We start from the raw sequence: 56,792 nt of genomic DNA on the forward strand, positions 1-56,792 counted from the left end.
TACTGCTCAGATGAGCAGGTTACGAAGGGTCCTACGGCTTGAAGGGGTGGCACTGGGTGCCACCCCTTTTGCGTTCAAGAGTTGAACGCAAATGCGCATAGATAGCGCTCATGTGAGCGCGTTGTCCCTGGATTGGGTCAAGCGGGCTTCGGGGCGTGAAAGCGGAAGCTTCGCCTCGGTAACTTTCGAAGTGGGGGCGGACGGGTGGTTAAGACCGTGTGACCGGTAGGCGTACCTCCCCAGAAGCCTTCGATCTGGGTATGTTCCTCGCCGTCAGGGCAGCCAACCGAGTCGTCGAGGAGTCGAGACCCGTGTCGGAAAACAATGATCAGAAGTTCGTGTACGACTTCACCGAGGGCAACAGGGACCTGAAGGACCTGCTCGGTGGCAAGGGGGCCAACCTCGCCGAGATGACCAACCTCGGTCTCCCGGTCCCTCCGGGCTTCACGATCACCACCGAGGCGTGCAAGGTCTACCTCGAGTCCGGCTCGGAGCCCGTCGCCCTGCGCGACGAGGTCTCGGCCCACCTCGACGCCCTTGAGCGTCGGATGGGCAAGAAGCTCGGCCAGGCCGACGACCCGCTGCTGGTCTCGGTCCGCTCCGGAGCCAAGTTCTCCATGCCGGGCATGATGGACACGGTCCTCAACATCGGCCTCTCCGACGAGTCCGTCACCGGTCTCGCCCGCCAGGCCGACAACGAGCGCTTCGCCTGGGACTCGTACCGCCGCCTCATCCAGATGTTCGGCAAGACCGTCCTCGGCGTCGACGGCGAGCTCTTCGAGGAGGCCCTCGACGAGGCCAAGGCCGCGAAGGACGTCGCCAGCGACACCGACCTGGACGCCGCCGACCTGAAGAAGGTCGTCGAGGGCTTCAAGGAGATCGTGAAGGCCGAGACCGGCCGCGACTTCCCCCAGGACCCGCGGGAGCAGATGGACCTCGCCATCGAGGCCGTCTTCAACTCCTGGAACACCGACCGCGCGAAGCTGTACCGCCGCCAGGAGCGCATCCCCGGCGACCTCGGCACCGCCGTCAACGTGTGCTCCATGGTCTTCGGCAACCTCGGTCCGGACTCCGGCACCGGCGTCGCCTTCACCCGCGACCCCGCCTCCGGCCACGAGGGCGTCTACGGCGACTACCTCCAGAACGCGCAGGGCGAGGACGTCGTCGCCGGCATCCGCAACACGGTGCCGCTGGCCGACCTGGAGTCGATCGACAAGAAGTCGTACGACCAGCTCATGGAGATCATGAACACGCTGGAGACCCACTACAAGGATCTCTGCGACATCGAGTTCACCATCGAGCGCGGCCAGCTCTGGATGCTCCAGACCCGCGTCGGCAAGCGCACCGCCGGTGCCGCCTTCCGCATCGCCACGCAGCTCGTGGACCAGGGCCTCATCGACGAGGCCGAGGCGCTCCAGCGCGTCACCGGCGCCCAGCTCGCGCAGCTGATGTTCCCGAAGTTCGACGAGGGCGCCAAGGTCGAGCAGATCGGGCGCGGCATCGCCGCCTCCCCGGGCGCGGCCGTCGGCAAGGCCGTCTTCGACTCGTACACGGCCGTCAAGTGGTCCCGCTCCGGCGAGAAGGTCATCCTGATCCGCCGCGAGACCAACCCGGACGACCTGGACGGCATGATCGCCGCCGAGGGCATCCTGACCTCGCGCGGCGGCAAGACCTCGCACGCCGCCGTCGTCGCCCGCGGCATGGGCAAGACCTGTGTCTGCGGCGCCGAGGAGCTGGAGGTCGACACCAAGCGCCGCCGCATGACCACCGCCTCCGGCGCGGTCATCGAGGAGGGCGACGTCGTCTCCATCGACGGCTCCACCGGCAAGGTGTACGTCGGTGAGGTACCCGTCGTACCGTCCCCGGTCGTCGAGTACTTCGAGGGCCGCATGCACGCCGGCGCCGACGACGCCGACGAGCTGGTCCAGGCCGTCCACCGGATCATGGCCTACGCCGACCGCGTCCGCCGGCTGCGCGTCCGCGCCAACGCCGACAACGCCGAGGACGCCTCCCGCGCCCGCCGCTTCGGCGCCCAGGGCATCGGCCTGTGCCGCACCGAGCACATGTTCCTCGGCGAGCGCCGCCAGTACGTCGAGCGGCTGATCCTGGCCGACACCGACGCCGAGCGCGACGACGCCCTCAAGGCCCTGCTGCCGCTCCAGAAGACCGACTTCGTCGAGCTCTTCGAGGCGATGGACGGCCTGCCGGTCACGGTCCGCCTGCTGGACCCGCCGCTCCACGAGTTCCTGCCCGACATCACCGAGCTGTCGGTGCGCGTCGCCCTCGCCGAGTCCCGCAAGGAGCCGCACGAGAACGACCTGCGCCTGCTCCAGGCCGTGCACCGGCTGCACGAGCAGAACCCGATGCTGGGTCTGCGCGGCGTCCGCCTCGGCCTGGTCATCCCCGGCCTGTTCACCATGCAGGTCCGGGCGATCGCCGAGGCCGCGGCCCAGCGGATCGACGCCAAGGGCGACCCGCGCGTCGAGATCATGATCCCGCTCGTGGGCACCGTCCAGGAGCTGGAGATCGTCCGCGAGGACGCCGAGCGGGTCATCGCCGAGGTCGTGGCGGAGACCGGCGTGGAGCTGAAGCTGGCGCTCGGCACGATGATCGAGCTGCCCCGCGCGGCCGTCACCGCCGGGCAGATCGCCGAGGCCGCCGAGTTCTTCTCCTTCGGCACCAACGACCTCACGCAGACGGTCTGGGGCTTCTCCCGCGACGACGTGGAGGCCAGCTTCTTCACCGCGTACCTGGAGAAGGGCATCTTCGGCGTCAGCCCCTTCGAGACCATCGACAAGGACGGCGTCGGCGCCCTGGTCCGCTCCGCGGTCGAGGCCGGCCGGGCCACCCGCCCCGACATCAAGCTCGGCGTCTGCGGCGAGCACGGCGGCGACCCGGAGTCGGTGCACTTCTTCCACGAGGTCGGCCTCGACTACGTCTCCTGCTCGCCGTTCCGGATCCCGGTGGCGCGCCTGGAGGCGGGCCGCGCGGCGGCCGAGGCGAAGGGCAGCGACAGCCGCTGACCCGAGGGGCCCCAGGGCCCCGTGGAGCCCCCGGGACCGCCGTCGGTCATCCCTTCCGAACCCTCACCGGCGGACGGCGGTCCCGGATCCGAAAGAGGCGGGACGGACACCTTGTGCGGAGGTGTCCGTCCCGTCGTTTTCACGTCAGATTCATGCGCAATTACGGCCGCATTGAATTATTGGAAATTGAACGTCTGTGTTTGCGGGTGTTTCGGTCGTGGCCCCCGGATCCCCACCCGGGGGCCACGACCTTTTCACTGTGTCGGGCAGGTGAGCCGCAACCCTCGCCGACCGCCGCCGGACGGGCAAAGCCCCCCACGGTCTTCACCACGTCACCTCGGTCCTGAAGGTTTCCTGCCCGACCCGCACAGCATTTCCGTTGGGCCGTGTTCGCCGCGATGCTTTTCAACTGTGGCTGAAACACCCTGGTAACGTGCAGTGATGGTGTGCATACTCGTTCGCGGGGTGGTTGCGAGTGCACAGGTGGGGATTTCATGCTTCGTATTCATTTCACCGCGGACGATCTGGCGGGGGTGCGGATCGCCGCCCGTCCTGACGTCCTGTGGGAAACGATTCTCAGCTTTCACCGTTTAAGGGACCGGCGCGGCCCGGTGGTGTTCGGCGGATGGCGTACGGAAACGAGGGCGCGGCTCGGCGGGGAGACCCGGCTGCTCGCCGCGCTCGTCCCGAGCCGGGGCTATTTCCCCGACTTCCTGACCCCCGCGGCGGGGCTGAACGGCCTCGACGAGGGGCTCCGGGCGCTCCGTGCGACGGCCCCCGGCCGGCTCCGCTCGGAGCTGTCCCTGCTGGCCGCCGACCGGAGTGGCGGCCGCACGGTGCCGCATTCGCTGCGGGCCCTCGCCGACGGCGGCCCGGAGCCCTTCGACCGGCTGCTCGGGGCGCTGCGCAGCTACCACCGGGCCGCGGTGGAGCCGTACTGGCCGCACATCCAGGCCCGGGTGGAGGCGGACCGGGCGCGCCGGGGCCGGGCCGTCCTGGACGGGGGCGCGGAGGAGCTCCTCGGCTCGCTGCCGCCGATGCTGACCTGGCGGGCGCCGGTCCTGGAGGCGTCCTACCCGGTCGACCGTGACGTGCACCTGGACGGGCGGGGGCTGTTGCTCCAGCCCTCGTACTTCTGCCGGGGTACGCCGGTGATGCTGCGGGACCCGGCGCTGCCGCCGGTGCTCGTCTACCCGGTGACGCACGGGGAGGCGCCGACGGTCCGCCCGCCGGGCGTCTCGTCACTGGCGAAGCTGGTGGGCCAGACCCGCGCGGAGGTCCTCCAGGCCATCGGGGACGGCGGGACGACGAGCGAGCTGGCCCGCCGGGCGGGGGTGTCGCTCGCCTCGGCCAGTCAGCACGCGTGCGTGCTGCGGGAGGCCGGTCTGATCGCGACGCTGCGGCACGGGAACGCGGTGCTGCACACGCTGACGCCGCTGGGCGCCGCGCTCCTCGGCGGAGGCGGGACCCAGCGGCTGGACGAGCGCTGTTACGCGCGGAACGGGCCGGTCACCTCGTAGGTGATGCCGCCCGAGGAGCTGCCCGAGGTGCCGCGCTGGCTGGAGAAGTACAGCCGCCTGCCGTCGGGCGAGAAGGCCGGTCCGGCGATCTCGGAGCCGGACTGGCCGGTGATCCGCAGGAAGGGCGCCACGGTGTCGTCCGGGGTGATCAGACAGATCTCCATGTTCCCGCCGTCCTCGGCGATGTAGAGGTCGCCGGAGGAGGAGCCGGTGACGTTGTCCACGCCGGTGAGCGGGGCGGCGCCGCCGGGCACCAGCGAGTCGTCGTAGGCGAGCTCGTAGGTGTTGTTCGTGAGGTTGAGCTGCCAGAGGCGGTTGTCGCCCTTGGTGGTGAACCAGACCTTGTCGTCGGCGTAGTGGCAGCCCTCGCCGCCGTTGAACTTCTTCGCGCCGGAGACCTGGGTGCGGGTGGTGGTCGGGGAGCCGTCCGGGTCCGGCACGTTCTGCCAGGTGAAGGAGCCGGAGGTGGCGGTGCCCGCGACCAGCACCTGGAGGGTGCCGGAGGCGAGGTTGCCCCAGGTGGTGGGGAGGAAGCGGTAGAAGCAGCCGCTGCTCTCGTCCTCGGTCAGGTAGATCGCCCTGCGGACCGGGTCGGCGGCGGCCGCCTCGTGCTTGAAGCGGCCCATGGCGTCCCGGCGGACGGCCGCGTTCACGCCGTACGGGTCGGTCTCGTAGACGTACCCGAGGCTGACCTCCTCGCAGGAGAGCCAGGTGTTCCACGGGGTCTTGCCGCCGGCGCAGTTCTGCCGGGTGTTGGACAGGATCCGGTAGGCGCCGGTGATCGTGCCGGCCGAGTTGAACCTCACCGCGCTCGCGCCGCCGCTCGGGTTGATCTCCGAGTTGGACACGTATATCCAGCCGCTGCCGTCCGTGTAGCAGGCACCGCCGTCGGGGGCGTTGTGCCAGGTGTACGAGGTGCCGGGGACGGTCTGTCCCGAGCGGGCGACGACCCGGCTGGTGAACCCGGCCGGCAGCATGATGCCGTTCGCGTCCGCCGCGCCGAGCGCCCCGTAGGGTCCGGCGCCGGGCTGGGCGGGGGCCGCGTAGGCGGCGCCCGCCATCAGGGTGCCGCCGAAGGCGGCGGCCGAGGTGCCGATGACCGCTCCGCGCAGGAAACTGCGTCGCTCCACGTCTTCACTCCAGGGGTGTGGTGACCTCCCGCCGCACGGTCAGCGGCGGGGCCGCGCGGAGAGTGAACCTAGGAGCCCGGAGTTGACTGAGCATCAACAACCGGTGACGGGGAAGGGGCGGCTACGGGGCGGGGGAGTCGGCGCCGGCTTCCAGCAGGGTCTTGAGAGCGGTCAGGCGGTCGCGCCAGAAGTCCTTGTAGGCCGCCACCGCGTCCGCGTCGGCCAGCTTGAGGTGGCCGAGGCTGATCTGGGTCTTCGCCTCGCCCTTCGGGGTCAGGTGGACCGAGAGCCGGCTCGTGCCGGCGGCGGCGTCCTCGAAGTCCGCCGTGAGGGACTTTCCGGGGCGGTGGGTACGGATCTCCAGCTCGGCGTCCGGCAGCCAGCGGCGGCGCAGCTCCGGGGCGGCGAACGCCTCGGAGACCCGGGCGGCCGGCGCGCCGACCGTCTTGCTCGCGCTCGCCTGCCAGTCACCGTCGCAGGACTGGCCGACCTGCCGCATGCCCCGCTCCTGCTCGTAGCCGACGGTCACCGACTGGGCGTGCCAGCCGCCCACGCCCTCGTCCTCCACCAGGTGGCGGGCGATCTCGGTGTGGGTGCGGGTGGTGGCGCCCCAGGCGTCGAGCCGGGCGAACCACTCCGCCCAGCCCCGGCCGGTCGCCGCCGCCAGGGACGCGTCCGACAGCTTCTCCGTGATGCGCTTCCCGCTGTTGCTCATGCCCCGAACCTAACGCGGGCCCGGGACCTTCGGCACTGGGGCGACGGGGCCCGTCCGGGGAGACTGGGATCCATGCGCGAAAACCGGGAGCCCACCGACATCGGCGGCCGCGACGACCTCGACGTGCTGCTGCGCCGCTTCTACACGGCCGCCTTCGCCGACCCCCTCATCGGCCCTTTCTTCACCGAGATCGCCGGCACCGACCTGGAGGTCCACCTCCCGCGCATCACCGACTTCTGGGAGCGCGCCCTCTTCCGTACCGCCGACTACGCCCGGGACGCCTTCGCCCCGCACGCGGCGCTGCACTCCGCCCGCCCCCTCACCCCCGCCCACTTCGGGCGCTGGGTCCAGCTCTGGCACGCCACCGTCGACGGGCTCCACCGGGGCCCGCTCGCGGACCGGGCCAAGGCCATGGGCGAGCGGATCTCCGTCTCGATGATGAAGCGGCTCGGCGGCCCCGGCGCGGAGGCCGAGGCGGCGGCCGGCGGGACCGGCGGCTTCGTCCCGCTGGCGGCGCTCACGCTGCGCGCGGCGGCCTGAGCGAAAAAACTTCTCCGGGGAGCGATGAGTTCGGGCCGGGTGGTCCGTCTTACCTCTCGACAGCACCGCACGACGGAGAAGAGAGAACACACCATGGCCCCGCAGATGATCTTCGTGAACCTGCCCGTGAAGGACCTCGCCACGAGCCGCGCCTTCTACGAGAAGCTCGGGTACACGATCAACCCGCAGTTCAGCGACGAGAGCACGGCCTGTGTGGTGATCAGCGACACCATCTTCGTCATGCTGCTCACCGAGGAGAAGTTCCTGACCTTCACCGCCCCCGGCAAGGCGGTCGCCGACGCCTCCGCGACCACCCAGGTCCTGCTGACGCTGAACGCCGAGAGCCGCGCGCAGGCCGACGAGCTGGCCGACCGCGCCCTGGAGGTGGGCGGCAGCCCGGCGAAGGAGCCGATGGACATGGGCTTCATGTACGGCCGCTCCTTCGCCGACCCGGACGGCCACCACTGGGAGGTCTTCTGGATGGACCCCGCCGCGATGGAGGGCTGAGCCCCCCGGAGCCCCCGGAGCCCACGGAGAAGGCTCAGGCGGAGACGCCGCCGTCGACCACCAGGTCCGTGCCGACGGCGGAGCCCGCCGCGTCCGACGCGAGGTAGAGGACCGCCGCCGCCACCTCGGCCGCCGAGGAGATCCGGCCCAGGGGCGACTGCTCCTTCATCCGGACCTCCCGCTCGGCCTCCGTCTCGCCGGGCAGCAGCGACATCGTGGACTCCGCGGCCCCCGGGCTGACCGCGTTGATCCGCACCCCCTCGCCGATGTGGTCCCGGGCCGCGGCGCGGGTGAGCGCCGAGACGGCCGCCTTGGACACCTGGTAGCCGAAGAGGCCCGGGACGCGGACGTGCGCGCCGAGGTTGGACGAGATGTTGACGATCGCGCCGCCGCCGTGCGCCCGCATGTGGGCGACCTCGGCCTGGAGGGCGTTCAGGACACCCGTGACGTTGGTGTCGAGCAGGGCCTGCCAGTCGTCGAGGGGGAAGTCGGCGGCGCTGTGGCCGCCCCGGAAGATCCCCGCGTTGTTGACGGCGACGTCGAGCCCGCCGTACGTCTCCACCGTGCGCCGTACCAGGGCGCGGGTGGAGTCCGGACTGGTCACGTCGGCGGTGACGGCGGTGGCGGTGCCGCCCTCGGCCTCGATGAGGGCCACGGTCGCGTCGAGCGCGGCGGCGGTGCGGCCCGCGGCGACCACCCGGGCGCCGTCGGCGGCGAAGGCACGGGCGATCTCCCGGCCGAGGCCGGAGCCGGCTCCGGTGACGAGGACGACGCGGCCGGTGAAACGTGCGGACATGGGAACTCCCTGGTTGCTTCGGTTCGGTTGCTCGGGCTACTTGGCGAGGCGGGTGGTCAGGAGGGTCAGGGCGGCGAAGAGCGCGGCCGTCGCGGCGAGCGACGCGGCGTCGCCGCCGAGGGTGAGCAGCGCGGCGAAGACCACGGTCGGGCCGAGCTCCATCGCCGTGTTCAGGACGCCGCCCGCGAGCCCGGCGCGGTCGGCCGGCACCCGCTCGGTGGCGAGGACGGCGGCGCCCGCGAAGGAGAGCGCCCCGCCGGCGGGCAGCAGGAGCAGTCCGGGCAGCAGCCCGTAGGCGTACGGGACGGCGGGGTCGGTGCCGGTGGCCGCGAGCAGCGCGAGCCCGGCTGCGGCGGTGCCGAGTCCGGCGGCGGTGACCCGGCCGGGCCCGTACCGCCCGAGCAGTGGCCCCGCGAGCCGGCCGGCGCCGAGCAGCGCGGCGGCGAAGGGGACGAAGGCGCCCGAGGTGAGCAGCGGGGACCAGCCGCGTTCCTGCTGGAGGGCGAGCGAGAGCAGGACGAAGACGGTGGCCGTGCCGGCGGCGGTGAGCGCGATCGCCGCGAGCCCGAGGAGCCGCCGCCGGTCGCGCAGGAAGTCCGGCGGGAGCAGGGGATCGGCGGTCCGCCGCTGGACGCGGGCGAACGCGGCGAGCAGGGCGAGGCCGGTGAGCAGCGGTACGAGGACGGGCGCGGAGCCCCACGGGTGGGCGTCGGTCAGCACCAGGCCGGTGCTGGCGAGCACGATCCCGGCGGTGGCGAGCAGCGCGCCCCGCAGGTCCAGGCTCCGGCCCGCGCCGGGCGGGGTGGCGGGCAGCAGCCGGGGCGCGAGGAGCAGCGCGGCGGCGGCGACGGCGACGGGGACGGCGAAGGACGCCCGCCAGGAGGCGGCGGCGGTGATCGCGCCGGAGAGCAGGTTCCCGGCGGTGGCGCCGAGCACGGAGAGCCCGCCCCAGGTGCCCATCGCCCGCCCGTACGCGGCCGGTTCGGGGTACAGGGCGCGCAGCACGCCCATCGCGGCGGGGGCGACGAGCGCGGCGCCGGTGCCCTGCGCGAAGCGGGCGCCGAGCAGGGAGGCGTAGTCGGGGGCGAGCGGCGCGAGCGCGGAGGCGGCGCCGAAGAGGAGGAGTCCGGCGGTGAGCGCCCGCCGTCCGCCGTACCGGTCGGCGAGCCGTCCGCCGAGCAGCAGGAGTCCGGCGAAGGTGAGGCCGTAGGCGGCGCTGAGGAGGATCAGCTCCCCTCGGGCCAGGCCGAACTCGGCGCCGATCCGGGGGAGCGGCACGGCGAGCGAGGCGAGGGTGAAGATGAGCGTCATCTGGACCGCGCCGAGGAGGGCGAAGCCCCGCCGGGCACCGCCGCGCCCCGTGTTCGCCGCCGTGGTGGTGGTTCCGTACGTCGTGGTCATGCCGTCCCCCGATGATCTGCCGTCTCTCTACCTGACAGCTATACTTGACCGTACATTCCAGAATCGACCCCGAGAAAAGGCGCCCACCGGGGGCGCCTGTCCATGGGCCGTTCAGTCCAGCAGCCGCAGGGCCTCTTCCGCCGCGTCCCGGACCCTGGCCGGGTCCGTCGACGCCTTGCCCACCACCCGGATCCCCTGGAGCAGGACCAGCAGCATCCGGGACAGGGTGCGCGGGTCGCGGCCCGCCGGGAGCTCGCCCTGGGCGCGGGCCCGGGTGAGCGCCGCGTACAGCAGGGTCTCGATCTGCTCCCAGCTCAGCTCGACCCGGCGGGCCACCACCGGATCGCGCGGGGCCAGCTCCGCTGCCGAGTTGGTGACGAAACAGCCGGTCAGGCGCTCGCCCTCGGTCGCCGCCTCGGCGGCGAACCGGCGGACCAGCGCCCGTACGGCCGGCAGGGCGGGGCCCGGCGCGGACAGCTCCTCGACGAGCCCGGGGTCCCGGGCCTCCAGGTAGCGGTCCAGCGCCTTGAGGTACAGCTCGTGCTTGTTGCCGAAGGTGGCGTAGATGCTGGCCCGGCCGATGCCGAGGTGCTCCACGAGGTCCGCCATCGACGTCGCCTCGTAGCCGCGCGCCCAGAACAGGTCGAGCGCTGCCTGGAGCGCGGCCTCGGGATCGAATTCCTTGGTCCTGGCCACGGTGTGACCGTACGCCTATCTGGAACGATCGGTCAAGCTAAACCCCTGACTCGGGGATCACTTCAGCCGGACCGGGTAGACCGCCACCGTCACCTCGTCGTCGTCCAGGCAGCGGCCCGTCTCCAGGTCGAAGCGCTGCTTCAGGAGCGGCGAGGCCACGAACGGGCGCCCGTCCGCCGTCCCGAGCAGACCCCGGGACAGCACCTGCGCGCCGGTGAAGGGGTCACGGTTGTCGATCGCGTACGCCCGCCCCGCCCGGTCCCGGAAGACCGCCGCCTGCCGGCCGTCCGGCAGCAGCGCCGCCAGGCCCCGGCCCGGCGTCAGCTGGGCCTCCTCGCAGACCGCCATCCAGGCGTCGGGGGTGTGGGAGAGCTCGAGAAGACTGGTCATCGGGAGGTGGCTCCTTCCAGGGTGCCGATCGTCAGGATGGTGAGGTCCGGCTTGATCTGGTCGCGCTCGGGGATGAACTGCACGGTCGGGTCGGGCGTCTCCGGCGCGTTCACGAAGGAGACGAAGCGCCGCAGCCGCTCCGGGTCGTCCAGGGTCTGCGCCCACTCGTCCTGGTAGTCGTCGACGTGCGCCGCCATCAGCGCCTCCAGCTCGTCGCACATGCCCAGCGTGTCCTTCACGACCACGTCCCGGACGTGGTCGAGCCCGCCCTCCAGGCGCTCCAGCCAGACCGACGTCCGCTCCAGGCGGTCCGCCGTCCGGATGTAGAACATCAGGAACCGGTCGATGAGCCGGATCAGTTCGGCGTCCGACAGGTCCTGGGCCAGCAGGTCCGCGTGGCGCGGGGTCGCGCCGCCGTTGCCGCCCACGTACAGGTTCCAGCCGTTCGCCGTGGCGATCACGCCGAAGTCCTTCGACTGGGCCTCGGCGCACTCGCGGGCGCAGCCCGAGACCGCCGACTTCAGCTTGTGCGGGGCGCGCAGTCCCCGGTAGCGCAGCTCCAGCTGGATCGCCATCTTCACCGAGTCCTGCACGCCGTAGCGGCACCAGGTCTGCCCCACGCAGGACTTCACCGTGCGCAGCGACTTGCCGTAGGCGTGCCCGGACTCGAAGCCGGCGTCCACGAGCCGGGTCCAGATCGCCGGGAGCTGGTCGACGCGGGCGCCGAAGAGGTCGATCCGCTGACCGCCGGTGATCTTCGTGTAGAGGCCGTAGTCGCGGGCCACCTCGCCGATCACGATCAGCTTCTCCGGGGTGATCTCGCCGCCGGGGATGCGGGGGACCACCGAATAGGAGCCGTTGCGCTGGAGGTTGGCCAGGTGGTGGTCGTTGGTGTCCTGGAGCGCCGCCTGCTCGCCGTCCAGGATGTAGCCGCCCAGGCCGATCGCCGGGGCGAGGGAGGCCAGGATCGAACCGACGGTCGGCTTGCACACCTCGCAGCCCTCGCCGCCCTTCGCGCCCTCCCGCCCGTGCGAGTCCAGCAGGGAGGCGAAGGACGTGACGTGCAGGGTGCGGGCGATCTCGTACAGCTCGCTGCGGGTGTAGGCGAAGCAGCCGCAGAGGCCCTTGTCCTCCGCCTTCGGCAGCAGCTTCTCGATCACCTTCACGCAACTGCCGCAGCCCGTACCGGCCTTGGTGCACTTCTTCACCTCGGCCAGCGAGTCGCACTGGCCGATCGCGTGCTTGGTCACGTTGTGGCAGGAGCAGATGACGGCGTCGTCCGGCAGCGCCGAGGGACCCAGCGCCACCGGCGCCCCGGCCCCCGCCGGAAGGACCAGCTGCTCGGGGGAGACCGGCGGCTTCGACCCGGTGAGCGGGCGCAGCAGGCCGTACGAGTCGGCGTCGCCGACCAGCACGCCGCCGAGCAGCCGGCCCTCGGCGTCCACCACCAGCTTCTTGTAGACGCCCGAGCGGGAGTCCGAGTAGACGACGTCGAGGCAGCCCTCGGTGGTGCCGTGCGCGTCGCCGAAGGAGGCCACGTCCACCCCGAGCAGCTTCAGCTTGGTCGACAGGTCCGCGCCGGTGAAGCCGGTGTCCTCGCCCGCCTCCTCGGCGAGCACCGAGGCCACCGTCTGCGCCATCTCGTAGCCCGGCGCCACCAGGCCGTAGACCCGCCCGTCCGCCGCCAGCGCGCACTCGCCGATGGCGAAGACCGCCGGGTCGGAGGTGCGGCACAGCTCGTCCACGGCGATGCCGCCGCGCTCGCCCACGTCGAGCCCGCAGTCGCGCGCCAGCTGGTCCCGGGGGCGTACGCCCGCCGAGAAGACCACCAGGTCGGTGGCGAGCTCGGAGCCGTCCGACAGCCTCATGCCGGTCACGGACCCGTCGGCCGTCACGACCTCCTGGGTGCCCGTGCCGGTGTGCACGGTCAGCCCCATCTGCTCGATCGTCCGCAGCAGCGCCGCGCCGCCGCCCTCGTCGACCTGCACCGGCATCAGCCGCGGCGCGAACTCCACGATGTGGGTGTCGAGACCGAGGCCCTTCAGCGCGCCGGCCGCCTCCAGACCGAGCAGACCGCCGCCGACCACCGCGCCCGTCGTCGCCGTCTTCGCGTACTCCTCGATCGCCAGCAGGTCCTCGATCGTGCGGTACACGAAGCAGCCGGTGGCGTCCTTGCCGGGCACCGGCGGCACGAAGGGGTACGAGCCGGTGGCCAGCACCAGGTGGTCGTAGGCCACGACCCGGCCCGACCGGCCGGTCACCGTCCGCGCCGCCCGGTCGACGCCCACGACGGGCTCGTCCGTGTACAGCTCGATGCCGTGCCGCTCCATGAAGCCGTCCTCGACCATCGACAGGTCGTCGGGCGTCTTCCCGGAGAAGTACGAGGTGAGCTGGACGCGGTCGTAGGCGGGGCGGGGCTCCTCGCAGAGGACCACGATCCGGGCCCGCTCGGTGACGCCCCGGTCGGCGAGCGCCTCCAGGAACCGCTGGCCGACCATTCCGTGGCCGACCAGGACGATGGTGGGAGTGGTCATGAGGAGCCTCCGTCGTGGGTGAGCAGGTGCAGCAGGGGGGCCTCGGGCAGGGCTTCGTCGCCCTCCCAGGCCCGGGCGAGCGCCCCGACCGCGGCCAGATCGCCGAGGAGGACGCCCCCGACGAGCCGGTTGTCGCGGACGACGACCTTGCGGTAGGCGCCCCGGGTCGCGTCGGCCAGCTGGACGACGTCGTCGCCCGGCCGCGCGGTGGCCTCGCCGAAGGCGGCGAGGTCCAGCGGCCGCGCCCCGCCGAGGGTGAGCCGCGTCAGGGCCCGGGTGCCGGTGTAGCGGGGCCCGCCGGCGCCGGACAGCACGTCCGCGAGGACGTCCGCCTGTTCCAGCGCGGCACCGGCCAGGCCGTAGACCCGGCCGTCGTGCTCGGCGCAGTCGCCGATCGCGTGGATGTACGGGTCCGAGGTCCGCAGCTCGTCGTCGACGACGATGCCGCTCCGGACGTCCAGACCCGCCTCGCGGGCCAGCGCCACCCGGGGCCGTACCCCGCAGGCCAGGACCACGACCTGGGCGTCCAGGACGAAGCCGTCGGCCAGCTCGACCGCCGTCACCGCCCCGTCCCGCTGCCGCAGACCGCTGACCCGGCACTCGGTGTGCGTCTCGACGCCGAGCCCGTCCAGGTGCTCCCGCAGCAGCGCGGAGGCGTGCGGGTCCAGGTGCCGTTCCATCAGGCCCTCGCCCTGCTGGGTGAGGACCACGTCCGCGCCGAGCGCGGACAGCGCCCGCGCCGCCGACACCCCGAGGAGGCCGCCGCCGACGACGACCGCCCGGACCCCGGGCCCGACGACGGACCGCAGGGCGAGGCAGTCGTCGAGGGTGCGGAAGGAGTACACGCCCTCCGGGAGCTCCGCCCCGCGCAGTCCGCGCAGCGGCGGCAGCACCGGGTTGGAGCCGGTGGCCAGGACCAGCCGGTCGTAGCCGACCAGCGAGCCGTCGGCGCACGCGACCGTGCGGGCCGCCCGGTCGATCCCCACCACCCGCACCCCGCGGCGCACCGGCTCGCGGGGCTCGGGCAGGGCGACGACCTCGGGGGCGTACCGCCCGGCGAGGACGTCGGCGAGCAGCACCCGGTTGTACGGGGCGTGCGCCTCCTCGCCGAGGAGGGTGACCGGCAGGCGCTGGGCGAGGCGGAGGCCCGCCGTTCCGCCTCCGACCACCACGATCCGTGTACTCATACCCGGTAGGGTGCGCGGCCGGTGTTTCCCGGTGGCATCCCGACTGTTTCCCGTACGGAACGCTGATCTCCGCCCCGCGGGGGCCGGGCTGTGAGGGTGCCCGGCGGGGAGCCCGGGCGCGCAAGCTCAGAGCTTGCTCAACGATCAAGGGATCGATGGACGGGCCATCGATTCCGTCCCTAGGCTCGCTGCCATGCCCGAGATCACCCTCACCACCCTCGTTCTGCTGTGTCTGGCCGCGCTCGTCGCGGGCTGGATCGACGCCGTGGTCGGGGGAGGCGGGCTGCTGCTCCTGCCGGCGCTGCTGATCGGGCTGCCGAACGCCTCCTACCCCCAGGTGACGGGGACCAACAAGGCGGTCGCCATCGTCGGTACCACCGGGGCGGCGATCACCTATGTCCGCAGGACGAGGGTGCCGGTGTGGACGGCGGTACGGGTCGGGCTCACGGCGCTCGCGGGCTCGACGGCCGGCGCGCTCTTCACCACCGCGGTCGACGAGGAGATCCTGCGGCCGCTGATCATCGTGGTGCTCGTGGCGGTGGCGGCCTTCGTGATCCTCAAGCCCTCGTTCGGGGCGCGGCCCGAGGGGCAGGACCGGGCGCCGCTGACCCGGGCCCGGGTCGTCACGGCGATCGTCCTGGTCGGCGGCGGGATCGGCTTCTACGACGGTCTGTTCGGGCCCGGCACCGGCACGTTCCTGGTGCTCGCCCTGACCGCCGTGCTCCACCTGGACCTGGTGACGGCCTCCGCCACCGCCAAGATCGTCAACGTCTGCACCAACGCGGGCGCGCTGGCGATGTTCGCCTACCAGGGCACCGTCTACTGGCAGCTGGCCGCCTGCATGGCGGCCTTCAACCTGGCCGGCGGGATGGTCGGGGCCCGGATGGCGCTGAGCAAGGGCTCGGGGTTCGTCCGGGGGGTGCTGCTGGCCGTGGTCCTCTCGATGGTCGCGAAGCTCGGCTGGGACCAGTGGAGCTGAGGCTCCGGCTCAGCGGACGCCGATGAGGTGCCCGAAGGCGACCACGTTGCCCTGGTAGCCGCCGCCCTTCTCGGAGAAGCCGCCGCCGCAGGTGATCACCCGGAGTTCGGCGCGGCCGGTGGCGCCGTAGACCTTCTCGTCGGGGAAGGCGTCGTTGTCGTAGACCTCGACGGCGTCGACGGTGAAGACCGCGGTCCTGCCGTCCTCGCGGTCGATCTCGATGCGGTGGCCCTTCTTCAGGGCGCCCAGCGTGTAGAAGACGGCCGGGCCGCCGGCGTTGTCGACGTGGCCGGCGACGATCGCGGTGCCCTTGGCGCCGGGCGTGACGCCCTCCGCGTACCAGCCGGCCAGGTTGCGGTCCTCGGCGGGCGGCACCTCCAGGGAGCCGTTCGGGGCGAGGCCGAGCCGGGTCATCGGGGCGTCCACGTCCGTCTCCGGGATGCGCAGCCGCACCGGCGGGGACGAGGGCAGCGGGTCGGCGGCGGCGTCGGTGTGCACGCTCGGCCCGGCGGCGAACGCCTGGGCGGCGGACGGGACGGGCGGGGTCACGTTCTCCGAGCCGTTCTGGACGAGCCAGAGGCCGACGCAGGCGGCCACCGCTATGCCCCAGCCCTTGCTCCTGTTGCTCACGAAGGTTCCTCACGGGCGGGTGTCGTGCGGGGTGACGTGCGGGGGTGACGAGCGGGGTGACGGCGGAGGGGCCCCGCCCCCGGCCGGCCATGTGCGGGAGCCGGGCGGGGGCGGGACGGGCGGTGTGATCAGTGGCCCTGGGCGCCGCTCGCCCGGCGCCGCATGAGCCACACACCGCCGACGGCAGCCGCGGCCAGCACCGCCACGCCTGCCGTGACCTGGGCGGTGTCGGGGCCGATGCTGCCGCCGACACCGGTCTTGACGTGACCGCTGGGCTCGCGGTGCTTGACGGTCAGCTCGCCCCGGGCGGTCCGCCCGTTGTCGCAGGCGACGGCGATCCAGTGGGTGCCGGGCTTGGCGTGCTGGGGCAGGGTGAACTGCCCGACCACGACCTCCTTGTGGGTGCTCGGGCTGAGCTTGAACTCACCCGCGCCGACCGAGTTCGCGTCACCGATGCCGTGGCCGTTCTTGCCGCAGGCGAGGGTGTTCACGGTGACGGTGGTGCCGGGGGAGGCGGTGGAGGGGTAGATCTCCAGCGACTGGGGGCCGTCGTTGTTCGCGTACGCGGCCGGCGCGGCGAACGCGCCGAGCGCGACGACCGTCAGCGCGGTTCCGGTGAGCAGGCGGGCAGTGGGGCGCATGGTGGGGTTCCTCCGGGGCGCGCGGTCGTTCGGTCTTCCGTACGACCGAGGTAACGGCCCCGGCGCGCCCCCCGCCTGCTGATAGGTCATCAGAATTGACCCGTCCGATACGGCGCGTCGACTGGAATCCAAGAGTTTCCGCAGCTCACAGCGGCTTTCACCCCGTCACCCGACACGCGATGCCGAACGGGTGAGCGGGCTCGCGGGGAGGCCCGTGGCGGTGGCCCGCCCCGCGGGGAGCGCCTCAGTCCTCGTCGTCCCCGTCGCCCTTGCCGCGCTTCATCGTGGCGAGGTCGGTCAGCCACTGGTGGGCTTCCGGGGTGAAGTCTCGGGTGTCTGCCTCGTGGTGGGCGGCGACGAAGCGGAGGGGCTTGGGCTTGCTGTTCCAGTAGCCGTCGCCGGTCTGGCGGTGGCGGCGGAGGAAGATCTCGGAGCCGACCGCGTTGGTGTGGAAGGTCAGCTCCACGCGGGGCGGGCGGCCCTCCCCGCCCTGCCGGTCGGCGAGGGTGAAGCCCTGCCACAGGTAGAGGTGGTACTCGGCGTCGGAGAGCGAGTTCTCGTAGACCCGGGAGCTCTCGAAGACGTACCCCTGGGCCGCGAAGGCGTCGAGGACCGCGTCGTGGAGCGGCAGCGTCTCCACCCGGACCGGGTCCAGGTCCGTCTGCGCCTTGACCCCGACCGCCTCGACCTCGGTCCGCACGCCGATGGAGACGCCGAGCCGCTCGCCCCGCCGCTCGTTCGGCGGCGTCTCCCACTTCAGGCGCTCGGAGAACGGGATGCGCTTCTCCTCGCCCTTCTTCAGCTCGAACCAGCCGCTGGCGCTCGGATAGCCGAGGGTCGTGCCGTCGTCCTGGCCGTCGCCGTCGCCCTTGTGCGTCAGCGACGCGTTCACGACGAGCCGCATGCGTATCGACTCGATCTTCAGGTCGCGCTCGGGCGCCCGCACGATCACCTCGCCGCGCAGCATCCCGCCCGGCCGTACCGGCTTGTCGGGGACGATCGTGTCGATCTCCAGCGGGATCCCGCCATTGCCGAAAAGTCTCTTGAACACCATGGGCGCAGGCTAACCGGCGGAACCGCCCCCGTCAGCGGAAACGATCTTCTCGCCGGGCACCTCCGCGTAGGCGCCGGACACCCGCTCCATCAGCTCCCCGTCCACCGCGTACGCGACCCCGTCCACGCCCGTCACCGGCGCGATCCCGCGCGAGTTGGTCACCAACGCGGCCCGGAAGGAGGGGAGTTCGGGCAGGGCGACCGCCCGGTGGACCGACGGCAGCCGGGACGCGAGCAGCGCCATCGTGATCCCGGTGAGGTGCGGCGCCGTCGGCCACACCAGCGAAGTGCCGTCCCAGAAGGCGATGTTGGTGACCGCGCCCTCCGCGACCTCGCCCGCCGGCGTGGTCAGCAGCGCCTCGTCGAAGCCCGCCCGGCGCGCCGCGTCGCCGTGGTACCGCTGCCCGAAGCCGCCCAGGTGCTTGAGGTGCGCCGCCGGGCGCGTGTAGTCGACGGCCGTCAGCCGCCGCGGGGCGCCCAGCCCGTCGGGCGCGGCCTCGCGGACGGCGACCGCCACCCGGACCCGGGGCCCGCCCTCGTACACGTACACCCGCGCCGAGCAGTCCCGCCGGCCGGACGCGCCGACGGCCCGCCCGAGGAGGTCCCGGACCCGCTCGCCGGGCAGCGGCTCGCCGAACAGCTCGCGGGTGGCGCGGTCGAGGCGGCCGAGGTGCAGCCCGAGGCCCTTCACCCGCCCGTCCCGGACCTGCATCGCGGTGAAGTGCCCGTAGCCGCTCATCGCGGCGGCGAGCGGGCCCGGATCGGCGGCCGGGACCCCGTCGATCTCGATGTGCGCGGCGGCCGGAACGGTCGAAGTCGTCATGGCCTCACGGTAGTCCCGGCGCCACCCCGGAAAACCGTCCCGGTAGGCGCCCCGGAAGCCGCCCCGAAAGTCTCTTCAAGATCGCGCTTGACCTCAACCAAACTTGAGGTACCACGATCTCCGTCATGGACATCACGAACCCCGCCGCCCAGGCCGCCGCCCCCCTCACCCTCGCCCTCGTCGTCGCCAGCGACCGCGAAGGCCGCTTCGCGCCCGTCATCGCCGACTGGTTCCGCACCCGCGTCGCCGAGCGCCCCGACTTCGCGCTCACCGTCCTCGACCTCGCCGAGACCACCCTCCCGACCTCCCTCTCCTACGACCCCGACCCCGGCGTCAGCGCCGAACTCGCCCGCGTCACCCCCGTCCTGGAGGCCGCCGACGCCTACGTCGTCCTCACCCCCGAGTACAACCACTCCTTCCCCGCCGCCCTCAAGAACCTCATCGACCGCCACTACACCGAGTGGCGCGCCAAGCCCGTCGGCTTCGTCTCCTACGGCGGCATCTCCGGCGGCATCCGCGCCGTCGAGCAACTCCGCCAGATCTACGCCGAGATGCACGCCGTGACCGTCCGCGACGGCGTCGTCCTGCCCAACGCCCACGGGCAGTTCGACGACGACGGCCGGCTCAAGGACCCGACCGGCCCCGAGGCCGGCGCCAAGCTCATGCTCGACCAGCTCGCCTGGTGGGGCCACGCCCTCAAGGACGCCAAGGCCGTCCGCCCGTACGCCGCCTGAGAGGCCCCCCGTGATCCTGCTGCGACTCCTCGCCGGGCGCCTGCGCCCGCACCGTGCCCCGCTCGCCTTACTCGTCCTGCTCCAGCTCCTCCAGAGCCTCGCCTCCCTCACCCTGCCCGCCCTCAACGCCGGCGTCATCGACGAGGGCGTGCTCCGCGGCGACACCGGCCGCATCCTCTCCGGCGGCGCCGTCATGGCCGCCGTCACCCTCCTCCAGGCCGCCGCGGCCGCCGCCGTCACCTTCACCGGCGCCCGGATCGCCCTCGCCGTCGCCCGCGACCTGCGGTCCGAGGTCTTCCGCCGGATCCAGGACTTCTCCGCCCTGGAACGTGGCCGCTTCGGCACCGCCTCCCTCATCACCCGCGCCACCAACGACGTCCAGCAGGTGCAGACCTTCGCCGTCCTCGCCCTCACCATGCTGGTCGCCGCCCCGCTGCTGTGCGTCGGCGGTCTCGCCATGGCCCTGCGCCAGGACGTGCCCCTCGCCGTCGTCCTGCTGCTCTTCGTCCCCGTCATGACCCTCGCCGTCGGCGCCGTCGTGCTCCGCATGCGGCCCCTCTTCCGGGGCATGCAGGAACACCTCGACAAGGTCACCCGCGTCCTGCGCGAACAGATCACCGGCGTCCGGGTCGTCCGCGCCTTCGTCCGCGACCGCCACGAACGCGCCCGCTTCGCCGAGGCCAACGGCGCCCTCCTCGACACCGGACTGCGGGCCGGCCGGCTCCAGGCCGTCATGTTCCCGGTCGTCCTGCTGATCTGGGAGGCCACCACCATCGTCCTCATCTGGGCCGGCGCCCACCGCATCGACTCCGGCGCCCTCCAGCCCGGCGCCCTCGTCGCCTTCCTCGGCTACCTCCTCCAGACCGCCATGTCCGTGATGATGGCGCTCTTCCTCCTCATGCACCTGCCCCGGGCCGAGGCCGGCGCCGCCCGCGTCCGCGAACTCCTCGACACCACCCCCGCCCTCACCCCGCCCGCCGACCCCGTCCGCACCCTCGCGGGACCCGGCCGCCTCGCCCTGGAGGACGTCACCTTCCGCTACCCCGGCGCCGAGGAACCCGTCCTCAGCGGCGTCTCCCTGCACGCCGCACCCGGCGAGACCACCGCGATCATCGGCGCCACCGGCAGCGGCAAGTCCACCCTCCTCGGCCTGGTGCCCCGCCTCCTCGACGCCACCGACGGCCGCATCCTCCTCGACGGCACCGACGTGCGCGCCCTCGACCCCGGACTCACCGCCGCCACCGTCGGACTCGTCCCCCAGAAGCCGTACCTCTTCTCCGGCACCGTCGCCTCCAACCTCCGCTACGGAAAGCCCGACGCCACCGACGAGGAGCTGTGGCACGCCCTGGAGACCGCCCAGGCCGCCGACTTCGTCCGCGCCCTGGACGAGGGCCTCGACGCCCCCGTCACCCAGGGCGGCTCCAACCTCTCCGGCGGCCAGCGCCAGCGGCTCGCCATCGCCCGCGTCCTCGTCGCCCGCCCCCGCCTCTACCTCTTCGACGACTCCTTCTCCGCCCTCGACAACGCCACCGACGCCCGGCTGCGCGCCGCCCTGCGCCGCGAGACCGCCGACGCCACCGTCCTCCTCGTCGCCCAGCGGGTCTCCACCATCCGCCACGCCGACCGGATCGTCGTCCTCGACCGCGGCCGGAACGTCGCCACCGGCACCCACGAGGAACTCCTCGCCACCAGCCCCACCTACCGGGAGATCGTCCGCTCCCAGCCGACCGAGGAGGCCGCCGCGTGAGCACCACCACGACCGCCCCGCGTTCCACCGCGCCACGCCCCACCGCCCCCGCCCGCCGCGGCCCCGCCCCCCAGCCGGGCGGCGGCGGCCCCGGCGCCGCCGGCACCCCCTCCCTGGAACGCTCCCTGAACTTCCGCGCCTCCGCCGTCCGGCTGCTGCGCACCCTCGCCCCCGACCGGGCCCGGCTCGCCGCCGCCCTCGCCACCGGCGCCGCCGCCGTCGCCCTCACCGTCCTCGTCCCCCTCCTCCTCGGCCGCGCCACCGACCTCGTCCTCACCGGCGCCGCCGGACCGCACGGCGTCGACTTCACCGCCGTCGCCCGCCAACTCGTCCTCGCGGGCACCGCCGTCGCCGCCGCCTCCCTGCTCACCTGGGTCCAGCAGCGGCTCGTCACCGACGTCGTCCAGCGGGCCGGCCACCGGCTGCGCGAGAGCGCCCAGCACAAGCTGGCCCGGCTGCCCCTCGGCTACCTCGACGGACAGCCGCGCGGCGAGGTCCTCTCCCGCGCCACCAACGACGTCGACAACGTCACCCAGACCCTCCAGCAGGCCCTCAGCCAGATGATCCGGGCCGTGCTCACCCTCCTCGGCGTGCTCGCGATGATGCTGTGGATCTCCCCGGTGCTCGCCCTGGTCGCCCTCGGCACCGTCCCCGTCTCGCTCGGCGTCGCCGCCCTCGTCGCCCGCCGCGCCCAGCCCCAGTTCGCGAAGCAGTGGGCGGTCACCGGCAAGCTCGGCGGCCACGCCGAGGAGACCATCACCGGCCACACCGAGGTCGTCGCCTTCGGCCGCCGCGACGAGGCCGTCCGCCGCTTCGACGAACTCGGCGACGAGCTGTACCGGGCGGGGCTGCGCGCCCAGGTCGTCTCCGGCCTCGTCCAGCCCGCCGTCACCCTCGTCGGCAACCTCACCTACGTCCTCATCGCCGTGCTCGGCGGGCTGAAGGTGGCGAGCGGGACCCTGACCGTCGGCGACGTCCAGGCGTTCGTCCAGTACTCGTACGAGTTCAACGGCCCGGTCAACCAGGTCGCCGCCATGGCCGGCCTCCTCCAGTCCGGCATCGCCTCCGCCGAGCGGGTCTTCGACCTCCTCGACGCCGAGGAGGAGCGGCCGGGACCGGCCGCCCCCGAGAAGCCCGCCGAGCTGCGCGGCCGGGTCGTCTTCGAGCACGTCTCCTTCCGCTACGAGCCGGACCGGCCGCTCGTCGAGGACCTCTCCCTCACCGTCGAACCCGGCCGCACCGTCGCCCTCGTCGGCCCCACCGGCGCCGGCAAGACCACCCTGGTCAACCTGCTGCTCCGGTTCCACGAGCCCACCGGCGGCCGGATCCTCCTCGACGGCGTCGACACCGCCGAGATGGACCGGGAGGAGCTGCGCTCCGGCATCGGCATGGTCCTCCAGGACACCTGGCTCTTCGGCGGCACCATCGCCGAGAACATCGCGTACGGGGTCCCTGGCAAGGTCTCCCGCGAGCGGATCACCGCCGCCGCCGAGGCCGTCCACGCCGACCGGTTCATCCGCACCCTGCCGGACGGCTACGACACCGTCCTGGACGAGGACGGCGGCGGCCTCAGCGCCGGCGAGCGCCAGCTCGTCACCCTGGCCCGCGCCTTCCTCTCCGAGCCGGTGATCCTCGTCCTCGACGAGGCCACCAGCTCCGTCGACACCCGCACCGAGCTCCACGTCCAGCGCGCCATGTCCGCCCTGCGGGCCGGCCGCACCAGCTTCGTCGTCGCCCACCGGCTCTCCACCATCCGGGACGCCGACACCATCGTCGTCATGGACGGCGGAGGCATCGCCGAACAGGGCACCCACGAGGAGCTGCTCGCCCGCGGCGGCGCGTACGCCCGGCTGCACGCGGCACAGTTCGCCCCTACGGTGGAGACGTGATCGTCACCGTCCGCACCACCACCGACGCGCGCGCCAAGGCCGATGCCCTGGCGCGCGGCGCCGTCGAGGCCCGGCTCGCCGCGTGCGCGCAGATCTCGGGGCCCGTCACCTCCGTCTACCACTGGCGGGGCGCGATCGAGACCACCGAGGAGTGGGAGGTGGTCCTCAAGACCACCGAGGCCCGCTACCGGGCCCTCGAAGCGCACCTGATCGCGGCCCACGACTACGAGACCCCCGAGATCCTCGCCACCCGGGTGACCCGGGTCGCCGAGGGGTACGCCCGCTGGGTCGAGAAGGAGACGGAGGGCGCCGTCGAGCCCGAGGCCCTCGCGTACGAGGAGCGCCCGTTCTTCGTGTACGGGACGCTGCGCCCGGGCGGGTACAACCACGACCGGTTCCTCGCCGGCCGGATCGGCGACGAGGCGGACGCCGTGCTGCCCGGGGCGGTCCTGCGCGACGGGCCCGGCTATCCGTTCGTCGTCCCGGCGGAGGGGAGCGAGGTGGTCGGCACCCTCCTCACGCCCTCGTCCGGCGACTACGGCGACCTGTTCGGCCTGCTCGACCGGCTGGAGCTGCCCGTCGGGTACGAGCGGGCGGCCATGGACGTCGTACGCACCGGGGACGGGGTCCGACTCTCCGCCTGGGTGTACCTGGCCGCGCCGGACGCGCCGCTCGGCCCGGTCATCGAGAGCGGCGACTGGTTCAGCCGGCGGTAGCCGCTCCGTCGGCGCCCCGCTCCAGGCGGACGGCGCACACCTTGAACTCGGGCATCCGGGAGACCGGGTCGAGCGCCGGGTTCACCAGCGTGTTCGCCCGCCCCTCCCCGTACCAGTGGAAGGGCATGAAGACGGTGTCCGGGCGGATCGCGCCGGTGATCCGGGCCGGCGCCACCGCCCGCCCGCGCCGCGACACCACCGTCACCGGCTCGCCCTCCGCGACCCCGAGCCGCTCCGCGAGCCGCGGGTGCAGCTCCACGAACGGGCCGGGCGCGGCGGCGTTCAGCTCGTCGACCCGCCGGGTCTGCGCCCCGGACTGGTACTGGGCGACGACCCGGCCGGTGGTGAGCACCACCGGGTACTCGGCGTCGGTCTCCTCGGCCGCAGGCCGGTGCGTCACCGGCACGAACCGGGCCCGCCCGTCCGCCGTCGCGAACCGGTCGAGGAAGAGCCGGGGGGTGCCCGCGTGCCCGTCCTCGCCGGGACCGGTCTCGGGGCAGGGCCAGAAGACGCCCTGCTCCTCCTCGATCCGCCGGTAGCTGATGCCGGAGTAGTCGGCGGGCCCGCCGGCGGAGGCCCGGCGCAGCTCCTCGAAGACCTCCTCCGGGTCGGTGGGGAAGCCCTTCTCCCAGCCGAGCAGCGCGGCGAGGGAGTGCAGCACCTCCAGGTCGGTGCGGACGCCGGACGGCGGGGTGAGGGCGCGGCGGCGCAGCAGCACCCGCCCCTCCAGGTTGGTCATCGTCCCGGTCTCCTCGGCCCACTGGGTGACCGGGAGGACGACGTCGGCGAGCGCGGCGGTCTCGGAGAGGACCACGTCGGCGACGGCGAGGAAGTCCAGCGAGCGCAGCCGCTCCTCGACGTGCGCGGCGTGCGGCGCGGAGACGACCGGGTTGGAGCCCATCAGCAGCAGCGACCTCACCTCGCCGCCGAGCGCGTCGAGGAGTTCGTACGCGCTCCGCCCCGGCCCCGGCAGGGTCTCGGGGGCGACGCCCCACACCCCGGCGACGTGGGCGCGGGCGGCGGGGTCGTCGAGCTTGCGGTAGCCGGGGAGCTGGTCGGCCTTCTGGCCGTGCTCGCGGCCGCCCTGGCCGTTGCCCTGGCCGGTGAGGCAGCCGTAGCCGGAGAGCGGCCGGCCGGCCCGCCCGGTGGCGAGGCAGAGGTTGATCCAGGCGCCGACGGTGTCGGTGCCCTTGGACTGCTGCTCGGGGCCGCGCGCGGTGAGCACCATGGAGCTGTCGGCGTCGCAGAACATCGCGACGGTCTCGCGCAGCCGCGGCACCGGGATGCCGGTGATCCGTTCGACGTGTTCGGGCCAGTGGGCCATCGCGCCCGCCCGGGCGGCCTCCCAGCCGGAGGTGCGCTCCGCGACGAACTCCTCGTCCACGCGGCCCTCGGCGACGACCAGGTGGAGCAGGCCGAGGGCGAGCGCCAGGTCGGTGCCGGGGCGGGGGGCGAGGTGGAGGTCGGCCTGCTCGGCGGTGCGGGTGCGGCGCGGGTCGACGACGATCAGCTTGCCGCCGTTCTCCCTCAGTTCGGTGAGGTAGCGCAGCGCCGGGGGCATGGTCTCGGCCAGGTTGGAGCCGACGAGGATGACGCAGCCCGTCCTCGGGATGTCCTCCAGCGGGAAGGGCAGTCCGCGGTCGAGGCCGAAGGCCCGCTGGTGGGCGGCGGCCGCCGAGGACATGCAGAAGCGCCCGTTGTAGTCGATCTGCGAGGTGGCGAGGACGAGCCGGGCGAACTTGCCGAGGGTGTACGCCTTCTCGTTGGTGAGTCCGCCGCCGCCGAAGACCCCCACGGCATCGGGACCGTGGTCGGCGCGGGTCCGGCGTAGCCCCTCGGCGACGGCGGAGAGAGCCTCCTCCCAGGAGGCCGGTGCGAGCGCCCCGGTGTCAGGGCGGCGGACCAGGGGCTCGGTGAGCCTGACCCGGGAGGAGAGTACGGAGGGGGCGGTGCGGCCCTTGCCGCACAGGGCGCCCCGGTTGACCGGGAAGTCGGTCCGCTCGACCACCTCGGCGGGCGACTCCGCCGTGCCGGTCGGGCGGAGCCGCATGCCGCACTGCAAGGCGCAGTAGGGGCAGTGGGTGGGGACCGCGGTGGCGTCGGACATGCGTCCAGGGTGCGTCGGACGTGTTACGCCCGGTGGCGCCCCGTATTACGGGCGCGGTGCTCTCCGCTCAGGTCACGGCGTCGCGGGGGGTGAGGCCGGGGCGGTACGGGCTCCGCCCGCGAGGGCCTCGGTGACGCCGGTCTCCTCGGGGCCGAGGAAGCGCGGGTCGGGGCGGACGGCCGCGTCGAGGGCGGCCTTGCCGGCGGCGAAGAGCTCCCGGGTGGTGCCGTAGTACCAGGTCCTGTCCTGGGGTTCGGCGACCCCGACGCCGTACGAGGAGACCCCGGCCCGCTCGCACAGGGCGACGGCCCGCTTGATGTGGAAGTCCTGGGTGACGAGGACCGCGCGGTCGACGCCGAAGACCTTGCGGGCCCGTACGCAGCTGTCCCAGGTGTCGAAGCCGGCGTAGTCGCTGACGACCTGGGAGTCGGGGACGCCGCGGGCGGCGAGGTAGGCGCGCATGGCGCTGGGCTCGTCGTACTCGGTCCTGCCGTTGTCGCCGGTGACGAGGAGGACCCGCACCTTGCCGGTGCGGTACAGCTCGGCGGCGGTGTCGAGCCGGTGCGCGAGGTACGGCGTCGGGCGGCCCTTCCACAGTCCGGCGCCGAAGACCACGGCGACGTCCGCGGCCGGCACGTCGGCGGCGGTCCGCAGCTTCCCCGCGGCGGCGGTGTGCATCCAGGTCGCGGGGGCGAGGGCCAGGACGGCGGCCGCCATCACGGCCTGGACGGTACGGCGGCGGGCCCGGACGGTGCGCGGGAACCGGACCTGCATCGGCGGTGCCTCCAAGGGGTGGGGGACGGGCTGTCACCCGGTCCGACGCGCTGCCGCCGGTTTTGGTTCGTGCGCGGTCCGTTCCGTGCCGTACAGCACACTCGCCAGGCCCATGCCGAGCAGCATCCCGAGGAGCTGGGCGGCGGCGTAGGCGGGCACGGAGGCGGGGGCGATGCCGGTGAAGGAGTCGGTGAGGGAGCGGCCCACGGTGGCCGCCGGGTTGGCGAAGGAGCCGGAGGAGGTGAACCAGATCGCCGCGGCGATGTAGCCGGCGACCGCGACCGGGGCCAGCTGGGGGCGGCCGATGTGCCGCAGGCCCTGGACGACGAGGACGAGCCCGGCGGTGGCGACCGCCTCGCCGAGCAGCAGGTGGAGCGCGGCGCGCGGCTCGGTGGACCAGGAGCCGGGCGCGCGGCCGAACATCGCCTCGGCGAGCAGGGCGCCGGTGACCGCGCCGGCGACCTGGGCGGTGACGTAGGCGAGGACCTCGCGGCCGCCGTCCCCCTCGCGGCGGCGGGCCCACCACTCGGAGAGGGTGACGACCGGGTTGAAGTGGGCGCCGGAGAGCGGCCCGAGGAGGGCGATCAGCAGTCCGAGGCCGATCGCGGAGGCGGCGGCGTTGGCGAGCAGCCGGACCCCGATGTCCTGGCTGAGGGAGTCGGCTCGGATGCCGGAGCCGACGATCACGGCGACGAGGGCGGCGGTGCCGGTGAACTCGGCGGTGACGCGTCGGGGGAGCGACGCGGGGGACATTCTCATAGTGGAAAAGATATTCCGTGATTCGGAACGAAAAAAGGGGGGAGGAGAGGGGTGCGCGTTCCGTACGATCCGGCGGTGATCAACGACCTCGACATCCGCCGCGCGGACGCCTCCGACGCCACCGCCGTCGCCGACGTCTGGCTGCGCTCGTACACCGCCGCCCTGCCCGACGTGCGCCGGGCGCACACCGACGAAGAAGTCCGCTCCTGGCTCCGGCACGTGGTCGTGCCGCACCAGGAGACCTGGGTGGCGACGGCCGAAGGCGCGGTCGTCGCGATGCTGGTGCTCGACGGCGAGGACCTGGACCAGCTCTACGTCGACCCGCCCTGGCGCGGCCGGGGCATCGGCGACCGCCTCGTGGAGCTCGCCAAGCGGCGCAGCCCGACCGGGCTCGAACTGTGGACCTTCCAGGTCAACGCCCCCGCGCGGCGCTTCTACGAACGGCACGGCTTCACCGCCGCCGAGCACACCGACGGCGAGCGCAACGAGGAGCGGGAGCCCGACGTCCGCTACGTGTGGCGCCCCGGGCACTGAGCCACCGCCCCCGCACGGCCCGACCCTGACAACCGCCCCCACGCGCGCGTGAGCCCGCCGAAACACCCGCGTGCGGTCCTGGAAAAGAGACGTGACCGCCGCGCAACGGGCAGGCAACGTGCTCCCGTCAGGATCGGTCCATGACGGAGCCGGACAGCACGTTCGCGGACGCCGCCGCCCTGCTGGGGCGGATCGTGGAACAGCTCGGACTCCAGCTCCGCCGGACGCGTCCGTACGACCGTCCGGCGGGGAAGACCGAGCAGGAGGTACGTCACCCATGCAGCACTCCCCGCGCGTCCACCGCCCCGCCCCGGTCCTCGTCGCCGTCGGGCACGGCAGCCGGGACCCCCGCGCGCGTGCCACCCTCGCGCGGCTCCTCGACCGGGTCCGCGAGCTGCGCCCCGGGCTCGACGTCCGCCTGGCCCACATCGAGCTGAACGCGCCGCTCCTCGACGACACCCTCGCGGCCCTCGCCGCCGAGGGGCGCGAGGCCGTGCTCGTCCCGCTCCTCCTCGCCCCCGGGTACCACGTCACCCACGACCTGCCCGCCGCCCTCGCCGCCGTCCCGGGCCTGCGCGCCCGGACCGCCGAGCCGCTCGGCCCGCACCCCCTCCTCGTCGAGGCCCTCGCCGACCGGCTCGCCCAGGCCGGCTGGACCCCCGCCGACTCCGCCTCCCGCGCCACCGGCGTCGTCCTCGCCTCCGCCGGCTCCCGCGACCCCCGCTCCGCCGCCACCCTTCGCCGGATCGCCGCCGCCCTCGGCGAACGCCTCGGCGGGACCCCCGTCCTCGCCGCGTACGCCTCCGCCGCCGCCCCCACCGTCCCCGAGGCCGTCGCCGCGCTCACCGCCCGCGGCCGCCACCGGATCGCCGTCGCCTCCTGCTTCACCGCGCCCGGCCTCTTCGCCGCCCGCGCCGCCGCCCACGCCCCCTGGATCGCCGCCGACCCGCTCGGCGCCCACCCCGCCCTCGCCCGCCTCGTCCTGCATCGCTACGACGGTGCCGCCCGGGCCCGCACCGGCCGCACCGCCACCCCCACGCGGGAACTCGCCGCCATCTGACCCCTTGTGTCGGTCCGTCCGGTTACCGTCGAGACATGGCAGGCTACGACGGCACCAGCGAGACCCCCGGGTACGACCCGACCGCCACCGAGCGCTGGGCCACCGAGCCCGACAAGCGCCCCGGCCGGACCGCCTTCCAGCGCGACCGCGCCCGCGTGCTGCACTCCGCCGCCCTGCGCCGGCTCGCCGGCAAGACCCAGGTCGTCACCCCCGGCACCCGGGGGCACGCCTGGGACGCCAGCCCCCGCACCCGGCTCACCCACTCCCTGGAATGCGCCCAGGTCGGCCGCGAGCTCGGCGCCGCCCTCGGCTGCGACCCCGACCTCGTCGAAGCCGCCTGCCTCTCCCACGACATGGGCCACCCGCCCTTCGGGCACAACGGCGAACAGGCGCTCAACGACGTCGCCAAGGACTGCGGCGGCTTCGAGGGCAACGCCCAGTCCCTCCGCCTCCTCACCCGCATCGAGCCCAAGCGCTTCGTCACCGGACCCGACGGCGAACTCTCCTCCGTCGGCCTCAACCTCACCCGCGCCGCGCTCGACGCCGCCACCAAGTACCCCTGGCCGCGCGGCGGCCACCCCACCGACCCCGGCTCCTCCAAGTTCGGCGTGTACGAGGACGACCTGCCCGTCTTCGAATGGATCCGGCGCGGCGCCCCCGACCAGCGCAAGTGCTTCGAGGCCGAGGTGATGGACTGGTCCGACGACGTCGCCTACTCCGTCCACGACTTCGAGGACGGCCTGCACGCCGGCCACATCGACCCCAACCTCCTCTACGCCGAGCCCGAGCGCGCCGACATCTTCACCGTCGCCATCGGCCGCTACGTCCCCGAGGACACCGACCTGGCCGAGCTCGCCGAGGCCCTCGACCGCCTCGTCGACCAGGACTGGTGGCCGCACGGCTACGACGGCTCCGCCGTCGCCCAGGCCCGCCTCAAGGACGCCACCAGCCAGCTCATCGGCCGCTTCTGCCTCGCCGCCGAGGGCGCCACCCGGCAGGCGTACGGAACGGGCCGCCTCAGCCGCTACGGCGCCGAACTCGTCGTCCCCCGCGCCACCCGGAACGAGTGCGCCGTCCTCAAGGCCGTCGCCGACCGGTACGTGATGCAGCGCGCCGAACAGGAGGCGCTCCGCGCCGACCAGCGCATCGTCGTCGCCGAACTCGCCGAGGCCCTCGTCGCCCGCGCCCCCGACGGCCTCGAACCGCAGTTCCGCGCCCTCTTCGCCGCCGCACCCGACGACCGTTCCCGCAAGCGGGTGATCGTCGACCAGATCGCCTCCCTCACCGACGCCTCCGCCCGGGCCCTCCACTCCCGCCTCCGTACCCCGCGTACCTAGGGGCCGTTGGCCCCCTTTCGCCATCCGGCGCCGTGCGGGACCCTCGCATGCACGTCCAGAGGCGATGGCACCCGGGCCGCGCCCGGGGGCGTAGCGTAGAGAACCGGTCGCAACGAGGAGGAATCAACGTGGTCGACGCAGATCAGACTTTTGTCATCGTCGGCGGGGGCCTGGCCGGCGCCAAGGCGGCGGAGACGCTCCGCGCGGAGGGCTTCAACGGCCGGGTGATCCTCATCGGCGACGAACGCGACCACCCCTACGAACGCCCCCCGCTCTCCAAGGGCTACCTCCTCGGCAAGAAGGACCGGGACTCCACCCTCGTCCACGAGCCCGCCTGGTACGCCGCCCACGACGTGGAGCTCCACCTCGGCCAGACCGTCACCGCCATCGACCGGGACGCCCACACCGTCCGCCTCGGCGACGGCACCGTCATCCGCTACGACAAGCTGCTCCTCGCCACCGGCTCCGAGCCCCGCCGCCTCGACATCCCCGGCACCGGCCTCGCCGGCGTCCACCACCTGCGCCGGCTCTCCCACTCCGAGCGGCTCCGCGACGAGCTGAAGGCCCTCGGCCGGGACAACGGCCACCTGGTCATCGCCGGCGCCGGCTGGATCGGCCTGGAGGTCGCCGCCGCCGCCCGCACCTACGGCGCCGAGGTCACCGTCGTCGAGGCCGACCCCACCCCGCTCCACCGCGTCCTCGGCCCCGAGCTCGGCCAGCTCTTCGCCGACCTCCACACCGGGCACGGCGTCCGCTTCCACTTCGGCGCCCGCATCACCGAGATCACCGGACAGGACGGCATGGTCCTCGCCGTCCGCACCGACGACGGCGAGGAGCACCCCGCCCACGCCGTCCTCATCGCCATCGGCGCCGCCCCCCGCGCCGTCCTCGCCGAGAACGCCGGGCTCGCCCTCGTCGACCGCGCCGACGGCGGCGGCATCGCCGTCGACGCCTCGCTGCGCACCTCCGACCCCGACATCTACGCCGCCGGCGACGTCGCCGCCTTCGACCACCCCTTCCTCCACCACCGCATCCGCGTCGAGCACTGGGCCAACGCCCTCAACGGCGGCCCCGCCGCCGCCCGCGCCATGCTCGGCCAGGAGGTCTCCTACGACCGGATCCCGTACTTCTTCACCGACCAGTACGACCTCGGCATGGAGTACTCCGGCTGGGCGCCCCCGGGCTCGTACGACCAGGTCGTGGTCCGCGGCGACACCGGCAAGCGCGAGTTCATCGCCTTCTGGCTCAAGGAGGGCCGGGTCACCGCAGGGATGAACGTGAACGTGTGGGACGTCACAGACCCGATCCAGAAGCTCATCCGCTCCCGAGCCCAGGTGGACACCGACGCCCTCTCCGATCCCTCGGTGGCCCTGGAGAGCCTCACCTGACCACGTAGACTTCCTGCGTGGCAGGCAGGATCAACGATGACGACGTGAAGGCGGTCCGGGACGCGGTCCCGATCGACTCCGTGGTGTCCGAGTACCTCCAGCTCCGCAACGCCGGCGGCGGGAACCTCAAGGGACTCTGCCCCTTCCACGACGAGAAGTCGCCCTCCTTCCAGGTCAGCCCCAGCAAGGGACTCTTCCACTGCTTCGGCTGCCAGGAGGGCGGCGACACCATCGCCTTCGTGATGAAGATCGACCACCTCTCCTTCTCGGAGACGGTCGAGCGCCTCGCCGCCAAGGCCGGCATCACCCTCCGCTACGAGGAGGGCGGCTACAACCCCGGCCACCAGCGCGGCGAGCGCATCCGCCTGATCGAGGCCCACAAGATCGCCGCCGAGTACTACGCCGGCCAACTCGCCTCCCCCGAGGCCGAGATCGGGCGCAAGTTCCTCGCCGAGCGCGGCTTCGACCAGGCCGCCGCCGACCACTTCGGCGTCGGCTACTCCCCGGCCGGCTGGGACCACCTCACCCGCTTCCTGCGCGGCAAGGGCTTCTCCGACAAGGAACTGATCGTCTCCGGCCTCTCCCAGGAAGGCCGCCGCGGCCCCATCGACCGCTTCCGCGGCCGCCTCATGTGGCCCATCCGGGACGTCGGCGGCGAGATCGTCGGCTTCGGCGCCCGCCGCCTCCGCGAGGACGACAACGGCCCCAAGTACCTCAACACCCCCGAGACGCCGGTCTACAAGAAGTCCCAGGTGCTCTACGGCGTCGACCTCGCCAAGAAGGAGATCGCCAAGACCAGCCGGGCCGTCGTCGTCGAGGGCTACACCGACGTCATGGCCTGCCACCTGGCCGGCGTCACCACCGCCATCGCCACCTGCGGCACCGCCTTCGGCGGCGAGCACATCAAGATCCTCCGCCGCCTCCTCATGGACAACGGCTCCGCCCGCGTCATCTTCACCTTCGACGGCGACGCGGCCGGCCAGAAGGCCGCCCTGCGCGCCTTCGAGGACGACCAGAAGTTCGCCGCCGAGACGTACATCGCCATCGCGCCCGACGGCATGGACCCCTGCGAGCTGCGCCTCGCCAAGGGCGACGACGCCGTCACCGACCTGGTCGAGCCCCGCACCCCCCTCTTCGAGTTCGCCCTCCGCCAGATCGTGCGCCGCTACGACCTCGACACCCCGGCGGGCCAGGCGGCGGCCCTGGACGAGGCCGCCCCGATCGTCGCGAAGCTGAAGGACCTGTCGGTACGCCAGCGGGTCTCGGTCAAGCTCGCGGGCCTGCTCGGCATCATGGAGGACCAGTTCGTCGTCCGGCGGGTCAGCCAGATCGCCCAGTGGCAGCGCGGCAAGGGCGGCGGCGCCCAGAAGCCCTCCCGGCAACGCTCGTACGACGACGTGCCGGCCCCCACGGCCCCCGCCGGCCCCGCGCTCAACCTGCGCAGCGCCGCCCACCGCACCGAGCGCGAGCTCCTCAAGCTGGCGCTCCAGCGGCCCGAACTGGTCTCCCCCTTCTTCGACGCCTACGGGATCGACGAGTTCACCGCACCGCCCTACGCCGCCGTGCGCCAGTGCATCCAGGACGCGGGCGGCGCCGACGGCGCCCCCGCCGACTACGTGGACGCCGTCCTCGAAGCCGCGTCCAACGACACCGTCCGCGCCCTCGTGCGCGAGCTCGTCGTCGAGACGATCATGACCGTCAAGGGCGCGGACGAGATCTACGCGGCCGATCAGCTCGTCGCGGTCCGGCTCCGCGCCGTGGACCGCCGCATCGACCAGCTCAACGCCGCGCTGAAGCGGCTGGGGCACACGAGCCCGGAGCAGGTGGCCTCCGCGAGCCAGGAGCTCTACGTCCTCCAGCAGTATCAGGTCGCCCTGCGGTCGCACGGCGCAGCCGCCCTCTGACCCTCGGTCATCAAAAAGTCACCGCACGCCCCTCGTGGCGGCGATGTGTCGTACCCCACACTGGGTGACGGAGCCGTTCCGTCACTCCTGGAGGTCGCCCGCCGTGCAGACCGAGATCCAGACCACCGACCCGGACGACCAGGACGAACTCCCCCCGCTCCCCGAGGTCCCGGCCCAGCGGCGCCGCGCCGCCGACCCCGGCGGCAACGGCCCCTCCGCCGACCTCTTCCGCCAGTACCTCCGCGAGATCGGCCGCATCCCCCTCCTCAGCGCCGAGGAGGAGGTCGACCTGGCCCGCCGCGTCGAGGCGGGGCTCTTCGCCGAGGAGAAGCTGGCCCGCACCCCCGACCTCGACTCGCAGCTCGCCCACGACCTCGACCGGCTCGTCGTCCTCGGCCGGATGGCCAAGCGGAAGCTGATCGAGGCCAACCTGCGGCTCGTCGTCTCCGTCGCCAAGCGGTACGTCGGGCGGGGCCTGACCATGCTCGACCTGGTCCAGGAGGGCAACCTCGGCCTGATCCGGGCGGTCGAGAAGTTCGACTACGCCCGCGGCTACAAGTTCTCCACCTACGCCACCTGGTGGATCCGCCAGGCGATGTCGCGGGCCCTCGCCGACCAGGCCCGCACCATCCGCGTCCCCGTCCACGTCGTCGAGCTCATCAACCGGGTCATCCGGGTCCAGCGCCACCTGCTCCAGGAGCGCGGCTGCGAGCCCACCGCCGAGGAGGTCGCCGCCCACCTCGACCTCACCCCCGAGCGGGTCGTCGAGGTCCTGCGGCTCGCCCAGGAGCCCGTCTCCCTGCACACCCCCGTCGGCGAGGAGGAGGACGTCGACCTCGGCGACCTCATCGAGGACGGCGACGCCGCCTCGCCCGTCGAGTCCGCCGCCTTCCTGCTGCTCCGCCGCCACCTGGAGGACGTCCTGTCCACCCTCGGCGAGCGCGAGCGCAAGGTCGTCCAGCTCCGCTACGGCCTCGACGACGGCCGCCCGCGCACCCTGGAGGAGATAGGGCAGCTCTTCGGCGTCACCCGCGAACGCATCCGCCAGATCGAGTCCAAGACCCTCGGCAAACTCCGCGACCACACCTACGCCGACCAGCTCCGCGGCTACCTCGACTGAGGACGCGCGAAGGGCCCGCGCCGCCTGCGGCACGGGCCCTCACGGAGCGGACGGACGCCCGGTCAGTCGACCTCGGCGACCGCCTCCGCGAACTGCGCCGCGTACAGACGCGCGTAGGCGCCGCCCGAGGCCAGCAGCTCCGCGTGCGTGCCCTGCTCCACGATCGAGCCGTTCTCCATCACCAGGATCACGTCGGCGTCCCGGATGGTGGAGAGCCGGTGCGCGATCACGAAGGACGTACGGCCCTGGGCCAGCCGCGCCATCGCCTTCTGGATCAGCACCTCGGTCCGGGTGTCCACCGAGCTCGTCGCCTCGTCGAGGACGAGGATCACCGGGTCCGACAGGAACGCCCGGGCGATCGTGATCAGCTGCTTCTCGCCCGCGCTGACCCCCGCGCCGTCGTCGTCGACGACCGTGTCGTACCCCTCCGGCAGGGTGCGGACGAAGCGGTCGGCGTGGGCCGCCCGCGCCGCCTCCTCGACCTCCGCCCGGCTCACCTCGCGGTTCGCGCCGTACGCGATGTTGTCGGCGATCGTCCCGCCGAAGAGCCAGGTGTCCTGGAGGACCATGCCGATCCCGGCCCTCAGCTCCTCGCGGGACATCGACGCGATGTCCGTCCCGTCCAGCGTGATCCGCCCGCCGGTCACCTCGTAGAACCGCATGAGGAGGTTGACGAGCGTGGTCTTGCCCGCGCCGGTCGGCCCGACGATCGCGACCGTCTGGCCCGGCTCCACGGTGAGCGACAGGTCCTCGATGAGCGGCTTGTCGGCCTCGTAGCGGAAGGAGACGTGCTCCAGGGCGACCTTGCCCTTGAAGTCGCGCTCCTCCTCGCTCCTCGGCGCGTCCGGCTCCTGCTCCTCCGCGTCGAGCAGCTCGAAGATCCGCTCCGCCGAGGCGACGCCCGACTGCACCAGGTTCGCCATCGACGCCACCTGCGTCAGCGGCATCGAGAACTGGCGCGAGTACTGGATGAACGCCTGCACGTCACCGATGGAGAGCGTGCCGCTCGCCACCCGCAGACCGCCGACCACCGCCACGAGGACGTAGTTGATGTTCGAGACGAAGAACATCACCGGCTGCATCATGCCGCTGTTGAACTGCGCCTTGAACCCGGCCTCGTACAGCGCCTCGTTCTGCTCCCGGAAGCCCTGCGCGGCCTCGTCCTGCCGGCCGAAGACCTTCACCAGCGTGTGCCCGGTGTACATCTCCTCCACGTGCGCGTTGAGCGCGCCCGTGGACTTCCACTGCTGCACGAAGTGCGGCTGCGAGCGCTTGCCGATCCTCGCCGCGACCACCACCGACACCGGCACGGTCACCAGCGCGACCAGCGCCAGCAGCGGCGAGATCCAGAACATCATCGCCAGCACGCCGACGATCGTGAGCAGCGAGTTGATGAGCTGGCCCATCGACTGCTGGAGCGTCTGCGAGATGTTGTCGATGTCGTTGGTCGCCCGGGACAGCACCTCGCCGCGCTTCGCCTTGTCGAAGTACGACAGCGGCAGCCGCGCCAGCTTCGTCTGCACGTCCTCGCGCATCCGGTACACCGTGCGGTTGATCACCTTGATCGACATACGGGTCGAAACCAGCATCAGCAGGCCCGCCACCACGTACACGCCGAGCGCGAGCAGCAGCACCTCGCCGACCGCGCCGAAGTCGATGCCCCGCCCGGGGGTGAAGTCGACCCCGGACAGCATGTCGGCCATGCCGCCGTCGCCGTCCGCCCGCAGCCTCGCCAGCGCCTCTGCCTTGGTCACGCCCTCGGGCAGCCGGCGCCCGACCACGCCCGCGAAGATCAGGTCGGTCGCCCTGCCCAGCACCTTGGGGCCGATCACCGCGCCCGCCACCGACAGCACACCGGCGACCAGCATCACCCAGAGCGCCGCGCGCTCCGGCGCAAGCTGCCGCAGCAGCCGCTTCGAGGACCCCTTGAAGTCCATCGACCGCTCGCCCGGGGCGCCCCCGGCCATCATGCGTCCACCAGGACCGGCCATCAGGCTGCCTCCGCCTCGGTCAGCTGGGAGAGCACGATCTCCCGGTACGTCTCGTTCGCCGCCATCAGCTCGTGGTGGCGCCCGGTGCCGACGACCCGGCCCTCGTCGAGGACCACGATCCGGTCGGCGTCCCGGATGGTCGACACCCGCTGGGCGACGATCACCACGGTCGCGTCCGAGGTCTCGTCGGAGAGCGCCGCCCGCAGCCGGGCGTCCGTCTCGTAGTCGAGCGCGGAGAACGAGTCGTCGAAGAGGTAGATCTCCGGCCGCTGCACCAGCGTCCGCGCGATGGCGAGCCGCTGCCGCTGACCGCCCGACACGTTCGTGCCGCCCTGCGCGATCGGGGCGTCCAGACCCTGCTCCAGCCGCCGCACGAAGTCGGCCGCCTGCGCCACCTCCAGGGCGTGCCACAGCTCCTCGTCGGTCGCGTCCGGATTCCCGTACCGCAGGTTCGACGCCACCGTCCCGGAGAACAGGTACGGCTTCTGCGGGACGAGCCCGACCGTCCGCGCCATCAGCGCCGGGTCCAGCCGCCGCACGTCCACCCCGTCGACGAGAACCTCGCCGCCGGTCACGTCGAACAGCCGCGGCACCAGGCCCAGCAGCGTCGACTTGCCGGAGCCGGTCGAGCCGATGATCGCGGTGGTCTCGCCGGGCCGGGCCACCAGCTCCACGTCCCGGAGCACGGACTCCTCGGCGCCCGGGTAGCGGAAGTCCGCCGCCCTGACCTCCAGGTGCCCGCGCCGCTCCAGCTCCGTCACCGGCTCGGCCGGCGGCACCACGCTCGACGAGGTCCCCAGGACTTCCTCGATCCGCTCGGCGCACACCTCGGCGCGCGGCACCATCATGAACATGAAGGTGGCCATCATGACCGCCATCACGATCTGCATCAGATAGGCGAGGAAGGCGGTCAGCGCGCCGATCTCCATCCCGCCGCTGTCGATGCGGTGCGCGCCGAACCAGACCACGGCCACGCTGGACACGTTCACGACCGTCATCACGGTCGGGAACATCAGCGCCATCAGCCGGCCCGTCGCCATCGACACGTCGGTCAGCCCGGCGTTGGAGCCGCGGAAACGCTCCTCCTCGTACCCGTCCTTCACGAAGGCGCGGATCACCCGGTTGCCGGTGATCTGCTCGCGCAGCACCCGGTTCACCGTGTCGAGCCGCTCCTGCATCGTCCGGAACAGCGGCCGCATGCGCTTCACGATCAGCGACACCGAGAGGCCGAGCACCGGCACCACCGCGAGCAGCACGCCGGAGAGCGGCACGTCCTGGCCCAGCGCCATCACGATGCCGCCGACGCACATGATGGGCGCGGAGACCATCAGGGTGAACGCCATCAGGACCAGCATCTGGACCTGCTGGACGTCGTTGGTCGTCCGGGTGATCAGCGAGGGCGCGCCGAACTGCCCGAGCTCGCGCGCCGAGAAGGACTGCACCCGGTCGTAGACGGCGCCGCGCAGGTCACGGCCGACCGCGGAGGCGGTCCGCGCGCCGTAGTACACGGCCCCGATGTTGCACAGCACCTGGACCACGGACACGCCGATCATCAGCGCGCCGAACCGCAGGATGTAGCCGGTGTCCCCGTTGACGACGCCCTCGTCGATGATGTCGGCGTTCAGGGTCGGCAGGTAGAGGCTCGCGCAGGTCGCCAGGAACTGGAGCAGGACGAGCAGGGCGATGGGTTTTCGGTAGGGCCGCAGGTGGGTTCGGAGAAGTCTTATGAGCACGGTTCCCACTATCGCCCGGAGGCCCGAACCGTTACGAAGGGTTTACGGCGCACGGCCCAGCCCTGACGAAGACTTTACGAACCGCGCCCCGGCGCGCGCGGGGGCACGGCGCGCGAAGCCCGTGCCCGCCGCGGCCGGGCGTCAGCCGCCGAACGCCCCCGGGTGGATCTGCTCCCGCGCCGCCACGTACTGCTGGCGCACCGCCTGCCCCACCGGCAGCTCGTCGCCCGGCTCCAGGATCTGCGCGGCGGCCCCCTGCCAGGCCGGGGGAGCGGACGGCGAGAGGGTGCCGCGGGCGACGCCCAGCGCCCAGGCGGCCTGCTTGGCCGCGCCGAGCGCCGCGTAGTCGGCCGGCTGGGGGACGACGACCTGCGCGCCGAACAGCGCGGGCGCCATGGCCTGGACGGCGGGCAGCGCGGCGGCGGCGCCGAGCAGGAAGATCCGCCGGACCTCGACGCCCCGGCCGCGCACCACGTCCAGGGCGTCGGCGAGCCCGCACAGCATGCCCTCGAAGGAGGCGCGCGCCAGGTGCTCGGGCTTCATCGACTCGCGGCGCAGTCCGGTGAGGGTGCCGGCGGAGTGCGGCAGGTTCGGGACCCGCTCGCCCTCCAGGTAGGGGAGGAGCACGAGCCCGGAGGAGCCGGGGGTGGACTTCAGGGCCAGCGCGGACAGTTCGTCCAGCGACTCGGCGCCCAGCATCTCGGCGGTGCCGCGCAGGGTGCGGACGGCGTTGGTGACGGAGACGACCGGCAGGTGCATGCCGGTGGCGTCGGCGTAGGAGGTGAGGGTCGTGCCGGGCCGGTCCAGCGCCTCGTGGTGGACGGCCATGACGGAGCCGGAGGCGCCGAGCGAGACGACGGCGTCCCCGGCGCCGAGCCCGAGCCCGAAGGCGGCGGCCATGGTCTCCCCGGTGCCGGCCGAGATCAGCAGCCCCTCGGGGGTGGTGCCGGCGGGCTCGGCGGGGCCGAGCACCTCGGGCAGCGCGACGCCGTGCCCGAGGGCGAGCTCGACGAGGTCGGGCCGGTAGGCGCCGGTGCGGGCGGACCAGTAGCCGGTGCCGGAGGCGGCGCCGCGGTCGGTGGTGCGGCGGGCGGGGCGGCCGAGGAGCTGCCAGACCAGCCAGTCGTGCGGCTGGAGGACGGCGGCGATCCGCCGGGCGTTCTCGGGTTCCGTACGGGCCAGCCAGCGCAGCTTCGCGACCGGGAGCCCGGACTGCGGGACGCCGCCGACGGCCTCGGCCCACGCCTCGCGCCCGCCGAACGCCTCGACGAGGTCGGCGGCGGCGACCTGGGCCCGCTTGTCGTTGCCGACCATCGCGGGCCGGACCAGGCCGCCCTGGGCGTCGAGCGGTACGACGCCGTGCGCCTGCGCGCAGACGCCGATCGCCTCCACGCCTTCGAGGAGCCCGCCGGTCGCGGCCTCCCCGAGCGAGAGCAGCCAGGTCTGCGGGTCGACGTCGGTGGCCTTGGCGTCGACCGGGTGCGGGGCATGGCCCTGCCTCAGTACGGCGCCGGTGTCCGTGTCACAGACGACGATGCGCGTGGCGTCCGAAGAACTGTCGAGTCCTGCGACTATCCCCATGCCACCCGATTCTGCCGCACGCGCGGCGGTTACGGGTCAGGTGTTGCTGGTGCCCCAGTCGTCGTCCTCGCCGAGCCGCCCGTTGGCGTGGGCGCGTCCGCGCAGGGCGGACACCCGGTCGGTGACGGAGGAGGGCATCCGGTCGCCGACCTTGTCGCCGACGACGTGCGCGGCCTTCCCCGCGTACTGGCGGCCGGTCTGCGCGGCCGACTCGGCGGCGTTGCGCACCGCTGGATTCTGGGCGAAGTCCTTGGCCGCCTTCTTCATCCGTTCGTACCGCTCGCGTCCCGCGCGCGTCCCGATCACGTAACCGAGCGCGAGACCCGCGACGAACGTCAGCTTGTACCGCACGCTGCGATCCTTCCCTGGAGGGTCCTGGGGATGTCCCGGGGATACCGATTGGCGGAGCACCCCCCTGCTTGCGCTAATGTATGTCTCGCAGCGAGCGCCCGCCGCCCGGGAGGACCCGGGCAGGACCGTTCGGTGCAACGCAGCAATCCCCTGTAGCTCAATTGGCAGAGCAGCCGGCTGTTAACCGGCAGGTTACTGGTTCGAGTCCAGTCGGGGGAGCGCGATCCCCTGTAGCTCAATTGGCAGAGCATTCGGCTGTTAACCGGAGGGTTACTGGTTCGAGTCCAGTCGGGGGAGCCACCGGAAGAGGACCCTGAGGGGTCCTTTTTCGCGTTCCCGGGAACCATCCGTTCCGCCCCGGGGTCTTCATGGTCGAGCAGCACCGAACGTGCCGATCATCCGGAGCAGGAGATCGTATGAGCGGCTATGCTGCGGCAGGACGGCGCGCACACTTGTACGCGCGTCAACGTAGGGGGCGGTAGCTCAGCCGGTTAGAGCAGCGGACTCATAATCCGTCGGCCGTGGGTTCGAGTCCCACCCGCCCCACACATGGCCCGTGGCCGCAGGAAGGATTTTCCTGCGGTTGCGGGCTTTCTGCGTTCCACCGTGCCCCGGGGGTGGGGCGGGTCGTGGTGCGACACGCCCGGGGATCACCCGGACGGACCGCTCCCCGGGGGGTGGGGGGTGGTGAGCCAGTGGGTGAGGTGGGTGGGGTTTGGGGTGTGGAGTTCGCGGTGGAGGGGGCGGAGGAGTTCGGGGTGGGGGAGGGGGTGGGAGGAGGTGGTGGTCAGGGCGAGGACCAGGCCCGTCCAGGTTTCGGGGCAGTCCGGGGTCTCGGTGAGGCGGTGGGCGTAGGCCGCTGCCGCTGAGGGGTCGCCGGCGAGTAGGGCGTGGTCGGCGGGGGAGGCGGACGGGGGGCGGGGGGACGGGGTCAGGATGTGGCGGATGAGGCGGGTGCGGGTGTGCGACCAGCGGGTGGTGAGGTCGGGGGTGAGGGCCGGGGCGGGGACCGGGTGCGGGGCGGCGCCGGAGCGGTAGGCCCCGGCCAGGGCGCGTACGTCGGCGGGGGCGGGGGCCAGGTGGCGGATGCGCCACTCGGTGCGGTGGTCCGTCGCGGCGAGCGCGGCCCACCTGTCGAGCTCGGGCCGGACCCGTGGGTCGGACTCCCAGGCGTCCAGCCGGGCGGACATGCCGGCCACGAAGCGGCGTCCGAGCTCGGTCAGGGCGGGGTCGGCGGCGAGCGTCCGGACGGCCTCCCGCGTCTGGCGGCGGCTCAGCGCGAACTCGAACTCGGCCACGGCCCGTTCCGCGCGTGGCACCCGGTCCAGGTGGCGCGACCGGAAGTCGGTGATCCCCAGGAAGGCGTACGCGCCCTGGAGCAGGCCGCTCAGCGGGCGGGGGTCGTCCCGCCAGGGGGCGTGGTGACGCTCCTCGCCCGCGTCCCGCTCCAGCGTCAGCAGGTGCAGCAGCGCGCCCAGTTTGGTGTGCTGGAACTCGTGGACGAGCGTGACCGCGAAGGTCACCGGATCCGGCGGCAGCGAGGTCAGCAGCCCGCCGAAGGCATCGCCCGAGGAGGCGCTGAGGACCACCCCGGACGGTGAGGGATCCACGGCGGTCAGGCTCCGTAACCCCACCGCGAGCGCCTCCGCCGACTCCGGGTCGCACGCCTCCAGGACCTCCAGCGCCCGGTCGAAGCCGTCCTGCCAGCGGGCCGTCTCCTCCGGCGCCAGCCGGTCGGGCGGCAGCGGGTCGCCCAGGTCCCGGTAGGGGTCGACGTCGTCGAGCCGGCAGTCCACCGGCCGCCCCGCCACGCGCGCGTGCAGCCGCCGCAGCCCCAGCCAGCCCGGGGCGTCCTCCCGCGGCGCGCGCGGCCCGACCCCCTCCCGGTGCGGCTCGACCGTCAGCCGGCCCGCCTCCACCACCACCTCCGCCGTCCCCCAGCGCGGCCGCCCTGGCAGCACGGCCAGCCCGAGGGAGGGGAACATCGCGGCGCCGTCCCGCACCGGCACCGTGGTGCGCAGCGGCAGCCCGGCGCGCAGCGCGGCGACGGCGCAGAGCGCGTACACGTGTCCGAGGTCGGTCCAGAGCGGACCGTCGCCCCACGCGGTGTGGCGCAGCCGGCGCAGCCCGTGGCCGAGCCAGCTGCCGACCTGCGGGTGCAGCAGCAGCTCGCGGAACTCCCCGGGAGCCCGCTCCTGGGCGGCGGTCAGCGCCGTCCACGCGCTGTCGACGGCCGGCAGCGGACCGAGCGCGCCGGGCGTCCGGGACGCCGTGTCGAGCAACGCCCGCAGCAGCAGGAGGCGCCGGCTGTACTCGGTGGTCCGCAGGAAGCGGACGGCGTCGGGACCGCCCCGGCCGGTGGCGAGGGCGTCGAAGTGCGCCGAGGGGACGAGATGGTGCACGGCGCGGGCAGGCTGGTGACCTCCGTCGGTCTGCACGGATCTCCTCCGGGCACCGTCAGTCGAACCGCTTGGGCGGCTCGGACCCGCCGGCGAAGTTCACCCGGGGCCGCTCGACCTGGCGGAGCAGCCGCTCCAGCGAACCGGCGTGCAGACTCGGGTGCTGCGTCTGGAGCGCGGACAGCGGGACCTCGCTGACGTCGACCAGCTCCGATCCCATGAACTCCGGCCCCGTGTAGGCGTCGGACGTGTGCATCGACATCCCCCTTGCCATGCCCTGAACCCCGTTGGCCTTTCATGATGACGCAGGCAGAAAGGTTCCGGAAGGGCGTGATCAGGCGGGTGCGCCCCCTGGTTCGGGTCCCAGCCAGCGCGAGGCCCACTCCGTCAGCTCGCGCTGCTCCAGTGAGCCCGGTTCGAGCAGGCCGAGCGCCTCGACGAGGGCGGCGAGGCCGCCGGGGTGGCGCCGGCAGGTCCGGACGATGCTGATGATGTCGGGCCGCGGCGCCCCGAGCCGGGGGATGGAGCCGGACAGGTCGGCGGGGAGCATCCCGAGCACGAGCTGCCGCTGGTTCTGGTCCGTCATGCTGGGCCAGCCGGCCAGCAGCCGGATCAGGTCGTTGAGACCCGCGTCCGGCACCGGCTCCTCGACCCGCCGGGCAGAGGGAGCGGCCGGGGCGGGAGCGGCGGGAGCGGCGGGGGCGGCGGGGGCGGCGGACTGGCGTACGTCCCCTGCCCAGGAGCGGTACCAGAGCGAGGTGGGCCGCTGGCTCGCCCCGTCGAACTCCCCGAGCACGCCCTCCGCGAGCGCGCCCATGTCGGGCGGCCACGCCCCGGCGCCGTCCGAGGCGGCGAGGGCGGTCAGGACGGACCGGGAGAACGCCCCGGTCTGCCCGACCGGATCGTTGGCCGCCCGCTGCCCCGGCCCGGACGCCAGCAGCACGAACTGCTCCCGGCCCGGCAACCGGGCGCCGCCCGGCGGGAGTTCGTGCGGCGGGGTCCTCGTGAAGCGCAGGTCCTCGGCGAAGGTCTGGCAGGAGTCGACCAGCCAGATCTGCCGGGGGAAACCGGGCAGCAGATCGGTGGTGAAGGCCGTCAGCCAGGCGTCCAGGTCGAGGTTCCGCCGGTCGTCGGGACCGGCGTCGGCGTAGAAGAGCCGGCGGTGCCCCTGCTCGTCGGTGACGCCGTGCCCGCCCCAGAACACCCACAGCAGGTCGCCCTCCAGGGCTGGCAACCGCCGGGTCAGCACCTCCTGCACCGCCTCCCGCCCGGCGGGTTCCTCCGGTACGTCGACCTCCGGCCCGCCCGCCCCCGGCAGCGGTGCGAGGAGCAGCGAGATCCGCGCGGCGGGCACCCCCCGCCCGCGCAGCCAGGCGGTGAAGCGGCGGGCGTCGGCGGCGGGACCGGGAAGGTCCCAGGACGGGCCCGCCGCGTACCGCTCCGCGCCGACCACGACCGCGTGGGTCCGCTCTGGGCGGGCCGCGGTCACGGCAGCCTCGCCGCGAGGAGGCGGTACAGCTCCGGATTCCCCCAGTAGGCGCTGTGCGCGAACGGGAACGGCTGCCGGCCGTCCACGGCGACGTCCTCGACGCGGCCCGGGAAGACCCCGGCGCCGACGTAACCGAGCAGGTCACGCGGGTCGTACACATTGAGCCAGGGCGGTACGTGGCCGGGCAGCGGACTGCCGTGCTCCAGGCTCGGCAGCGCCCCCAGCTCGTACAGGAACGGCGCCTGCGAGCCGACCGTGACGAGCATCGCGACCTCCGGCAGCGCCCGCTCCACCAGCAGGTCGAGCGAGGCGATGCCGCCGAGGCTGTGCGCGAGCAGCACCACCGGCGGCTCGGCGGCCCGCACCGCCTCCTCGACGGCGGCGCGGATCGCGGCGCCCCGCGCGAGGTACAGCAGCACGTCGCCGGCGGCCGGGTGGGCCGCGTCGGTGAGCGCCGAGCGCCGCTTCACCGCCTGCGCGGAGGCCAGGCGGAGCGCCAGCCGCCCGGCGAGCCGCGCGGCCCCCCGGGCCACCGGTCCCCGGTGCGTCCCGCCCGGCTCCCCGGGCAGCAGCGCCGCGATCCGCTCGACCGCCGCGTCACGGGCGGTGCCGTCCAGGGCCGCCGCCGACCCGCTCCGCTCCGCCCGGCGGCGTACCGCCTCACCGACGAACGCCCGTGCCGGCACGCCCTGTCCGGCCTCCGCAGCCGGGGAGAGCAGGAACTGACGCCCGTCCGGCGAGGTGAGCACGGCGGCCACCGCGGACGCGAACTCCTCCCCGATCCCCGCCGCGTCGAGCAGCTCCCGCAGCCCGGCGTCCCGGCCGAGCGCCAGGGCCGCCGCGGCCAGGGCCTCACCCGGAGGCACCGCGCCCGGCGCCAGCTCCCCGGCACCGGCGGGATCCGCGGCGAGCAGGCGCAGTTCGAGCAGGGGATCGAGATAGAGCAGCCCCCACAGCTCGACGTCCTCGTCGGCGCCGCCGTCCGTCACCGGGCCGTCCGGACCCGCCGCGTCGCGCACGGTGCCGTACCCCGGCACGGAGAGCCCGCCGGACCGCAGCGCTGACCCGACGGTACCGCCCCAGTAGCACGGAGTGACGGTGACGTCGGGCCGGGTCTGCCGCAGCCCCGCCCGCACCCGCTCCAGACTCTCCGAGTAGCCGGGCTCGCGCACCCCCGTGCCGTGTACGAACAGCACCGTCGTCACCGCTGGCCCCCGTCCGTGGTGGCATACGCCAAATGGCTTCCACGATAGGGCACTTGCCGCCGTGACGGCTACACTGCGTAGGGGTTGTGCCGCACTGTCGCGCACGCGTCGGAAGGGGAATGCCGTGAGCATGGACTCCGTCGTCACACACGTCGTCGCGGCCCTCGCCGTGGTGATCGCGGCCTCCCACGCCGCCGGTGTCCTCGCCCGAAGACTCGGCCAACCCCCGGTGATCGGACAGCTGTTCGCGGGAATCGCGCTCGGCCCCAGCCTCCTCGGCCTCGTCCCCGGAGGCGTGTACGAGAAGCTCTTCCCCGCCGAGATCCAGCCCGTCCTCACCTCGATCGCCCAAGTGGCCCTGGTCTTCTTCCTCTTCGCCGTCGGTTACGAACTCGACCTCGGCCTGCTCCGCCACCAGAAGGCCGTCACCTCGGTCTCCGTGAGCGGCTTCGCCCTCCCCATGCTGCTCGGCGCGGGCATCGTCCTGCTCCTCCCCGGGGGCTTCTCCGAGGTCAACGACGGACGCCCGGTCGACGCCACCTTCGTCCTCTACATGGCGGTCGCCCTCTCCATCACCGCCGTCCCCGTCCTCGCCAGCATCATCAAGGACCAGGGGCTCGCCGGGTCCCGGCCCGGCACGATCGCCATGGCCTCGGCCGGTGTCATCGACGCGCTGAGCTGGCCCGTGCTCGCCGTCGTCCTGGTCGGCGGCGCCCACGGCTCGGCCCGGGAGTGGGTGGTCAAGGCCGCCCTGCTGGTCGTCTACGTCCTGGCGATGCTCTTCGCCGTACGGCCCCTGCTCGGCTGGTGGATGCGCAGGCCCGGCACCACCGCCGCCCACCAGGTCCCGCTCGCCGTCACCGTCGCCCTCGCCTCCGCCTGGGCCACCAACGCGCTCGGACTGCACGTCATCTTCGGCGCGCTGCTGGCCGGCGTCGTCATGCCCCGGCGGCCCGACGGCTCCCCGGACGAGCGGCTGCTGCGCCCGCTCCAGGACGCCGGCGGGCTGCTGCTCCCGATGTTCTTCGCGCTCTCCGGGACGGCCGTCGTGCTCGGCGGGCTGCACGCCTCCGACCTGCTGATCCTCGCGGTGATATGCGCCGCGGCGGTGGTGGGCAAGGTGGGGGCCGGGGCGCTGTCGGCGCGCGGCGCCCGCCAGCCCTGGCGGGACGCCCTGCTGATCGGCGTCCTGCTCAACACCCGCGGCCTGACCGAACTCATCGTGCTCAACGTCGGCCTCCAGTCCGGGGTGATCGGCCCCCGGCTGTACGCGCTGCTCGTCGTGATGGCCCTGCTGACCACGGCCGCCACCGGGCCGCTGATCCGGCTGCTGCGCCGCCCGGCCGACGCCCCGCCGGAACCGCCCGTCGAACGCAAGCCGCAGGACGCCCGCCCGGACCGGACGCCCGCACAGGCCACCGCCGACACGGAGACGGCCCCCAGCGCCTAGAGCACGAGAGCCGGCCGGGTCCCCAGCGGACCCGGCCGGCTCTCGTGTGTGCGCCGCGCTCCGTACCCCGGTGGGCCTAGAAGGGCACCGGGGCGATGTCGACGTCGGCGCGGCGGCCGGCGGCGGAGGCCGCGGTCGCCGGGTGGTCCTCGCCGAGCCGCCCGCGGAAGGCCGCCAGGGTCTCGGTGTGCAGGGCGGTGGCCTCGGTGGCGCGGTCCAGCGCCCGCAGGTCCAGGACCACGTTCGTCGCGCAGGCCAGCGTGGTCGGGTGGTCCTCGCCGTGGTCCCGGGCCAGCAGTTCCATGGTCCGCCGGTCCAGCTCCAGGGCCTCCGCGTGCCGCCCCTCGGCCGCGTCCTGGCTGGCCGCGCCGATGGCCGCGGTCAGAGTGAGGATGTGGTCCTCGCCCAGCGACTCGCGCAGCCCCGGCAGGGCCACGTCGAGGTGGTCCCGGGCCGCCGCCAGGTCGCCCAGGTGGCGCAGGGTGATCGCCAGGTTGACCCGCGCCGACAGGGTGTACGGGTGGGAGGCGCCGAGCTTCGCCGCGTACCGCTCCAGGGTCGCCTCGCCCAGCTCCCGCGAGCGCCGCAACTGCCCGTCCTGCCGCAGGTCCACGGTGAGGTTGGCCGCGCACGCCACGGCGTCGGGGTGATCGGGGCCGTACCGCTGCTCGAACTTCGACCAGGCCGCCTGGCTGAGCGCGAGCGCCCCGTCGTGGTCGCCCGCCCGGCGGCGGCACACCGAGAGGACGCGGGCGCAGCCGAGGGTGACGTGGTTGTCCTCGCCGAAGGTGGCGAGGTAGCGGCGGTAGACCTCCTCCAGGTGGGTGGCGGCCTCCCGGTAGTCGCCGGTCTCGCGGATGTCGATGGCCAGGCCGGTCATGGTGTTGAGGGTCTCGACGTGGTCGTCGCCGAGGGCCAGCGCGCGCAGCCGGGCCGTCTCGGTGTCGTACGCCCGCGCCTCCTGGTAGCGGCCCATCAGCCGCAGGCCGACGCCGAGGCTGTGGGCGGCGCGCAGGGCGGCCGGGTCGTCCTCGCCGAAGACCCGCAGGGAGCGCTCGTACACCTGCCGGTTGATCTCCAGGCCGCGGGCCATCTCGGCGCGCAGCCGCAGTCCGCTACAGAGCTGGATGAGGGCGTCGAGGGTGCCCTCGTCCTCCTCGCCCGCGGTCCGCAGGTACGTGTCGGCGGTGTGCTCCATCATCGCGGCGGCCTCGCGGTACTCGCCGAGCACCCGCAGGATGAAGGCCAGCCACTTCGCCATCTCCAGCGTCAGCTGGTCCTCGGCGCCGAACTTCTCGGTCCAGATGGTCAGCGCCTCGCGGGCCATCGCCGCGGAGCCCTCGTGGTCGCCCCACGCGTACAGGAACTCCGCCATCTCGCGGATGAGCCGGCGCACCCAGGGGGACTCGCACTCGACGGCCCGGGAGACCACCACGTGCGGCAGGAGCTCCTGGTACCGGGGCCAGAGCGCCCGGGTGCTGGGGCTGCCCGGGTTGGCGTCGGCGAGCAGGAGGTGCGCGCCGTGCCGCATGTCGGCCTGCTGCTGCGGGGACATGCGGTTGACCAGCACGGCCTGGACCAGGCGGTGGAGCTGGATGGTGTTGTGGCGGTGCTCGATGCGGGCCAGGGCGTAGACGTTGATCTCGCGGATGGCCCGGCCGAGCTTGATCGGGTGCCGCAGGGAGTCGTCCAGCTCGGGGGCGATGGTGGTGGTCCGCGAGTTGTTGAAGAGGGTGCGGGAGATCGGCTCGGGGGCGAAGAAGGAGCAGACCTGGAGGAGTTGGAGCGCCGCCGGGTTGCGCTGTTCGAGCTGGCGCAGCGAGACGTCCCAGGCGGCGGCCACCGACATGGGGTAGTCGGGGGAGGGGACCAGTTCGAGCATCAGCTCGGCGATCTTCTCCTTGATCAGCCGCAGGTAGTCCGGCACCGCCATGCCGGTGACCGCCTGCCAGGCCGCCGCCTGCTCGATGGCGAGCGGCAGGTCGCCCAAGGCCTCGGCCAGCTTGTCGGCGTCGTCGTCGGTGAGGTCGCGGGCGCGGCGGCGGAGCAGCGCCTTGCTCTCCTCGCGGGTGAAGATGTCCACGGACAGGGTCCGCGCGACCCGGTCCCACTCCTGGTTCCGGGAGGTGATGAGGATCTTCCCGGTGCCGCCGGTGGGGAAGTGGGGGCGGACGGCGTCCACGTTCTCCGCGTTGTCGAAGACCAGGAGCCAGCGGTCGTACGGTTCGCCGCGGCGCAGCGCCTCGCGGACGGCGGGGACGGCCCGGTTGGCCTCGTCGCCCACGTTCAGGCCCATCCGCTGGGCGAGTTCGGTGAGCGCGGTGAGGATCATCGACGGCTGCTCGGAGGGGATCCACCAGACGACGTCGTAGTCGGCGGCGTACCGGTAGACGTACTCGATGGCGATCTGCGACTTCCCGACGCCGCCCATGCCGTGCAGCGTGTGCGGGAGCACGGCCGAGGTGTCGCCGGTCAGCAGTTGTTCGCGGATCTGCGTGAGCAGGTCCTCCCGGCCCACGAAGTTGGGGTTGTTCGGGGGGACGCTGCCCCAGATGGCGGGGACGGAGGAATGGGGCGGCCTGGCCGGGACCGGGACCGAGGTGGTGCCGGAGGCCGGGATCGGGGTGCCCGAGGCCGGGGTGGGCGGCCCGGCGGGTGTGGGCACGGGAATCCGGTGCGCCGCCTCTCCGGTGTCGCGCTCATGCTGACTGGCGGTGGTGTCCGTCATGGAAGGGCCGTCCGATTCGGAATGTACGGGGGTTTCGCGGCTATCGTGGACCAGACGCGCGGTGTGGGGCATGAGCGAATCGCCCGCCAGGGCGGCGGTGATCCGGTGGGCGCGGTGCAGATAGGGCCCGGACAGGGCGCGGAGGATCGCCAGTTCGACGCGGACGAACGGCAGGCTCTCCTCCGTCAGCGGCGGGACGGGAGCCTCCTCCGGGGCGAGCAGGGCGCCGTGCAGTCCCCGGGCCGCCTCGGAGCGGTCGCCGAAGAAGTCGGAGACCGAGCGGGCGACCCGCGCGGTGTCCGCCCGCATCGCCCCGGCCAGCAGCGCCTCGCGGGCCCCGTCGACGAACTCCAGCGGGGACTTCACGGCGGTGCTCGGCGGTGTTGTGTCCGGGGGCTGTTCGACCAGTCCGCTGAGGAACAGCTCGGCCACGTGCACCGGTTGCGCCTCAGGTACGAGCCGGTGCCGCACGTCCCTGACCAGCCGGGGGTCGAGGACGGCGGCGGCCAGATGGGTCGCGAGCCGGAAGGCGGTCGGGGTGGCGTGGCTGCGGAAGCGCCGGATGCGCTCCTGCACGGTCGGCGCCGGGGGGTCGGACGGCGGTCCGGGCTCGTCCTCCGCCGCCTCCGGGGCGGGCGCGCCGAGCAGCAGGACGGAGGCGTCCGTCCAGCCACCGGTCTCCCCGGCGACGAGCGCGGCCCAGCGGCCCAGCCAGTCGGCGTCGAGTTCGAGGACGGGGACGGGCGCCGTCCAGGCGGCGGGCGGCGGGTCGAAGGGGTCGTACTCCTCCGGCGGGAAGGACACGGCGAGTTCGGTGTTGGGGGCCCCGGAGCGCGGGCTGCCCAGCCGCACCCGCCGGGGCGTCAGGGCGGTGCGGTGCCAGTCCCGCTGGGAGAGCAGGTGGATCACCGCCGTCGGTCCCGCGCCCGCCCACAGCTCCAGCGCGCCCGGTCCGGCCCCGGCCTGCCAGAGCGGACCGAGGGCGTCGGTGAGGACGAGGACGATGCGGCGGCCGGTGCGGTCGAGGAGTTCGGCGGGGGAGCCGGCGGGGCCCTGGCCCGCGACGGGTCCGCGGAGCACGGCCTCGTCGCCCGCGGGCGTCGGGCGGACCCCCAGGCGGCGGACCCGGACGTCCCGGAAGGCCCCCAACTGTTCGAGGACGGCGGTGAATTCGGCGATGGTCTGTTCCCAGATCGCCATGGTCGCGTGGTCGTCGACGACCAGCACCAGGTCGAAGCGGCGCTCGTCCGCCGCGCGGGTGTAGGGCAGCCAGAGGCCGTCCTCGACGGCGTGTTCGGCGGTGGCCTCCTCGTCCAGCTCGACCTCGAACGGCGAGGGGACGACCTGCTTGAGCGGCCGCAGCCGGCGGGCGATGCCGGGCGCGTCCCGCAGGTCGGGCAGCGGCTCGGCCCGGACGGGTCCCCCGTCCTGGAACTCCCGGACCAGCGCGAACTCCCGCGCGAGGCCGCCCGCCGTCACGGCCCCGGACGGGGCGCGCCCCTCGCCTCCGGCGTACGGCCGGGGCGCGACGCGGGACGGACCGGCCGGCTCCGCGCGGGTGGGCGGCGCGCCGGAGTCCCGGCCGGTGACGCCGAAGGGCTCGGCGAGCCCGGTCGGGATCACGGGCCGGGGCGACAGGGGCGCGGTGGACGGGGGCAGCCGGGCGGCGAGCGTCTGGTAGGCGTGGAGCCACAGCGCCTCCGCGACCTCGAAGGGCTCCGGGAGCGTGCTGTCGTCGTCGTCCATCAGGTCGCTCCCGAGAGCCGCCGCCAGAGCGCGTCGAGCAGTTCGCCCCAGGTCTCGTCGTCGTCCCTGACCCCGGCCGACCGCAGGTAGACCGCGTTCAGGAGCTGGTCGGCGGCGAGTCCGCCGTGCTCCCGGCTGCGCTCCATGAAGGCCCGGATCATGGCGTCGTGGCGGCCGCCCTGGTCCCGGAAGTGCGCGGCGATCATGGCGGCGAGCTGGTCCTCGCGCGGCGGGGAGACGTCCAGCCGGACGCAGCGGCGGAGGAAGGCGGCGGGGAACTGCCGCTCGCCGTTGCTGGTGATCACGACGAACGGGAAGGCGCGGCAGCGCACGAGCCCGTCGGTCACGGGCGCCGTGCCGTCCGGGTCGTCGGTGAAGACCCTGGCCCTGCCCTCCTGGTGGCGGGCGCGGACCAGCTCGGGGATGTCGTAGGAGCCGTTCTCCAGGACGTGCAGGAGGTCGTTGGGCAGGTCGATGTCGCTCTTGTCGAGCTCGTCGATGAGCAGGGCGCGGGGCAGGTCGTACGGCAGCAGGGCGGTGCCGAGCGGGCCGAGGCGTACGAAGTCCCCGATGCGGGGCGCGGCGGTGGGGTCGGCCTGCTCCGGGCCTTCCTGCGCGGGCGCCGTGCCCGGGGCGGGTGCCGTGTCCGGGGAGCCGGCCGGCTGGGCGGGGACGGCGGCGGTGGCGGGTGCGGGGGTGGTGGGCACGGTGGCGGTGGCGGACGTGGCGGTGCGGGCGCGGGCGCCGAGCGATGCCTGGGCGCGGCCGATGGCGTCGTACTCGTACAGGCCGGAGCGCAGGGTGCTGCGCGAGGTGATGCCCCAGTGCAGCACGCGGCCCAGGCCCAGCTCGCGGGCGACGAGGTAGGCGAGGGTGGACTTGCCGATGCCGGGCCGGCCGGTGACGAGCAGGGGCCGGCGCAGCAGCAGGGCGGTGTTGATGAGGTCGATGTCGTACGGGTCCTGCCGGGGGGTGGCGCGGCCGATGGCGCCGAGCCGGCGGTCGGTCTCGGCGCTCTCGGCGGGCACGGGGGGCAGGGCGGGGCCGCCGTCGAAGTTCCGCCAGCCGGGTGGTGGCGGCAGGATGTCGCCGAGGCGGATGTCGGCCAGTGGCTGGCCGGTCCCCCGGTAGATCCACCAGCTGCGGCTGCTGACGTGCCCTCCGTTCCGGCTGCTGTCGACCGGATGATGGACACCGCTCATGTTTCCCCCTCGTCGTCGTGTCCGCCGCGCGCGTTCCCGGCGGCCGTCGCCGGGACTCCGGACCAGTCGACGAGGCGATGGGGGTCGTCGAAGAGGACGGCCAGGTGCCGCCCCACGTGGACGTCCCGCTGCCCCGCGGCGGCGGTGGCGGCCTCGCTCCGCAACTTCTTGACACGCTGCGGGAGTTCGATCGCCTTTCCCTTCAGGAGCTTCTTGGCCCGGCGGCGGAACTCGGCAGGCGGTTCCCGCCTCCGGTCCCAGACCGCCAGGGGTACGCCGGCGCGCAGCGCGGTCTCCAGGGAGGAGGGTCCGCCGCCGGGCGTCCGGAGCGGGGGCGCGCCGAGGGCGACGGAGACGAGCCGCTCGTCGGCGATGAGGGCGCTGCTCCACCGGACGGCGTCGTGGCCCCGGCGGCCCGCCGTGTCCCAGTGGCAGGCGGTGTCGGGGGTGTCGAGCATCTGCTGCCAGCGGTTGTGCCACTTGCGGTGGTGTTCCTTGGCCCGCATCCGCTCCAGGCTGCGCAGGACCACCGGGTAGGTGAGGCAGAGGGCGGTGGTGAGGTCCGATCCGGGCGCCGGCCACTCCATCGGATGGTTGAGCAGGTGGAAGGGGAGGACGAATTCCAGGACGGGCCGGCCGGGCCGCCCGGCCCATTCCTTCTCCGCCCGCTCGACGAGTTCTCCCACGGCCGCGGGGACCTCGGCCAGGGTGACGAGCCGGTCCTCGCCGCGCTCGGGCCGCCAGGGGCCCGGCCGGATCTGGCGCCAGTGGGAGAGCAGGTACTCCTCCGGGTGGCTTCCGCTCTTGCACAACTGCACAACGAGGCAGGCGGGCGCGGGTTGTGCGGTGGCCTCGCGGGCGATCTCGGCGCGGACGGCGGCCAGTTGCGGGGTGAGGCGGAGCTCGGCGGCCCGCGCCTCGTTCCACTCGCGCAGGGCGGTGGCGGTGGTGCGGTGGGTGTCGGAGTCGTCGAGCGCGGTGATGACGTGCTCGATCAGCACCGCCACCGGGAGGAGTCCGTCGGGGCGGGCGTTGACCCGGGCGAGGAGGTCGAACGCCTCGCCGAGGCCGGTCACGGGGTGCCGGGGGAGGGTGAGTTCGCCCGCGGCCGCGTACAGCAGGCCGTGGGCGTCGAGGTGCCGGACGCCGGCCAGCAGGGCGCGGGCCTCCCGTAACTCGGCCTCGGGCAGGACCGGGAGGAGGTCCGGGACGGGGGAGGGGGCGGGAGTGGTGGCGGCCAGCTCCCGGATCCTCTGGACGGGGGTGGTGCCGGGGGCGTAGAGGCTGAGGGTGTCGGCCAGTTCGCGCAGGCCGTGCGGCTCGCGCAGACAGCTCCGGACGATCTCCAGGATGTCCAGGCGGGTGCGGCCGTGCCGCGGGACGTCGCCCACCTCGGGCAGCCGTTCCGCGAGCATGCTGATCAGGAGGTCGCGGCTGCCCGGGGCTTCGAGCCCGGGTACCGCGCACAACTGGTCGACCAGCTCACGCTTGAGCTCCGGTGCGTGAGCGCCGTGGCCCTCGTCGAACAAAAGCCCCCCCCGTCACGGCTCCGGTGTTCCCAACTCCGGGTCGGAGCCGGGCAGTACGGGCGCCGCCGCCCTGTCGTCCAGGGTAGGACGCGGGCCGGAGGCGTCGCCACCCTGTACGAAGGGTTCCTCCCCCGGATTCGGGCGGACTACTCGACGACGAGCTCCACGGCGATGTTGCCGCGGGTGGCCTTGGAGTAGGGGCAGTAGGCGTGGGTCTTCTCCAGCAGGGCGCGGCCGGCCTCGCCCTGGAGGTGGTCGGGGAACTCGGCGCGCATCACGACGGCGAGGCCGAAGCCGCCGTCGGCGGGGTCCTTGCCGATCGAGACCTCGGCGGTGACGGACGCCTCGGAGATGTCGATCCGCTCCTGGCGGGCGACGACGCCCATGGCGCTGGCGAAGCAGGCGGCGTAACCGGCGGCGAAGAGCTGCTCGGGGTTGGTGCCCTGGCCGTTGCCGCCGAGGGCCTGCGGGTGGGCGAGGGGGAGGTCGATCCGGCCGTCGGAGCTGACGGCGCGGCCCTCGCGGCCGTGGGCGGTGGCGACGGCGGTGTAGATGGCGTCCATGGGGGGGGCTCCGGCTTCTCGGGAGGTCTCCCGGGGGGTCCGGGAGGGGCGTGAAGGGGTGAAGGGGTGAAGGGGCGGTGCGTGCTGCCGCCCCTCATCATTGATAGCGCACGATTGAGTTGTGCACAACTTAATCGCGTGTGAGGGGTCTCGCGTATCCTGGTCGCATGGAGACGCCCGACACCCTCCCCGACGAGGAGTTCCTCCGGCTCGACCGGCAGATCTGCTTCTCGCTCCACGCCGCCGCCCGCGCCTTCAACGGCGTCTACCGGGAGGCGCTCAAGGAGCTCGGGCTCACCTACCCCCAGTACCTCGTCATGCTCGTCCTCTGGGAGCACGGCGAGCTGCCCGTGAAGGGGATCGGGGAGCGGCTGCGGCTCGACTCCGGCACCCTGTCGCCGCTGCTCAAGCGGCTGGAGGCGGCCGGATACGTCGAGCGGCGGCGCAGTGCCGAGGATGAGCGGTCCGTCACCGCCCGCGTCACCGAGGCGGGCGCCGGCCTGCGCGAGCGCGCCCTCGGTGTGCCCCGCCGGATCGCCGCCGCCACCGGACTCGACCTCGGCGAGATCGCGGGCCTGCGCGAACAGCTCGGCACCCTCGCGGCCCGCCTCGACGGCATCGACCCCGCCGAGCTGCGCCCCGCCTGCGGCTGACCGCCCCTCCGCCTCCGCCGCCGCCTCGCCCTCCCCGCTCCTCCCTCGTCACCAAAATGTAAGGGCCGAATCCGGAATGCGGTCCTATACTCGCCCCATGTCCGAGTTCACCATCCGCCGCGCCACCGCGGCCGACTCCAAGCGGCTGACCAGGCTCGTCCGCGGCTCCGCCGCCTACCGGGGGCCGTACGCCGTCATGGTCGATGGCTACCAGGTCGGCGGCGCCTACATCGAGCACCACCCGGTCTTCGCGGCCGTCGACGCGGACGACCGCGTCCTCGGTTTTTACGCGCTCCTCCTCGACGAGGCCGAGCTCGACCTCGCCTTCGTTGCCGACGGCGCCCAGGGGCTCGGCATCGGACGCCGGCTGATGGACCACATGACCGGCGAGGCCCGCGCCGCCGGGCTCGACGCCGTCCGCGTCGTCGCCCACCCGCCCGCCGAGGAGTTCTACCTGCGCACCGGAGCCCGCCGCACCGGCACTGTCGCCGCCTCCGGACGCATCCACTGGGACCGCCCCGAGCTGACCTACGACCTCGCCGCGGCCGTCGCGTGACCGCCGTAGAGTCGCCGCGGGACGAGAAGCGGCGGATCTTCGCCGACCTGACCCCGCTGCGTACCTCCGCCGACTACCGCCGCCTCTGGTTCGGCAACACCGTCTCCTGGGTCGGCCAGGGCATGACCGCCCTCGCCATCTCCCTCCAGGTGTACGACATCACCGGCTCGGCCTTCTCGGTCGGACTCGTCGGCCTCTTCTCCCTCGTCCCGCTCGTCGTCTTCGGCCTGTACGGCGGGGCGATCGCCGACACCGTCGACCGGCGCACCCTCGGACTCGTCGGCGCCACCGGCGCCGCCGCCCTCTCGGCCGCGCTCGCCACCGCCGCCTTCGCCGGCTACCACCGCGTCTGGTTCCTCTACACGATCGTCGCCCTCCAGGCGGTCTGCGCCGCCCTCAACTCGCCCGCCCGCAGCGCGATGATCCCCCGCCTGATCCCGCCCGAGCAGCTGCGCGCCGCCAACGCGCTGAACTCCATGGTCATGACCTTCGGCACGCTCGTCGGCCCCAGCCTCGGCGGCGTGATCGTGGGCTTCGCCGGGTACCAGACCGCCTATCTCGTCGACGCCCTCGCCTTCTTCGCGAGCCTGTACGCGATGTGGCGGCTGCCCTCCATGCCGCCCGAGCGCGCCGGGGCGAAGCGAGCGTCCGTCCTCGACGGGCTGCGGTTCCTCGGGACCCGTCCCAACCTGCGCGCGACCTTCGTGTCCGACCTCTTCGCGATGATCCTCGCCCAGCCGAAGGCGCTCTTCCCGGCCGTCGCCGTCCTCTGGTTCGGCGGCGACGCGAAGACCACCGGACTCCTCGTCGCCGCGCCCGCGTTCGGCGCGCTGCTCGGCGGGGTGGTCTCCGGCTGGCAGAGCCGGATCCGGCACCACGGGCAGGCCATCCTCATCGCCGTCGCCGCCTGGGGCCTCGCCATCGCCGCCTTCGGGCTCAGCCGGAACCTGTGGGTCGGGCTGCTCTGCCTCGCCGCCGCCGG

46 protein-coding genes and 3 tRNA genes (1 of these 49 running past the window's edge) are annotated in these 56,792 nt (G+C 73.5%); 22 read left to right on the top strand and 27 right to left on the bottom strand.

Features of this window, described 5'->3' with window-relative positions; genetic code table 11:
• Nucleotides 1–311 precede the first annotated feature (311 nt).
• Together ppdK and ACFXMG_RS07135 are read left to right on the top strand one after the other, a co-directional pair.
• Complete coding sequence (ppdK, locus tag ACFXMG_RS07130) at nucleotides 312–3,023, top strand: pyruvate, phosphate dikinase (protein WP_383825804.1); 2,712 nt, start codon at nucleotides 312–314, stop codon at nucleotides 3,021–3,023.
• A gap of 494 nt (nucleotides 3,024–3,517) precedes the next feature.
• Nucleotides 3,518–4,543 carry an ArsR/SmtB family transcription factor gene (locus tag ACFXMG_RS07135; protein WP_383825801.1) on the top strand — a complete coding sequence of 342 codons (1,026 nt, stop codon included), beginning with the start codon at nucleotides 3,518–3,520 and terminating at the stop codon, nucleotides 4,541–4,543.
• Here ACFXMG_RS07135 and ACFXMG_RS07140 read toward each other — a convergent pair.
• Complete coding sequence (locus tag ACFXMG_RS07140; RefSeq protein ID WP_383825798.1) at nucleotides 4,513–5,673, bottom strand: alkaline phosphatase PhoX; 1,161 nt, start codon at nucleotides 5,671–5,673, stop codon at nucleotides 4,513–4,515. The two genes, ACFXMG_RS07135 and ACFXMG_RS07140, sit on opposite strands and share 31 nt — an antisense overlap.
• A gap of 121 nt (nucleotides 5,674–5,794) precedes the next feature.
• Nucleotides 5,795–6,388: a hypothetical protein gene (locus ACFXMG_RS07145; protein WP_383825795.1), complete on the bottom strand. Its 594-nt coding sequence runs from the start codon at nucleotides 6,386–6,388 to the stop codon at nucleotides 5,795–5,797.
• A gap of 72 nt (nucleotides 6,389–6,460) precedes the next feature.
• Between ACFXMG_RS07145 and ACFXMG_RS07150 the strand changes: the two genes are divergently transcribed.
• Nucleotides 6,461–6,928, top strand: a complete 468-nt coding sequence (locus ACFXMG_RS07150; protein WP_383825792.1) for a group III truncated hemoglobin — start codon at nucleotides 6,461–6,463, stop codon at nucleotides 6,926–6,928.
• Between the two features lie 93 nt (nucleotides 6,929–7,021).
• Nucleotides 7,022–7,435 carry a VOC family protein gene (locus ACFXMG_RS07155; protein WP_383825790.1) on the top strand — a complete coding sequence of 138 codons (414 nt, stop codon included), beginning with the start codon at nucleotides 7,022–7,024 and terminating at the stop codon, nucleotides 7,433–7,435.
• 34 nt (nucleotides 7,436–7,469) lie between these two features.
• Here the strand turns inward: ACFXMG_RS07155 and ACFXMG_RS07160 are convergent, their stop codons facing one another.
• From ACFXMG_RS07160 to ACFXMG_RS07185, 6 genes are all read right to left on the bottom strand, one after another.
• Nucleotides 7,470–8,231, bottom strand: a complete 762-nt coding sequence (locus tag ACFXMG_RS07160) for an SDR family NAD(P)-dependent oxidoreductase (protein ID WP_383825787.1) — start codon at nucleotides 8,229–8,231, stop codon at nucleotides 7,470–7,472.
• Nucleotides 8,232–8,267: 36 nt separating this feature from the next.
• Nucleotides 8,268–9,632, bottom strand: coding sequence for an MFS transporter (locus ACFXMG_RS07165; RefSeq protein ID WP_383825785.1), 1,365 nt, complete (start codon nucleotides 9,630–9,632; stop codon nucleotides 8,268–8,270).
• A 111-nt stretch (nucleotides 9,633–9,743) separates the two neighbouring features.
• The gene (locus tag ACFXMG_RS07170) at nucleotides 9,744–10,328 is read right to left on the bottom strand and encodes a TetR/AcrR family transcriptional regulator (RefSeq protein WP_383825782.1); all 585 of its coding nucleotides are present in this window, start codon (nucleotides 10,326–10,328) and stop codon (nucleotides 9,744–9,746) included.
• Nucleotides 10,329–10,385: 57 nt separating this feature from the next.
• On the bottom strand, nucleotides 10,386–10,718 hold the full coding sequence (gene nirD, locus ACFXMG_RS07175) for a nitrite reductase small subunit NirD (RefSeq protein ID WP_383825779.1): 333 nt from the start codon (nucleotides 10,716–10,718) through the stop codon (nucleotides 10,386–10,388).
• Nucleotides 10,715–13,252 (bottom strand): nitrite reductase large subunit NirB, encoded by a 2,538-nt coding sequence (gene nirB, locus ACFXMG_RS07180; RefSeq protein WP_383825776.1) that lies wholly within the window; start codon nucleotides 13,250–13,252, stop codon nucleotides 10,715–10,717. Before nirB ends, nirD begins: the two co-directional genes overlap by 4 nt.
• Nucleotides 13,249–14,439: an NAD(P)/FAD-dependent oxidoreductase gene (locus ACFXMG_RS07185; RefSeq protein WP_383825773.1), complete on the bottom strand. Its 1,191-nt coding sequence runs from the start codon at nucleotides 14,437–14,439 to the stop codon at nucleotides 13,249–13,251. Before ACFXMG_RS07185 ends, nirB begins: the two co-directional genes overlap by 4 nt.
• Before the next feature lie 193 nt (nucleotides 14,440–14,632).
• Here ACFXMG_RS07185 and ACFXMG_RS07190 point away from each other — a divergent pair, with 193 nt between their 5' ends.
• The gene (locus tag ACFXMG_RS07190; RefSeq protein ID WP_383825770.1) at nucleotides 14,633–15,418 is read left to right on the top strand and encodes a sulfite exporter TauE/SafE family protein; all 786 of its coding nucleotides are present in this window, start codon (nucleotides 14,633–14,635) and stop codon (nucleotides 15,416–15,418) included.
• Between the two features lie 9 nt (nucleotides 15,419–15,427).
• Here the strand turns inward: ACFXMG_RS07190 and ACFXMG_RS07195 are convergent, their stop codons facing one another.
• The 4 genes from ACFXMG_RS07195 to ACFXMG_RS07210 form a co-directional block, all read right to left on the bottom strand.
• Complete coding sequence (locus ACFXMG_RS07195; RefSeq protein WP_383825768.1) at nucleotides 15,428–16,048, bottom strand: class F sortase; 621 nt, start codon at nucleotides 16,046–16,048, stop codon at nucleotides 15,428–15,430.
• 128 nt (nucleotides 16,049–16,176) lie between these two features.
• Nucleotides 16,177–16,689 carry a hypothetical protein gene (locus ACFXMG_RS07200; RefSeq protein ID WP_383825766.1) on the bottom strand — a complete coding sequence of 171 codons (513 nt, stop codon included), beginning with the start codon at nucleotides 16,687–16,689 and terminating at the stop codon, nucleotides 16,177–16,179.
• Nucleotides 16,690–16,933: 244 nt separating this feature from the next.
• Nucleotides 16,934–17,743: a sporulation protein gene (locus ACFXMG_RS07205; protein ID WP_383825764.1), complete on the bottom strand. Its 810-nt coding sequence runs from the start codon at nucleotides 17,741–17,743 to the stop codon at nucleotides 16,934–16,936.
• 9 nt (nucleotides 17,744–17,752) lie between these two features.
• Nucleotides 17,753–18,565, bottom strand: a complete 813-nt coding sequence (locus tag ACFXMG_RS07210; RefSeq protein WP_383825761.1) for an aminotransferase class IV — start codon at nucleotides 18,563–18,565, stop codon at nucleotides 17,753–17,755.
• Nucleotides 18,566–18,690: 125 nt separating this feature from the next.
• Here ACFXMG_RS07210 and ACFXMG_RS07215 point away from each other — a divergent pair, with 125 nt between their 5' ends.
• The 4 genes from ACFXMG_RS07215 to cutA are packed head-to-tail and all read left to right on the top strand — an operon-like array spanning nucleotide 18,691 to nucleotide 23,651.
• A complete protein-coding gene (locus ACFXMG_RS07215) occupies nucleotides 18,691–19,299 on the top strand; it encodes an NADPH-dependent FMN reductase (RefSeq protein WP_383825758.1) in 609 nt (202 codons plus the stop codon).
• Between the two features lie 13 nt (nucleotides 19,300–19,312).
• Entirely contained in the window at nucleotides 19,313–21,046 is a 1,734-nt protein-coding gene (locus tag ACFXMG_RS07220) for an ABC transporter ATP-binding protein (RefSeq protein ID WP_383825821.1), read from the top strand.
• Nucleotides 21,043–22,935 (top strand): ABC transporter ATP-binding protein, encoded by a 1,893-nt coding sequence (locus tag ACFXMG_RS07225; protein ID WP_383825754.1) that lies wholly within the window; start codon nucleotides 21,043–21,045, stop codon nucleotides 22,933–22,935. Before ACFXMG_RS07220 ends, ACFXMG_RS07225 begins: the two co-directional genes overlap by 4 nt.
• Nucleotides 22,932–23,651, top strand: coding sequence for a divalent cation tolerance protein CutA (gene cutA / locus ACFXMG_RS07230; RefSeq protein ID WP_383825751.1), 720 nt, complete (start codon nucleotides 22,932–22,934; stop codon nucleotides 23,649–23,651). The genes ACFXMG_RS07225 and cutA overlap by 4 nt, the downstream gene beginning before the upstream one ends.
• Here cutA and ACFXMG_RS07235 read toward each other — a convergent pair.
• The 3 genes from ACFXMG_RS07235 to ACFXMG_RS07245 form a co-directional block, all read right to left on the bottom strand.
• Nucleotides 23,638–25,758 carry a molybdopterin oxidoreductase family protein gene (locus ACFXMG_RS07235; RefSeq protein ID WP_383825748.1) on the bottom strand — a complete coding sequence of 707 codons (2,121 nt, stop codon included), beginning with the start codon at nucleotides 25,756–25,758 and terminating at the stop codon, nucleotides 23,638–23,640. The genes cutA and ACFXMG_RS07235 overlap by 14 nt on opposite strands.
• Before the next feature lie 72 nt (nucleotides 25,759–25,830).
• Nucleotides 25,831–26,532: a vancomycin high temperature exclusion protein gene (locus ACFXMG_RS07240; RefSeq protein WP_383825744.1), complete on the bottom strand. Its 702-nt coding sequence runs from the start codon at nucleotides 26,530–26,532 to the stop codon at nucleotides 25,831–25,833.
• 33 nt (nucleotides 26,533–26,565) lie between these two features.
• Complete coding sequence (locus ACFXMG_RS07245) at nucleotides 26,566–27,291, bottom strand: aquaporin (protein WP_383825742.1); 726 nt, start codon at nucleotides 27,289–27,291, stop codon at nucleotides 26,566–26,568.
• Nucleotides 27,292–27,366: 75 nt separating this feature from the next.
• On the opposite strand from ACFXMG_RS07245, the gene ACFXMG_RS07250 reads away from it, so the two are divergent.
• The 6 genes from ACFXMG_RS07250 to ACFXMG_RS07275 all read left to right on the top strand — a co-directional run bounded on the left by ACFXMG_RS07250 (nucleotide 27,367) and on the right by ACFXMG_RS07275 (nucleotide 34,634).
• Nucleotides 27,367–27,825 carry a GNAT family N-acetyltransferase gene (locus ACFXMG_RS07250; RefSeq protein ID WP_383825739.1) on the top strand — a complete coding sequence of 153 codons (459 nt, stop codon included), beginning with the start codon at nucleotides 27,367–27,369 and terminating at the stop codon, nucleotides 27,823–27,825.
• Between the two features lie 277 nt (nucleotides 27,826–28,102).
• Entirely contained in the window at nucleotides 28,103–28,885 is a 783-nt protein-coding gene (locus ACFXMG_RS07255; protein ID WP_383825736.1) for a sirohydrochlorin chelatase, read from the top strand.
• Nucleotides 28,886–28,920: 35 nt separating this feature from the next.
• On the top strand, nucleotides 28,921–30,222 hold the full coding sequence (locus ACFXMG_RS07260; RefSeq protein WP_383825733.1) for a deoxyguanosinetriphosphate triphosphohydrolase: 1,302 nt from the start codon (nucleotides 28,921–28,923) through the stop codon (nucleotides 30,220–30,222).
• A 128-nt stretch (nucleotides 30,223–30,350) separates the two neighbouring features.
• A complete protein-coding gene (locus tag ACFXMG_RS07265; RefSeq protein WP_383825729.1) occupies nucleotides 30,351–31,610 on the top strand; it encodes an NAD(P)/FAD-dependent oxidoreductase in 1,260 nt (419 codons plus the stop codon).
• A 17-nt stretch (nucleotides 31,611–31,627) separates the two neighbouring features.
• Nucleotides 31,628–33,514, top strand: a complete 1,887-nt coding sequence (dnaG, locus tag ACFXMG_RS07270; RefSeq protein WP_383825727.1) for a DNA primase — start codon at nucleotides 31,628–31,630, stop codon at nucleotides 33,512–33,514.
• A 43-nt stretch (nucleotides 33,515–33,557) separates the two neighbouring features.
• Entirely contained in the window at nucleotides 33,558–34,634 is a 1,077-nt protein-coding gene (locus ACFXMG_RS07275) for an RNA polymerase sigma factor (protein ID WP_383825724.1), read from the top strand.
• 62 nt (nucleotides 34,635–34,696) lie between these two features.
• Here ACFXMG_RS07275 and ACFXMG_RS07280 read toward each other — a convergent pair whose 3' ends face one another.
• The 4 genes from ACFXMG_RS07280 to ACFXMG_RS07295 form a co-directional block, all read right to left on the bottom strand.
• Nucleotides 34,697–36,625: an ABC transporter ATP-binding protein gene (locus tag ACFXMG_RS07280; RefSeq protein WP_383825721.1), complete on the bottom strand. Its 1,929-nt coding sequence runs from the start codon at nucleotides 36,623–36,625 to the stop codon at nucleotides 34,697–34,699.
• The gene (locus ACFXMG_RS07285) at nucleotides 36,625–38,358 is read right to left on the bottom strand and encodes an ABC transporter ATP-binding protein (RefSeq protein ID WP_383825717.1); all 1,734 of its coding nucleotides are present in this window, start codon (nucleotides 38,356–38,358) and stop codon (nucleotides 36,625–36,627) included. Before ACFXMG_RS07285 ends, ACFXMG_RS07280 begins: the two co-directional genes overlap by 1 nt.
• A 141-nt stretch (nucleotides 38,359–38,499) precedes the next feature.
• Nucleotides 38,500–39,939 (bottom strand): FGGY family carbohydrate kinase, encoded by a 1,440-nt coding sequence (locus tag ACFXMG_RS07290; protein WP_383825714.1) that lies wholly within the window; start codon nucleotides 39,937–39,939, stop codon nucleotides 38,500–38,502.
• A gap of 36 nt (nucleotides 39,940–39,975) precedes the next feature.
• Nucleotides 39,976–40,290 carry a YtxH domain-containing protein gene (locus ACFXMG_RS07295; RefSeq protein WP_383825712.1) on the bottom strand — a complete coding sequence of 105 codons (315 nt, stop codon included), beginning with the start codon at nucleotides 40,288–40,290 and terminating at the stop codon, nucleotides 39,976–39,978.
• Between the two features lie 146 nt (nucleotides 40,291–40,436).
• Between ACFXMG_RS07295 and ACFXMG_RS07300 the strand changes: the two genes are divergently transcribed.
• The 3 genes from ACFXMG_RS07300 (at nucleotide 40,437) to ACFXMG_RS07310 (ending at nucleotide 40,836) form a co-directional block, all read left to right on the top strand.
• Nucleotides 40,437–40,509 (top strand) — tRNA-Asn (locus ACFXMG_RS07300).
• Between the two features lie 5 nt (nucleotides 40,510–40,514).
• A tRNA-Asn gene (locus ACFXMG_RS07305) sits at nucleotides 40,515–40,590 on the top strand.
• 172 nt (nucleotides 40,591–40,762) lie between these two features.
• Nucleotides 40,763–40,836: transfer RNA gene (locus ACFXMG_RS07310), tRNA-Ile, on the top strand.
• Between the two features lie 104 nt (nucleotides 40,837–40,940).
• Here ACFXMG_RS07310 and ACFXMG_RS07315 read toward each other — a convergent pair.
• The 4 genes from ACFXMG_RS07315 to ACFXMG_RS07330 form a co-directional block, all read right to left on the bottom strand.
• Nucleotides 40,941–42,728, bottom strand: a complete 1,788-nt coding sequence (locus ACFXMG_RS07315) for an HEXXH motif domain-containing protein (protein WP_383825709.1) — start codon at nucleotides 42,726–42,728, stop codon at nucleotides 40,941–40,943.
• Between the two features lie 19 nt (nucleotides 42,729–42,747).
• Entirely contained in the window at nucleotides 42,748–42,945 is a 198-nt protein-coding gene (locus ACFXMG_RS07320) for a hypothetical protein (protein WP_383825706.1), read from the bottom strand.
• Nucleotides 42,946–43,023: 78 nt separating this feature from the next.
• Nucleotides 43,024–44,178 carry a caspase family protein gene (locus ACFXMG_RS07325; RefSeq protein ID WP_383825704.1) on the bottom strand — a complete coding sequence of 385 codons (1,155 nt, stop codon included), beginning with the start codon at nucleotides 44,176–44,178 and terminating at the stop codon, nucleotides 43,024–43,026.
• Entirely contained in the window at nucleotides 44,175–45,383 is a 1,209-nt protein-coding gene (locus ACFXMG_RS07330) for a hypothetical protein (RefSeq protein WP_383825702.1), read from the bottom strand. The genes ACFXMG_RS07325 and ACFXMG_RS07330 overlap by 4 nt, the downstream gene beginning before the upstream one ends.
• A gap of 130 nt (nucleotides 45,384–45,513) precedes the next feature.
• On the opposite strand from ACFXMG_RS07330, the gene ACFXMG_RS07335 reads away from it, so the two are divergent.
• Complete coding sequence (locus ACFXMG_RS07335; RefSeq protein WP_383825818.1) at nucleotides 45,514–46,833, top strand: cation:proton antiporter; 1,320 nt, start codon at nucleotides 45,514–45,516, stop codon at nucleotides 46,831–46,833.
• Between the two features lie 76 nt (nucleotides 46,834–46,909).
• Here ACFXMG_RS07335 and fxsT read toward each other — a convergent pair whose 3' ends face one another.
• From fxsT to ACFXMG_RS07355, 4 genes are all read right to left on the bottom strand, one after another.
• Nucleotides 46,910–51,307 (bottom strand): FxSxx-COOH system tetratricopeptide repeat protein, encoded by a 4,398-nt coding sequence (fxsT, locus tag ACFXMG_RS07340; protein WP_383828975.1) that lies wholly within the window; start codon nucleotides 51,305–51,307, stop codon nucleotides 46,910–46,912.
• Nucleotides 51,307–52,509 carry an AAA family ATPase gene (locus tag ACFXMG_RS07345; RefSeq protein WP_383828977.1) on the bottom strand — a complete coding sequence of 401 codons (1,203 nt, stop codon included), beginning with the start codon at nucleotides 52,507–52,509 and terminating at the stop codon, nucleotides 51,307–51,309. The genes fxsT and ACFXMG_RS07345 overlap by 1 nt, the downstream gene beginning before the upstream one ends.
• Nucleotides 52,506–54,038, bottom strand: coding sequence for a hypothetical protein (locus ACFXMG_RS07350; RefSeq protein WP_383828979.1), 1,533 nt, complete (start codon nucleotides 54,036–54,038; stop codon nucleotides 52,506–52,508). Before ACFXMG_RS07350 ends, ACFXMG_RS07345 begins: the two co-directional genes overlap by 4 nt.
• A 146-nt stretch (nucleotides 54,039–54,184) precedes the next feature.
• Nucleotides 54,185–54,601, bottom strand: coding sequence for an organic hydroperoxide resistance protein (locus ACFXMG_RS07355; RefSeq protein ID WP_383828981.1), 417 nt, complete (start codon nucleotides 54,599–54,601; stop codon nucleotides 54,185–54,187).
• 167 nt (nucleotides 54,602–54,768) lie between these two features.
• Between ACFXMG_RS07355 and ACFXMG_RS07360 the strand changes: the two genes are divergently transcribed.
• The 3 genes from ACFXMG_RS07360 to ACFXMG_RS07370 all read left to right on the top strand — a co-directional run.
• Complete coding sequence (locus tag ACFXMG_RS07360) at nucleotides 54,769–55,254, top strand: MarR family winged helix-turn-helix transcriptional regulator (protein WP_383828983.1); 486 nt, start codon at nucleotides 54,769–54,771, stop codon at nucleotides 55,252–55,254.
• A 97-nt stretch (nucleotides 55,255–55,351) separates the two neighbouring features.
• Nucleotides 55,352–55,810: a GNAT family N-acetyltransferase gene (locus ACFXMG_RS07365; RefSeq protein ID WP_383828985.1), complete on the top strand. Its 459-nt coding sequence runs from the start codon at nucleotides 55,352–55,354 to the stop codon at nucleotides 55,808–55,810.
• Nucleotides 55,807–56,792, top strand: the 5' portion of a protein-coding gene (locus ACFXMG_RS07370; RefSeq protein ID WP_383828987.1) for an MFS transporter. Its footprint extends 271 nt past the window's final position; 986 of the gene's 1,257 nt are visible here — the first part of the coding sequence; its start codon is at nucleotides 55,807–55,809; its stop codon lies off the right edge, out of view. The genes ACFXMG_RS07365 and ACFXMG_RS07370 overlap by 4 nt, the downstream gene beginning before the upstream one ends.

Origin of the sequence: Streptomyces sp. NPDC059201, from assembly GCF_042754585.1 — a bacterium.
GTDB lineage: Bacteria > Actinomycetota > Actinomycetes > Streptomycetales > Streptomycetaceae > Streptomyces.

Excerpts from the sequence above, each read along its gene's own strand:
- nirB (WP_383825776.1), bottom strand. The coding sequence starts at position 13,252 with ATGACCACTCCCACCATCGTCCTGGTCGGCCACGGAATGGTCGGCCAG.
- fxsT (WP_383828975.1), bottom strand. The coding sequence starts at position 51,307 with ATGGACGACGACGACAGCACGCTCCCGGAGCCCTTCGAGGTCGCGGAG.
- ACFXMG_RS07245 (WP_383825742.1), bottom strand. The coding sequence starts at position 27,291 with ATGAGAATGTCCCCCGCGTCGCTCCCCCGACGCGTCACCGCCGAGTTC.
- ACFXMG_RS07290 (WP_383825714.1), bottom strand. The coding sequence starts at position 39,939 with ATGGGGATAGTCGCAGGACTCGACAGTTCTTCGGACGCCACGCGCATC.
- ACFXMG_RS07205 (WP_383825764.1), bottom strand. The coding sequence starts at position 17,743 with ATGGTGTTCAAGAGACTTTTCGGCAATGGCGGGATCCCGCTGGAGATC.
- ACFXMG_RS07160 (WP_383825787.1), bottom strand. The coding sequence starts at position 8,231 with ATGTCCGCACGTTTCACCGGCCGCGTCGTCCTCGTCACCGGAGCCGGC.
- ACFXMG_RS07360 (WP_383828983.1), top strand. The coding sequence starts at position 54,769 with ATGGAGACGCCCGACACCCTCCCCGACGAGGAGTTCCTCCGGCTCGAC.
- ACFXMG_RS07200 (WP_383825766.1), bottom strand. The coding sequence starts at position 16,689 with ATGCGCCCCACTGCCCGCCTGCTCACCGGAACCGCGCTGACGGTCGTC.
- ACFXMG_RS07135 (WP_383825801.1), top strand. The coding sequence starts at position 3,518 with ATGCTTCGTATTCATTTCACCGCGGACGATCTGGCGGGGGTGCGGATC.
- ACFXMG_RS07150 (WP_383825792.1), top strand. The coding sequence starts at position 6,461 with ATGCGCGAAAACCGGGAGCCCACCGACATCGGCGGCCGCGACGACCTC.
- ACFXMG_RS07210 (WP_383825761.1), bottom strand. The coding sequence starts at position 18,565 with ATGACGACTTCGACCGTTCCGGCCGCCGCGCACATCGAGATCGACGGG.
- ACFXMG_RS07355 (WP_383828981.1), bottom strand. The coding sequence starts at position 54,601 with ATGGACGCCATCTACACCGCCGTCGCCACCGCCCACGGCCGCGAGGGC.
- ACFXMG_RS07255 (WP_383825736.1), top strand. The coding sequence starts at position 28,103 with ATGCAGCACTCCCCGCGCGTCCACCGCCCCGCCCCGGTCCTCGTCGCC.
- ACFXMG_RS07275 (WP_383825724.1), top strand. The coding sequence starts at position 33,558 with ATGTGTCGTACCCCACACTGGGTGACGGAGCCGTTCCGTCACTCCTGG.
- ACFXMG_RS07145 (WP_383825795.1), bottom strand. The coding sequence starts at position 6,388 with ATGAGCAACAGCGGGAAGCGCATCACGGAGAAGCTGTCGGACGCGTCC.
- ACFXMG_RS07260 (WP_383825733.1), top strand. The coding sequence starts at position 28,921 with ATGGCAGGCTACGACGGCACCAGCGAGACCCCCGGGTACGACCCGACC.
- ACFXMG_RS07280 (WP_383825721.1), bottom strand. The coding sequence starts at position 36,625 with ATGGCCGGTCCTGGTGGACGCATGATGGCCGGGGGCGCCCCGGGCGAG.
- ACFXMG_RS07155 (WP_383825790.1), top strand. The coding sequence starts at position 7,022 with ATGGCCCCGCAGATGATCTTCGTGAACCTGCCCGTGAAGGACCTCGCC.
- ACFXMG_RS07215 (WP_383825758.1), top strand. The coding sequence starts at position 18,691 with ATGGACATCACGAACCCCGCCGCCCAGGCCGCCGCCCCCCTCACCCTC.
- ACFXMG_RS07240 (WP_383825744.1), bottom strand. The coding sequence starts at position 26,532 with ATGCAGGTCCGGTTCCCGCGCACCGTCCGGGCCCGCCGCCGTACCGTC.
- ACFXMG_RS07190 (WP_383825770.1), top strand. The coding sequence starts at position 14,633 with ATGCCCGAGATCACCCTCACCACCCTCGTTCTGCTGTGTCTGGCCGCG.
- ACFXMG_RS07345 (WP_383828977.1), bottom strand. The coding sequence starts at position 52,509 with ATGAGCGGTGTCCATCATCCGGTCGACAGCAGCCGGAACGGAGGGCAC.
- ACFXMG_RS07320 (WP_383825706.1), bottom strand. The coding sequence starts at position 42,945 with ATGCACACGTCCGACGCCTACACGGGGCCGGAGTTCATGGGATCGGAG.
- ACFXMG_RS07165 (WP_383825785.1), bottom strand. The coding sequence starts at position 9,632 with ATGACCACGACGTACGGAACCACCACCACGGCGGCGAACACGGGGCGC.
- ACFXMG_RS07365 (WP_383828985.1), top strand. The coding sequence starts at position 55,352 with ATGTCCGAGTTCACCATCCGCCGCGCCACCGCGGCCGACTCCAAGCGG.
- ACFXMG_RS07335 (WP_383825818.1), top strand. The coding sequence starts at position 45,514 with ATGGACTCCGTCGTCACACACGTCGTCGCGGCCCTCGCCGTGGTGATC.
- ACFXMG_RS07185 (WP_383825773.1), bottom strand. The coding sequence starts at position 14,439 with ATGAGTACACGGATCGTGGTGGTCGGAGGCGGAACGGCGGGCCTCCGC.
- nirD (WP_383825779.1), bottom strand. The coding sequence starts at position 10,718 with ATGACCAGTCTTCTCGAGCTCTCCCACACCCCCGACGCCTGGATGGCG.
- ACFXMG_RS07235 (WP_383825748.1), bottom strand. The coding sequence starts at position 25,758 with ATGTCCGACGCCACCGCGGTCCCCACCCACTGCCCCTACTGCGCCTTG.